Genomic DNA, 57,671 nt, shown 5'->3' with positions numbered 1-57,671 from the left:
TCAAAAGGAATCTTGATGAAAAGCATTCTTCATCAGCAAGCTCAGGGGCGGGAACGTCAAATGGCAGCCCGACGACGGGAAGGTGCCCACGCCCCTGCCGGCCTTCCCGCAGTGCCGGGACGAGGACCCGCCCGCCTCCTCGTCCCGGCAAGCACCAGGCCCTGGAACCGGACTGCCGCCCCCCGCCTAGGGATAAATTCGGCCGGGATCACGCCCCCATGCAGCTTGGAACGCCAGGCGCTGACTACCGACACTGCTGCCCCTTATGAAAACAATGCGTCGCACTCTGCCGACCGCGCCCAAGCTCGCCCAAGAGTTGCCTTTCAGGTTTTTGACAGCGTCGACTCGCAGGACGGCTGCGAAGAGGTTTGCCACTATTGCAACGGCCCGGAAACTGACTGAGACCTGCAGACGCGGCGGCACCCGCCCTGTGGCGTTGCTAATCAACTGCCCTGTTCTCACCAGAACCCGGAACTACATTGTCCTACCCGGCTAGAAGCGATGGCAGCTGTTTCACTAGACCTCGCCCGCCTCGCATCCCGAAATTCGAGCGCACGTCGCTGAGGATTGGCCCCGACTGGTCCCCTCACAGCCCACCGCCCGCGTCAGCACCACCCAAGGCTTAGTACCAATAGCAAAGGTCTCAACGACCAAAGGAGAGGAAACCATGCAAAGGATCATTGCCGGTTTGCACGTACAGAACCCCGCAGACAAGGAAACTCAGCTTACGCTAGCGCTGCGGGCCGCTATCAAGGCAGCAAAAGCTGAAAAAACTTGCGGTGTGCTAGTCACCCGCCATCATTACGCCAAATTCACCGTCGCCCTATCTCCGACCGTGCCATATGGGCAGACGCATGAACTAGACCTGGCCCCCAGTTACCGGCCAGCAACCGGCATCTAGCAACATGAGAAAAGGGCACACGAACCTTTCCTTCCAGGTGCCCTTGGAGTACACCCCAACCTGACGTCAGGCAGCCCTCTCAAACACCGTCAGTATGGGGTCCACAAGGCCATTCCCGACACCACCGGCGAACAGTCTTGATGCCAACCTGACACTAGGTGTGCGAAACGCAGATCAACTGGAGGATGCGGGGACTACCAGGGGTCGCTGGCTACCAGGCGTCCAGATGCTGTCTGGACAATTGGGCTGGTGCGTCAATGCTTGCCGTGTGAGGCGCTGCTCGTCTGGCCCACATGCGGCAAAGGCCAGCAACTTGAAGCCGCCGGTACCGGCGCCTGGGCATGGCCGGCGGGGATTGGGCCAGACGCCGGCATAACAAACGTCCAAGGTGACGCGGCCGTCACCTGATCGGTCTGCCGACGCTGATAGCGGATATTTCGTTAGCCTGATTGAGCCACCCACGTTGATACTGCCCGGAAGCTGCTGACCGATCGGCCCCAATTGTCCAGATAGTGTCTGGACAATTGGGCCGACCGTCGGAACCTACAACCTCGCTTCGCCATACCGGCCCTGGCCGTCGCCCTAACCGGGATTCTGGACTTTGGCCGGGCTGGAATCACGGGCCCGGGACTCATTTCCGCGGTGGGGCGGTTGGCGATCGGGAAAGACCGTGACTCCGCTAAAGCAACATCAGGAATAGTCCAAAGCTCTTTGGACAATTAGGCCGGCGCCTACAGTACGTGCACGCCGTGACGGGTGTGAGTTTCCCATGGTGAGCGGATTATTGGCTGTCGTCGGTGTCAGAGCCTGGTTCCGCCCATTCCAGGGCCGCCACAACGTGCCCCTCGTTGGGGAGAGCTTGTTGTTCGGAAGCCGGGAGCTTGTCGTAGGTGTAGGCGGCGACAGCCATGGGTGAGGTGGAGCGTCCCAGGCGTACCGGACGCTGCGGTCGTTCTTGGTGCCGCAGATAAGGATGCCGATGGTTTCGTTATGGTGGCCGCGCCGAAGGGTGTCGTCGACGAGGGCGACGTAGAAGTTGAGTTTTCCGGCGTATTCGGGCTGGAACTTTCCAGTCTTCAGTTCGATGACAACGTAGCCCGTTGACCTCACTAGCGCCCCACTTGGCGGGAGATGCCCGGCATGGCTCTCCCGTCAGGGATAGCGGGAAATGTGTGCAGACAGTGTCTGCACTTTCCTGTTCCACCCGGCGGCCGATCATTTTGGTCCGGCGGTGGGAGCGGATGGTCGCGTCGGTGATCTGCTTGAGCGGAATATCGAAGAAATTGCCGGCGGGCCCGGTGGCCTGTCCTCGTCTGGCTTCCATTAAGAGTTCCCGCGATTGATTTGTAGTGTTTGGCAGAGCTGAATATTTGCGACCTACTAAGATTCCATTCTCGAATGAGGCACTGCCCACGCTGGGTATCATCCGGATTTCAGGCGCGGAACACTAGCTGCCGACCGCGGTGTTCCAACCCTCCTCGGAAACGGGGATCCACCAGTCACGGGCGTCGCCCTCACCGATGTATTGGGGCCAGCGGAAGTCCGTGGGCGCACTGAATCCGGCGGGCAGAAGCGGGGCCAGGGATCCGCGCCGGATCTTCTCGGATTCGAATTCTGTTTTTGCCGCCGCAAGGACATCCGGTTGGGTCACCAGGTCCAGCACCATGCCGGCGATCATCTTGCCTGTGGCGGTGATGGTGGGGTCGATGGTTTCCGGGATGCCGCCCATGGCGGTCATGGCCCAGCCGGGGTACGCGGTGCCCTTTCCATCCGCGGCCAGCGTGGGCCGGGCTGTGTAGAAGCGGATGGTGGGTGCGTACCAGGTCATCTCCACGTAGTCGTCGCTGGTCCAGTTCTGCTGCGTTGCCGGAATGTGGCGGCGCAGCTCCGCCTCGGCGTCCTGCGGGCTGATCAGTTCCGCCGTCGCCGGGTGGAACGGGTTCTCCATGGGCTCCACCCCGCACGAGGACTGGATTTCGCGCCCGATCTCACGGGCCCGCTCGTCCAGAACGGGTGCCCCGACGGCGGCGATGTTCTCCCACGCCAGCTGCGCCACCGTGTGGTTGGCGATGCCAGGCCGGTTGCGCGCTACCCAGCGCGAGCTGACGGTGCAGTGTGAGGCAGCCGCGGCGAGTTCGGCGTTGCGGTCCAGCACGGCGAGCACCGAATCCGCTTCGGCCAGGCTCGGGCAGCGCCAGGAGTACTGGATCTGTGCCAGCCCTGCCGGCTGGTTATCCGCCGTCGCCTGACCAGCGGTGAGGATCGCCTCGGACAGCGACCATCCGCCGGCGTGCGGCAGCATGGAATCCTGGGTGGTTTTGTTCAGCGAGAACATCGTGAAGAGTGCCGCGTCGGCGCCGGGAGCCCGTGCTGCGGAGTGCGAGGACGGGATAGGGCTGTCACCGTAGGTGTTGTTCCAGCCTTCCGGGTTGTCACAGGTGAAGGTGTAGATCTTGCTGTAGTACGAGCCGCAGTGGGTGTCCCAGCGCGCGGTGTTGCACAGCGGCATCATGTAAAAGGGGTGGTAGGAAATGATGGCGTCGAGGTTGTCGTAATAGCCGCGCAGGCCATGGACCACTTTGGAACCTTGGACTTTTTCGGCCGGCTCTCCCGTGTACACCAGGGTGCCTGGGATGCTGTGGCGCTCCATGGCGTCCTTCGCCGCGAGGAACCCGGCAAGTGTGGAGATGCCCAAGGCGGAGTGGGGGTCCGTGTGGCCCGGCGCGAACCGGGACATGCCGGTGCGGGGCTCGCGCTTGGTTGAGGCGGCCTGGCAATTGCCGGGGATGGCGTCGTATTCGGCGTAGCTCAGGATCCGGGCGCCGGGACCTGCCGGGCTGGTCCACTCGGCGTAAAAGGCCGTGGGCATGCCGGCGCTGCCTTCTTCCACGTTGAAGCCGTGTTCGCGCAGGGTTTTCACGTACCAAGCGGAGGACTCGTACTCGCGCCAGGCAGGTTCGGCGAGCTCCCAGATGTTCGTGTGCCAGGTGGAGAGCTGTTCCTTCTGCTCCTCAACCCACTCCCACGCGGTGGACTTCGGCCCGGCATTTTTGATGTCGCTCATTGCGTTCCTTCCTCAAAGTTCAAAGTTTCCAGCGTCCGCATCAGCGGACCAGCAGTTTCCGGTTCACGAATTCGTCCATGCCAAGGGGCCCCAGTTCGCGTCCCACGCCGCTGTTCTTGACCCCTCCAAAAGGCAGCGCGGCCGACGACGGCGCCAGCCGGTTGACGCTGACCATGCCAACGTCCAGCCGCTCGGCGATGCGGTCTGCCCGGTCGGCATCGGCAGTAAATACCGATGCGCCCAGACCGTACGGCGAATCGTTGGCCAGGCTGACGGCGTCGTCCTCGTCCTCAGCCCGGTAGACGACGGCGACAGGGCCGAAGAGTTCCTCGCGGTGGGCCCGCATCCCGGGCCGCACATCCGTTAGCAACGCGGGCACCACGAAGGCGTCCCCGGCGGCGGTGCTGAAGCCGCCACAATGGAGCGTGGCACCGTCGCCGACGGCGGCATCCACTTGCGCCAACAGCGTCCGGGCTGCCTCGGCCGAGGACATGGGCGCCAGTTTGCTGGACGGGTCCAGCGGATCCCCCGGCAGGTACTGGGCCAGCTTTCCGCGAAGTCCGGCGACGAACTCTTCGTACAGTGTGGCGGCCACGATGAAGCGCTTGGGCGACGTGCAGGCCTGGCCGGCGTTCTCCATCCGTGCGGCAGCGGCCAGCTCCACCACTGCATTCAGGTCTGCGGTGTCGAGGACTATGAACGCGTCCGAGCCTCCCAGTTCCAGGACGTGTTTCTTCAGACCCGCCCCCGCCAGGGCGCCCACCGCCGCGCCGGCCCGCTCGCTGCCGGTGAGCGAGACCCCCTGGATGCGGGGATCGGACACCATCACGGCCGTCTGTTCCCCGCCGGCCAATACGGTCCGGTAGGCACCGTCGGGCAGCCCGGCGTCGAGCAGAAGTTCTTCGAGAGCAAGGGCCGAACACGGGCAGGCCGGCGCCGGCTTGATGAGCATCGTGTTGCCAAGCATCAGATTCGGCGCGGCGAAGCGGGCTATCTGGTAGTACGGGTAGTTCCACGGCATGATGCCCAGCAGCACTCCCAGCGGGCGCCGCTGCATCACCGCCCCGCCGAATTCCAGATCCTCGTCGGCGAGGAATCCGGGCCCGTGATCGGCGTAGTACGCGAAAATCTCGGCGCAGAGCTCCACCTCGGACACCGCCTCGCCCAGGAGCTTCCCGGTTTCCTGCGTGGCGAGCCGGGCCAGCATCTCTTTCCGTTCAAGAAGAAGCCCGGAGGCCGCCCGCATTACGGCGGCACGCCGATCCGCCGTCGTCTGGCGCCAGTCTTCGAACGCACTTTGCGCCTTGTTCAGGGCATCCTCCAGCTCCGCTTCCGTGGCCCCGGGAAATCCCGCAAGTACCTCCCCCGTTGCCGGGTTGAGCACCCGGAACACGGTGCCGGCAGTGGTCATGGTGTTCACTGGATGCTCACGTGGATGAGGCTGGGGCCCTTCACGGCAAGTGCCCTGGTGACGGTGTCGGCCAGGTCGTCGAGGGACTCGACATTGAACGCCGTGAGGCCGAAGCCCTCGGCCAGGCGGACCCAGTCCGGCTGCGTCAGATTCACGCCGACAGGAGCCAGATCCCGGTCCTCCATGTTCTGCCGGATTTCGCCGTAGCCGCCATTGTTGATGCAGATGATGGGCAGGTCCACCTCTTGTTCCACGGCGGTGATGAATTCCTGGACGGCGAACATGAGCGCACCGTCGCCGATCAGGCCCACCACTGTCCGGTCCGGGGCGGCCACCTTGGCGCCGATCGCGGCCGGAAGCCCGTAGCCGAGCGTGGCGTAGGCCGGCGTGTACAGGAGCTGGTGCGGCTGCTGCATGGGGAAGAAGGACGTGGTGCCGAAGTAGGTGATCTGCGAGGAATCGCCGGCGATGACGGTATCCGCCGGCAGTGCTCCGGCCAGGATCTCGTTGATCCGGGCCAGCACGGGCGCCATGGAGCGGGCTTCGGTCTGCAGTTCGGCGCGCAGCGGAGCCAGGTCCGGCGCAGCTGCCGGCACGTGCCCGGCGAGTGCCGTGAGCAGCTGGGGCACCACGGCGGCCGCGTTGCCCAGGAGTTCCAGGTCCGGGCTGAGGTTGCAGTGCAGCTGGGCACGGTCGATGTCGATCCGGATGCAGCCACCCTGCGGGAGGATCTTTCCGCCCCACATTTCGGATTCGCCCAGCTTGCTGCCGATGACCAGCAGCGCATCGGAGGCGTTGCACAGGTCCTGGGCCGCGGTGAGCCGGATCTCCGAGCCGAGGGACAGCGGGTGTGCCTCCGGGATGGCGGCCTTGCCGTTGATGGTGGTGACCACGGGGGCCTGCAGGCGTTCTGCGAGCTGGAGCAGGGCGGCGCCGGTTCCCAGCGATCCGCCGCCGGCCAGGATCACCGGGTTGGAGGCGTTCCGGAGTATTTCAGCGGCGGCCGCGACGGCGTCGTCGGGAGCTTTCTTCGGGGCGCCCAGGGGGCGGGCGTCCAGGGCGGGGGGCGGCACGTCGGAGGCGGACTCCAGCAGGTCCAGTGGGATTTCGATGTGGACGGGGCGGGGCCGTCCGTGGGCGAAGAGGGCGAAGGCCTCGTGGATCAGTTCCACAGCCTCGCTGCCGCTGGAAACGCGGGTGCTCCGCCCGATCAGGGCCCGGACGGCGCCGGTGGGGTCCTTGGTTTCGTGCAGGAGTCCGATGTCCGAAAACTCGCTGCCCCGCGGTGCGCCTGGGGACAGGATGATCATGGGGCGGGATTCGCAATAGGAGGTGGCGGCGGCGGACATGGCGTTCAGCAGTCCTGGTCCGGAGGTGGTGATCACGACGCCGGGAAGCCCCTTGATCTGGCTCCAGCCGTCGGAGCCGTACCCGGCTCCCTGCTCGTGGCGGGTAGTGACCGGGCGGATGCCGAGCGGCTTCAGGTGCCGGTAGAACTCAAGGTTGTGGGTACCTGGGATGCCGAAGATCGTGTCGATCCCGTAGTTCCGCAGGGTGGTCATGACGGCGAGGCCGACGTTGTTGGTGGGGATGGTGCTGGTCACGGCTGGGTCCTTTGATTGTGGGGCGGGCGGCTAGCGCTTGTAGACGCGGGTTCCGTCCACCCAGGTCTCCATGACGTCGATGCTGCTGATTCGTTCGGATGGCGCCGCCAGCGGGTCCTCGGCGAGGATCACGAAGTCGGCGAGCTTTTGCGGTTCCAGGGAACCCAGGTCCTTCTCACGTCCCATGGCCCGCGCGCCGTTGATGGTGTGGGCGCGGAGGGCCGCGGCGGCGTCGATCTTCAGCCCGTCGGAGCCGAGCTGCACGCCCGAGCGGGTCTTGCGGGTCACGGCGGTCTGGATGGCCTCGAGGGGACGCGGATCGGCCACGGGGGCATCCGAGCTCATGGTGACGGGAACTGCCGCGGCCACGAATTCGCCCAGGGGGTTGAAGCGCTCCCCCGGGCTGCCGATTGCGTCCAGCACACCCGGGCCCCAGTTGAAGTAGTGCTGGGGCTGGTTCACCGGGAGGATGCCGAGGCCGGCCATCTCGGTGATCTGTTCGGGCGTGGGAAGGCCGCAGTGCTCAATCCGGTGGCGGTGGTCCGCCCGGGGCGAGACTACGGTGGCTTCCTTCACGGCGTCGATCACCAGCTGGATGGCCGTGGGCGACTGCGCGTGGGTGGCCGTCTGCAGTCCGGCGCTGTGAGCCCTGACCACCAGTGAACGGTATTCCGCGGGCTCGTGGTAGAGGGACCCGGTGCGGCAGGGGTCGTCGCGGTAGCCCTCCGGGAAGTACGCCGTCCAGCCGCCCAGGGTTCCGTCCGCGTAGAGCTTGATGCCGGCGAAGGACAGCAGCGAATCGCCGAAGCGGTCCACGAGCCCCAGCTGCAGGACTTCGTCCAGGAGGCTGGAGAGGAAGTAGGCGTTGATGCGGGTCACCAATTCCCCGCGCTCCACCAGGTCAAGGTAGGCCGCGAATTCGCGCTTGGTGACCTGGGCATCGCCGATCATGGTGACGCCGTGGCTGAGGAACTCGCGCTGGGCGTGGAGCAGCTGACCGCGGTGCTGTTCCTTGCTGTCCGCCAGGTGGAAGTTGGGGCCGTGATGGCCGAGCTTCACTCCGTCCTCGCCCGTGAGGATGTCGCAGGCGGCGTCGGAAAGCTCGCCGGTCAGCCCGCCCTGGGAGTCGCGGAAGAAGGTGCCGCCCGGCGGGTTGGGGGTGTCCGAGCCAATTCCGGCCGTGTCCAGGACAAATGAGTTCACGACGCCGCCATGGCCGCTGGCGTTCATGACGTAGACCTCGCGGGTGGTGGAGACCGTATCCAGTTCCTGCCGGCTCGGGTGGCGCTGCTCGGCCAGGTTGCGGTGCTCATACCCGTAGCCCCGGATCGGACCGTCGCCGGGATTCTCCGCCGCGGCCCGTGCCAGGCGTTCGAGCATGGTGGGGATGTCCGGCGCGGCGACAGGTCCGCAGTCCACCCAGGACAGCAGCTGCCCGTACATCAGCGGGTGGGCGTGCGGGTCCACGAACCCGGGAACCAGTGTGCGGCCCTGGAGGTCCACAACCTCCGGAACCGAGGTGCTGAGTTCGCGGGCCGCAGAGCGGCATTCCTCGGGAGTCCCGACGGCTGCGATGCGGTTGCCGATCACCAGCATCGCCTCTGCGACGGAGTCTTCGGCGTCGACCGTCCGGATGGGTCCGCCAACGAACAGGGTTGCCGGTGGTGCCGCGGCGGACGTTTCATGGGATGTCGGGAATGACATGGGGATGACCTTTACGTGTAGGAGTAGTGCGGTGCCGCTGCGGTCCAGCAGGCACTCAGCCCGCGGGTTCCAGTTCGAACAGCGGGGTGTCCGGGGCACCGGTGCGGGCTTGGGAGATGACGTTTTGGGCCTGGATCCTGATGTACTCGGCCAGGGTGTGGTCCGAGAGGAATCCGATATGCGGTGTCACGAGGATCCGGGGGTGGCCCATGAGCGGGTGGTCTGCCGGGGCGGGCTCGACGTCGAGCACGTCCAGGGCCGCCGCACGGATGTGTCCAGAGTCGACGGCGGCGCGGAGGGCGCCGTCGTCGATCAATTGCCCACGGCTTACATTCACCAAATAGCTGCCCGGTCGCATGGCCGCGAGGCTTTCAGTGTTGATGATGTGCCGGGTTTCCTCCGTGAGCGGCATGTGCAGGGACACGACGGCGGACTCCGCCAGCACCTCGTCCAGACTGGTCCGGCGGATGCCCGCCTTGGCCAGCGTTTCCCGGGTGGCCGGGGTATCCGGGAGGTAGGGGTCGTAGCCGATGACTTCGCCGAAGACGCCGGAGGCAAGCTCCCCGAGACGGCTGCCGATCCGGCCGAGCCCGATCAGTCCCAGCCGCTCCTGGCTGAGCCGGAACACCGTGGTTTTCGGCCGTCCGTTCCAGTCGCCTTCAGCCACACGGCCCTGGAAAAACGGGATCTCGCGGGTGATCGCCAGGGCAAGGGCCAGCGCATGGGAGGCGACTTCCTCAGTGGCCACGCCGGGAAGGTTGCTGACCCAGATCCCGCGTTCCTTGGCGGCGTCCAGGTCGACATTGTCGAATCCCATGGAAACCAGGGCGATGATCTTCAAACCCGGGATGGCGTCCATGACCTCCGCCGTCACAGGGGCGTAGCCGACCAGCAGGGCCTCGGCGTCTTTGGCCTGTTCGATGATGACGACGGGGTCCTGGCTGCCGAGATACCGGACGTTGTAGCCGTTCTCCTCCAGCAGGGCGACGCCGGCGGAATAGTCGATGTCCTCCATGTCCGTGTAGACGGCCACGGGCCGGACGGGCAGCTGCGCGCCGGTGAATGTGGCGTTAGTGGACATGGCTGAGGAACTTCCTGGTGCGCTGGTGCTGGGGGTTGTCGAAGAACTCGTCAGGCGAGGCCTGCTCCACGATCACGCCGCTGTCGAACAAGGTGACCTGGTCCGCCACCCGCCGAGCAAAACGGACCTCATGGGTTACCACGATCATGGTCATGCCGTCGTTGGCCAGCCCTTCCATGACGTCGAGGACCTCGCCCACCAGCTCGGGGTCCAGGGCCGACGTCGGCTCGTCAAAGAGCAGCACGGACGGGTTCATGACCAGGGCCCGGGCGATGGCCACGCGCTGTTGCTGGCCGCCCGAGAGCTCCGAGGGGTAGTGCCCGGCGCGGTGGGACAAACCCACCCGTTCGAGCATTGCCATGGCCCGCTCCTCAGCCTCCTTGTGCGGAACACTCTGGACCGAAGTCAGGCCGAGCATCACGTTCCGGCAGGCGCTGAGGTGGGGAAACAGGTTGAACTTCTGGAACACCATGCCGATGTCCCGCCGCTCCTTGGCGAGCTCCCGTTCAGGCAGCGGGACGGTTGTGGTGCCGCGCTCACGGACGCCTAGGCGGCGGCCGCGAAGGAGGATCTCACCGTCATTGGCCGGTTCCAGCAGCGCCATGAGGCGCAACATCGTGGACTTTCCCGAGCCCGAGGGGCCAAGGACGGCCTTCACTTGGCCCTGGTGGATGTCGAATTCAACGCCTCGGAGAACGTGCTGGTCCTGGTAGCTCTTGTGCAGGTTTCGCACCTGCAGCACGGGGTCGGCCGGCGTCCACACCGGGGCCTCCGTGGGCTGTGGCATCTGGCTCATGCGTGAACTCCTTGGCCGACCGGTTCCGGCGTGGATGGCTTCTTGGATTTTGACCGTGAGGTCCATAGGAATTTCTTCTCAACGTAGTTCTGAAGCAGGGTCAGCAGGCTCACGATGATCAGGTAGTAGACGATGGCGGCCGCGTAGTACTCGGCATAGCGGAAAGTGATGTTAACCCCCACCTGGGCCGTGGTCAGCAGTTCCTGCAGGGAAATGACGGAGGCCAGGGAGGAGAATTTCACCAGGCCGATGAACTCGTTGCCCGTCGGCGGCAGCGCGATGCGGATGGCCTGCGGCAGCACGACTTTGACCATGACCTTCGCCGGCGACATCCCCAGGGCACGTCCGGCCAGGTTCTGTCCTTCGTCGACGCTCAGCAGCGCGGAGCGGATGATTTCCGCCATGAAGGCTGCTTCCACGACGCCCAGGCCGATGAACGCGGCAATGAAGGGGGTGAACCATTCCTGGCGCAATACCGGGAACAGTTGCGGCAGTGCGTTCCAGATGATGAGCAGGACAAGCAGCGCCGGAATGGCGCGGAAGAACCAGGTGTAAAACCCCGCTGCACCCTGTGCGATGCGGCTCTGGGAAGTGCGTCCCATGGCCACGGCGAACCCGACTGCGGTGGCCAGAACCAGCGCTAGCACGGCAACCGCCACGGACAGGAAGGCACCGTAGAGATAGCTTGGGTTCACGAGTTGTTGGACGAAGATGCCGATATCGAATTCCATCGGACTCTCCTTTCGGGTGGGGCCGGGACCACGGCTCCGTGGTCCCGGCGCGGTAACTAGTGAACGTCGACGATGGCCGGATCGAGCTTGTTGTCCTTGGCGATCTGGGCGAGGGTGCCGTCCTTGCGGAGGGCCTTCAGGGCCCCGGCGAGAACGGGGGAGATCGGATCGTTCTTGCGCGTGAAGACGCCGAACGTGGTGTCCGTCTCAAAGACATCCGGCGCCAGGGCCAGCTTGCCCTCGTTCTGGGCTGCCATGTAGGACGCGGCGACATTGGTCTCGATCAGGGCATCAGATTTGCCGTTCATGACTGCGAGCACAGTTTCCGCCGTCTTCGGGTATTCGGTGAGCTTCGGCTCGTCCTTGCCGGCGGCCTTGCATTCCTCTTTCAGCTTGCTGATCCGCGCGGCGTTGGATGATGCCGTCTGTGCGGCGACGCTGCGGCCACAGAGGTCGAGGGGCTGCTTGAACTGGCCGGCCAGGGCGGGTGCTGCAAGAATCGACGGGCCGGCGTTCATGACGGGAGCGGCGTCGGCCACGGCCAGGCGTGCCTCGCTCATGTACAGGCCACCGAAAATGGCGTCGCAGCGGCGAGACTGGAGCCCCGGCATCAGCCCGTCAAAGGTGGTTACCTCGAACTTGGCCTCAAGCCCCCAGTGCTTGGCAAGCGCCCTGGCTGCGTCGGCGTCGAATCCGACGATGTTGCCGCTTGAACCGTTTGCGTAGTACTCCAGAGGCGCGTACTCGGGGTCGATGCAGAGCGTGAGCTTGCCACTCGTCGCCAACCCCTTCGGGGCCTCGGCAGCAGCCGGAACTTTTCCTTCGGAACTCGTGGACGCGGCAGCGGAACAGCCACTCAATAGCAGGGCCAGGGCGGCGGCAGCAATGGCGGCCTTCGTGAACTTGGGCATGTGCAGATCTCCAATGAACATCTGATTCGCGGATGGGTGCGAAAAGCGGGTGGAGCCGATGTGGCGATGGTCACGATACTAACCAAGTTCCATCTAAAAGCAAGCGAATCCGTCGTTGGGCGACCTCAGGACACGGTATTTGCATGATTGTGACCGGATAGCTCATCAAATCCCTTGTTCTTACGTATGTTCGTGGAATAATTGAATTCAGCGGAGGATCAACTGCGCTGACTTGCCCCAGGTGCGCCGCAACTGCGCTCAACAACAAGAGGCGTTTATTGTGAAGACCATGCATGATCTGGATAATCGGCTGATCCGACTACTGCAGGCCGACGGCCGCGCGTCATTCAGCGACCTGTCCAAGCAGCTGGGCGTGACCCGCTCCGTGGCAACGGCCAAGGTCAACGAACTCATATCTTCCGGCGAGCTGCGCATCGTCGCTGCAGTCCACCCGCGGCTGCTGGGCCTGACCGCCGTCGCGCATGTCTCCATCCAGCTCAGCGGCTCCGCCCAGCCTGCTCTGGACAAACTGCGCCAGCTGGACGGGGCCGTCTTCGCCTCGCTGACCACAGGCAGGTACGGCATCATCGCCGAACTGCGCCTGCCGACAGTGGAGCGGCTCTACGAGGATGTGGAGGCCATACGCCTCTCCGAGGGTGTGGCTGCCGTGGATGTCTTGATGTACAAAGAGGTCGTCCGCAGCCTCTTCCTCGGTAAGGAGCCGCCGGATCCGGGGCTGGAACTGGACGATGCTGACCTGCTGATCCTGGGTGAGCTTCAGATGGATGGCCGGCTGGGCTTCGAGGCGCTCGGGGAACGTATCGGGCTCTCGGCCAGTGCCGCCAGGAACCGGGTCATGCGCTTGCTGGACGCGCGCGTGATGCAGATCGGGCCAATCCGCAGCCGCTCCGGCTCCTCCCGGGCCATGGCCTTTGGATTTGGCATCTCGACGTCGGCGGGAACCGAGGAAGCCATCGCTTTCTTTTCCGCAACCCCTGGCGTGGAGTTCATCGCCAGCTGCTTCGGGCGGCATGACGTGGTGGCCACCATCGGCGTGAGTTCCCTGGATGAGATGTATGAAACCCTGGACAGAGTGCGCGCCATGGAGTCCGTGGCCAGCGTCGAGTCCTGGCTACACGTGAGGATCGTCCAGGAGCGCTATGCCAAGCCCTTGGATAAAATGCTGGCAACGCGAACCCGCGCCGAATGGCCAGCCAACTGACCAGGGCGCGTCTTCAAGGCGGACGAGATGCTTGCGACAGCTGACAAACGCCACTGAGGAGCAGCCAATTTTGGCACAGACGCCAGAGTCAAGCTGGGCTCCCCCAGCGTTATGCGCCGGCCGGACGACCCGAATCTTTGGGCGGAGTGCCAGCGAATGCCGCCAAACGACGGTCAGTCGGGCTCCGTCAGGGGCCATGGATTCGCGTTCACGATCTTGGTGACAACAATCGCCTGAATCCGTCCGGCCGGTGTCGTTCTCCCGTGGGCGCGGCCCGGGCCTTCAGGCAGGTGCTATCGTCGCGGGAGACCTTGCCCCAGTTCACGTCGACGCTTTCCACGGCCTTCGCAAAAGGCGTTCTCATGCGCCTGGTCCCGGACGATGAGGCAGGCGATTGTGAACCGCGCCGTCATGCTGACAGTCCTTTCGTAGGTCCGGCATTTCTGCAGCCAGCCGGTGGGCTCACGCATTAGGGTGGACAGCAGGTCCGGGGCAAGGTTGCCGCTGTTCTAAATGTGGGACCAGCTCCACTGGTTGCCGACCGCATCCACGGTTGACGCCGACCAAGTAGTGGTGGATGCTGCTGGCGTCCAGCGCAATCTTCAGCGGCGTGGCGCCGGGCTGGTCCACACGATAGGTCTTCTTGCCCTGATTTGGGGGATCCGTCCAGCAGCCAGGAGATGGTGGTTCCGATCAGCCCTGCGTGACTGATCTCTTCGGCGCCGACACCCTGGAGCACATCCTTGTAGGGCTTGCGGCTGCGTCGCCGCGGAGGTTCATGCTCTGGAACAGACCTCGCCCGACCACGTAGGCCCATGCCAGGCGTTCCTACCGAGCAAGTGGGTCAGCCCGTTGAACCGCGCACCACCAGCGAGCTGTCGAGCGTCACATGCGGCTCCTCCAGCTCGAATCCTTCCATGAGCCCACGGAGTTGCTGACCCGCCTTGCGCCCAAGCGGCATGGCGGGCAGATGCACACTGGTCAGGCCGGGGTTGCTGGTTGCCGAATAAGGTAAGTCGTCGAAGCCGGCCACGGCCAACTCCTGCGGAATGCCGACACCGGCCACCCGCGCTTCCTGCAGCACGCCGTAGGCGTGCGTGTCAGTCCCGCACACGACGGCCGTGACTCCGGTGCGCTGCCACTGCGGCCACGCCCGGGCGAAGGCCTCCGCGGCCGCTCCGACATCGATCGTGGTGCTGATGATGCAGTCTGGCGCCACCGAAATCCCTCGCGCTCTGGCCTCCTCGAGGAACGCGTTGCGCCGCACATCGAAGGTGGCCGTGCCGGTCACACTGTCGATGTAGGCAGCATGCGCGTGCCCCGAATCGGCGAGGTGCGCTGCCAGCTCACGTGCGCCGCGCGCGACGTCCAGGTTTACCGAGGGGGCGTAGGCCTCCAGACCGGGTGCATCTAGCAGCACCAGGGGCCCAGCTGCGGACAGTTCTTCGAGGAAACCTGCGTTGGGGGCATCCACCAGCAGTCCGGCGGGACGGAGCGCCAGGAGCTTCCGGACGTCTTCGGCCTGCGGGAACTCGCCGGCGTCAGTTACGGACAGCAGCAGCTGGTATTCGGCGCCAAGGGACTCCCGCACTCCGGCGATCACCTTGGCGAAAAACGGGTTAGAGATATCTGGGGCCACCAGGATGACGATCGAACTCACGCCCTTGGCCAGCGAGCTTCCGATGCCGTCCACCACGTAGCCCAGCTCGGAGATGGCCTCCCGTACGCGCGAAATGTTGTCCTCGGACACCCGTCCTCTGGTTTTCCCGTTGGCGACCAGGGACACCGTGGCGGTGGAAACGCCGGCGCGCTCGGCCACCATCGCAGCCGTGACGCGCGGCGCGCGTGCGTTGCGCCGATCGAGGGTGTCCATGTATAGATCGTAGCCAACATTTCAAACTTTCAGGCATCACATGGCATCAAGCGCTTGACGTCATTTACGTTAAGCGCTTGACGTATGGCGGAGAACGATGCCAAACTTCTTGTGAATGCTTAGTGCCCTGCTCGGGCAAGGCACCCAAACCCCAGCCGCAAGCACCCAAAGAGTGCAGCATGCCGGCGGGCGCGGTTGCCCGCAAGGGCAGGCCCCAATGACGTGGAGACAACAATGCAAACCCAGCCCCTGACACCGGCACCCAGGAAGATCATTCTTGACTGCGACCCCGGACATGATGACGCAGTGGCATTGCTGCTGGCTCACGGCAACCCGGATATCGAACTGCTCGCCGTCACGACCGTCGTGGGCAACCAGACCCTCGAAAAGGTCACCCGCAACGCACTCTCCGTGGCCACGATTGCGGGCATCACAGGCGTCCCGTTCGCCGCAGGCTGCGACCGCCCGCTGGTCCGCACCATCGAAACCGCCCCCAGCATTCATGGCGAGACTGGCATGGACGGTCCCGACCAGCCCGAGTCCACCATCGAGCTGGACCCGCGCCACGCCGTTGACCTGATCATCGAAACAGTGATGGCGCATGAGCCGGGTACGGTCACTCTGGTCCCCACCGCCGGGCTGACCAACATCGCCATGGCGGCCCGCAAGGAACCGCGCATAGTGGAACGTGTCAAGGAAGTCGTCCTCATGGGTGGCGGCTACCATGTGGGCAACTGGAGTGCCGTTGCCGAATTCAACATCATCATCGACCCCGAAGCCGCACACATCGTGTTCAACGAAAAGTGGCCGGTCGTGATGGTTGGCCTCGATCTCACGCACCAGGCATTGGCTACTCCGGAGATTGTTGACCGGATCGCAGCCATCGGCACCAAGCCGGCCAGGTTCGTCATGGAACTGATGGAGTTCTTCACCAAGACGTACAAGGACGCGCAGGGATTTGACTGCCCGCCGGTCCACGATCCGTGCGCGGTTGCCTACGTCATCGACCCCACGGTGATGACCACCCGCAAGGTCCCGGTGGACATTGAGCTGCAGGGCAAGCTGACGCTCGGCATGACCGTGGCCGACTTCCGCACGCCGGCCCGGGACGACTGCCATACCTCCGTTGCAGTGGATCTTGACCATGAGAAGTTCTGGGATCTGGTCACAGATGCGATCGTCAGGATCGGAGAGCCCGGCGGCGGCGCTCCCGCCACCCTGGCGGGAGCCGTCCCCGCGATGGCCGGGGCCGTTACCGCAGGTGCCGCTGCAGGAGAGGGCAAGTAGATGACCACCTTAATCTCCAACACCAAGTCAACCACCCGCGGCAACGTCACCGCGCTCGTGGTCGCACTGCTGGCCGCCTGCGTGGCCTTTCAGCTCAACGCCTCCATGCTTAGCCCGGCCCTGGTCACTATGGGCAACGAGCTTCACACGGACCAGGCCGTCATCGGCCTGTCCCAAACATGGTTCTTCACAGCTGCGGCCTTGTTCTCGCTTTTCCTGCCGCGCCTCAGCGACATCGTGGGACGCAAGAAGATCCTTCTCGGCATGATGCTGCTGATGGCCGTCGGCTCGGTCATCGCCGCCCTGGCGCCCGACATCACGTGGCTCTTCGTGGGCCGCATCATCCAGGGCGTCAGTGGCCCGACCGTCCCCCTTTGCCTCATCATGCTCCGCTCCGCGGTCAGCAACCCGAGGAAATACGGCGCGCTCATGGGCCTCATCACGGCGGTCAATGGCGGCGTGGCCGGCGTCGACTCGTTTGTTGGTGGCTACTTTGCCGAGCACTTCGGTTTCCGCAGCATCTTCTGGCTCATGGTTGCCCTTGCTGTGGCAGCCGCGGTCCTGGTTGCCGTTCTGGCAGGTGAGAGCAAGCCGGCTGCCGGCACCACCATGGACTGGCTGGGCGTCTTCTTCATCGTGATCGCGGTGGGAGCACTCCTGACCGCACTGAACGAGGGCTCCAAGCTCGCCGCCGACTTCTCTGCTGGCACGTTGATGCTCGCCGTCGGCCTGGTCGTGGTGGCCGGCGCCGCGTTCTTCGCGTTCTGGACGGTGGAGAAACGCGCCAAGGCGCCCATGGTTGAAATCGTGCACCTTCGCCAGCGCTCCACCTGGGCACCGCTGCTCACCACCACGCTCACCATGACCGGCATTTTCGCCGTCATCAACGGCATCGTCCCGGCGTACGTTCAGGCAGCCGACCCGGGCTTCGGCGTCGGCCCTACCGAAATGTCCCTTCTCATCCTCACGCCGTACGCGCTGCTGGGTTGGATCTTCGGTCCGATCAGTGGCCGCTTGGCCCCTGTCCTGGGCTACACAAAGGTCCTGCGCATCGGCCTGCTGGGCAGCCTCGCCGCCTTGGCGATCATCGCGTTCCTCGGCCTGAACAACCTGCCGATGATGATGATCGGCACGGCCTTGCTGGGGATCATGTATGCCGGTACGGCCAACATCATGCTCAACGGGCTTGGCGTGGTTCTCTCACCGCACGGCAACCCCGGCTTCCTGCCTGGCATGAACGCCGGCGCCTTCAACCTCGGCGCCGGGCTGAGCTTCCTGGTCCTCCCAACGGTCCTCGTCGCGACGTCGTCCATGGGGGACGCCAAAGCGTCGTACATGACAGTCCTGGTCGTGGGCCTCGCCATCACCACAGCAGCCTTCGCCGCATCCCTGCTGATCCCCAAGCCCGTCGACGCCGAGGTATCCGAATGAGCACCCACGCCGGCGCACCGGCATCGAGGATCGTCGTCGTTGGTTCCCTCAACGCCGACCTCACCATCTACTGCGACCGGCTCCCCCAGCCGGGCGAGACGATCCACGGCAACGGCTTCGCCGTCAATCCGGGCGGCAAGAGCGCCAACCAGGCGGTAGCCGCCAGCAAACTAGGCGGCCAGGTCAGCCTAGTGGGCGCCGTCGGCGACGACCCCAACGGTGCACTGCTGCTCGAATCGACCGCCCGCGCCGGAGTGGACATCTCGCACGTCCGCCGCGCCGCCGATGCCGCCACCGGCGTCGCCATCATCTCGGTCGATGCCCTCGGCGAGAACAGCATCATCATCTCCGCCGGCGCCAACGGTACCCTGGCCCCGGCCGACGTTGACGCCGCCGCCGACCTTTTCGACGACGCCGCAGTGGCCTGTCTCTGCCTGGAAGTCGGCCTCGACACGGTTGCGGCCGCCGCCCAAGCCGCCCACGACGCAGGCGCAATGGTCCTGCTGAACCTCTCTCCCTACGCCGAGATACCGCAGGCCCTGGCCCGGTTGAGCGATGTGTTGCTGGTTAACGCACATGAGGCTGCCCTGTTCCTGGGGAAGGAGACCATCCCCGGTGCCGACATGGACGCCGCCGAATGGGAGCCGGTGCGCAAGCAGTTCGCCGACCGTGGATTGCAGCGGGTGCTTGTGACGCTGGGTGCCCACGGTTCCGTGGTGTTGGACTCCCAAGCCGCCGACACACAACAGATCACCCGCATTCCATCCACCAAAGTCGTGGCGGTGGACACCACCGGGGCCGGCGATGCCTTCACGGGCGCCGTGGCTGCGCGGCTGGCCGCCGGGGCATCCTTGGCAGAGGCCGCTGCGTTTGCCTCCGTGGCTGCGGCCTTGGCCGCCACGAAGAAGGGCACCCAGACCGCCTACCCGGACGCCGCCGAGGTAGGGCTCCTGCGCAGCGGCGACACCCGCAGGAGCTGATGCTCCGAGTGGTGGATGTCGAACCTCAAAGAAGGGTGCTCGCGGGCGTTGGGGCGGGTGATGTCGAAGTTCTCGCCGGCGTTGCGGCGGGGCCGCGTTCCCGGACGGGAGCCTGGGCGGCGTCGCTGGAGAAGGACTCCCAGTCCTTGAAGACGGCCTTGATGTCGTCATAGCGCGAGGCGACGTACAGGCCGATCTGGAGCGTCGTGAACAGAGCGGAGGCGGACGATCCCTTGTGGATCGGCCGCCTCCGCTCTTTAGCTTTTCAGGCTCGTTCCTCACCCCTGACTTTGCACTGTCGCATCTTCAATGTCGGAACGTGACTCCCGGGGTTCTTGAGATCAGCTTTTACCGATGCCCACGTCCTGCGCGGTGCGACCGGGAGCGATGAAACTGGCCTCCGCCAGAGTACGACCACGGGTTTCGGGTGCGAGGATTATCGAGACTACAAGGCCGACTGCCGTGGGTCCGGCTGCCATGTACATGACGCCACCGACCCCGAACTTTTCCAGCGCCCGTCCGCTGCTCCAAAGTCCATACCGGCCTTGCGCCGTCGCTGCCGTCAGCCTTCCGCACGGCGCCCGACTCACGGATGGTGTTGTTATCCAGGTCACATTGCGTCTATCGTTGTCGGGGGCCACAGCGTGGTGGCCCCGTTTTGGAGCGGAGAACTTTGTGAACGAGAAGCTGCGGGTGCTGGTCAGCGTGGACCTCGACGGCGCCAAGGCCCACGTAAGGGTCCAGGGCCACGTGACGGTCCAGAGCGTCCATGGACTGTATGACGTGGTCCAGCGCGCCACCTCGCTCGCCTCCGGACTGGCGCTGGTACTCGATGTGACCCGTGCACAGACTGACCCCGACGCCATGGGAGAGCTTCGCGCGTGCGCAAAGTCGCACCACCTGCCGGCGCACGTGGACCCGCTCCAGCGCGACTATCGGATCAGTATCCTGACGCCGGGCTACGCGGCGTCCGCGGCCCCAGCACTGGCCCTGGCAGCCTGACGCACCGCACCAACGGCCGGAACTACCCCGCCTTAGCTCAAAAACCCGGTTCCGCCAGCCTGAGTAGCCGCCCGCGCAGGGCGCGCCTCGCTAGCACGCGCCGCGAGCGTTTGGAGGGCCACTCCCCCACCGCCCGAGACTGCTGATCGCGGATATTACGTCAGCCTTGGTTGACGCAGCATCGGTTATCGGCGTGCCGAAATGACCCCAAGCATCGTTGTTTCCAGGCGAAATAGCAGCGTTGCGTCCGGGCTTAGAACTCCGGGCTACCGATACACGCCGTGTCGTTAGTGGCGGCGGAACAGCTGATCTAAAGTAGGATGCTGGGTAACTGGAGAGATGGTGCCTTCAGTCCGTCCCTAGGTGTCCGATTGTGATTACGTCAACTATTATTGGTTGACGCTTAAACTGAGTTACCGGCTTGGCTGAGCATGTTTCGGATGGATGTCGCGTATCCCCGAGGCGTTTAGGCGGAGTCAGGAGGCGCCGTGTTCTTGGCGATGGCTGCCACAGACTTAACGCGTGTCCGGTCGCCAGGCCGAGTGATGGGCAATGTCGACTAGCTTCCGTTCGCCTAAATCCGTGGACACCCAGACGAACCCGTGTTGCGGAAAGGGCCCGTCAACCGACCCGTGCCACACGTCACCGGTTTCGTGATCCAAGACAACGACTGAGTGCCCCGGCGCAAGTAACAGGAAAGCTTCGACTTCACACCTTGTAAGGGATTCCTTTGGCCCGCTTCGTCCTGCCGCGAGCTTTGCGGCCGCCTGCCGCAGCGAGCACGGATCCTGGCCGGCCGCCTGGCATGCGCCCGGCATCAAGCTGTCAGTTGTCCCGCCGGAGATACCGCCCCTATCGTGGTTCATCGGAGGACGCGCCCCAGCTTTCTCCTATCGTGCCCGGCGAGAGTTCGGCGTTGAGCCGGGCCTCGTATCGGCCGGGGGCGAGCCGCGCTACCTGGATGCCGACCCGTTCGACCATGGCCGCGGGCTTCAAGAGATCCAGTGCCCCCTCCAGGGCGGCATCCAATTCCCTTCATGTTTGAACGGCTGTGACGAGGCGGTCTGGGGCTGCTTGAATGGTCATGAATCCTTACTCTCTCGGCGGTCGGGGTCCCGGCCATCGTTGTCACCTGTTTGGCGCTTGGGTATTCAGCGCCCATCATGGAGATTTCGTCAGTCTAGGTTGACGAATGGTCCATTATCGGTCTTCAAGCAACGGGAGGGTGACTGCACTTGTGCCCAAACAGCCGGCTTCCCGGAAGCCGGCTGTTTGGGCACAATCGCGTCGGCGTGCAGGCAGGAGACGTCAGCCTGAGACGACGGCGGTCTGCTCCTGGAAGGCCGGCACGACGTGCTCGATGAAGAGCTCAAGAGAGCGCTTCTTTTCCTCGTGGGTGAGGCTGTTGTCGGACCAGACGCTGAATTCGGTGACGCCGAGGGCCTCGTACTTCCGGAGCCGTTCGATGATCTCGTCGGGGGTTCCGATCATGGCTGTTTTGCGGAGGGACTCCGGCGTGAACTCGGGGCGGTCAGCGAACTTTTCCTCGGGGCTGGGCTCCAGGAAACCGTTCTTCGGGGTGGTCTTGTTGCCGAACCAGGCATCGAAGGTCCGGTAGAACTTGTTGATGCCTTCGGCCGGGCGGCGCCAGCCTTCGGGCTCGTCTGCGGAGTGGACGTGGGTGTGGCGCAGGACCATGAGGTCCGGGCGGGGAATGCCGGGGTTCTTCTCGACAGCGGAGTCGAACTTGCGTGCCAGGTCCTCGACCTCCTCGTCCCCCTTCATCAGTGGGGTCACCATCACGTTGCAGCCATTCTCGACGGCGAACTCGTGCGAGGAGATATCGCGGGCGGCAATCCACATCGGCGGGGTCGGCTTTTGCACGGGCTTGGGGACGCTCGTCGATGTGGGGAACTGCCAGACTTCGCCGTCGTGGGCGTAGTCGCCTTCCCACAGCTTGCGCACTGCCGGAACGAGTTCGCGGAGGTGCTTGCCGCCGTCGACGGCTGACATGCCTCCCATCAGGCGGTCGAATTCGAACTGGTAGGCGCCGCGGGCCAGGCCCACTTCCATCCGCCCGTTGCTGATGACGTCCAGGAGGGCGCACTCTCCGGCGACCCGGAGCGGGTTCCAGAAGGGAGCGATGATGGTTCCCGCGCCGAGGCGGATCTTTGATGTCCGTGCTGCGAGGTAGGCGAGCTGCGGTATGGGGCTGGGTGAGATGGTGTATTCCATCGAGTGGTGCTCGCCGATCCAGACGGTGCTGAAACCGCCAGCCTCAGCCATGAGCGTGAGTTCGGTCAGGTTCTCGAAGCATTCCTGGTGCGAGACGGATTCGTCCCAGCGTTCCATATGGACAAAGAGGGAAAAGCGCATTGATAACTCCTTCGTTGGCGGCGGTCCGCCGGGGCACGGTTAGTGCTGCAGCTAGTTCGTGGCTGCGGCGTTGCGTTCGGCGATCGTCTGGTTGCCGCGGGACCAGTGTTCGTGCTCGATTTCGCGGATGATGACGGTGGTGTTTTCGGGTACAGCACCGACGGCCTTTTCCGCTGCCTGGTGGAGCTCGTTGATGAGGGAGCGGAGCTGTTCGGGGTTGCGGCCCCGGGCGATCGATACTTCGATGAGTGGCATGTGGGTTTCTTTCAGCTGCGCATGATGAATGGATCGGAGACGGGGCCTTCGTCGGTGTTGATCCAGACGCTCTTGAGGCGGGTGTATTCGTTCATGGACTCCAGTCCGTGCTCGATGCCGACTCCTGAGTTTTTGAAGCCCTGGCGCGGTGACATCGGGGACATGGCCCGGTACGTGTTGACCCACACGGTTCCGGCTTCAAGCCTGCGTGCCATCCGGTGGGCGCGTGCCAGGTTCTGGGTCCAGATTCCGGCGGCGAGTCCGTATTCGGTGTCGTTGGCCAGGCCCACCACCTCGTCCTCGGAATCGAAGGGCATGATCGCGGCGACCGGGCCGAAGATCTCTTCCCGGACAACCCGCATGGAGTTGTTCACGTCGGTCAGGACGGTGGGGGCGAAGAAGTAGCCGGGAAGGTCGGTGTCGGGGCGTTTGCCTCCTGTCCGCACCGTGGCGCCTTCGCTGACACCGAGGTCCACGTAGGAGCTGACCTTGTCCAGTTGGGCGCCGAAGGCGAGCGGGCCCAGTTCGGTGGTGGCCAGGCGCGGGTCGCCGATGATGATGGATGCTGCGCGTTCGGCGACGCGTTCGACGAGTTCGTCGTAGACGCTGCGGTGGGCGAAGACACGGCTGCCGGCGATGCAGGTCTGGCCGGCGGCGGCGAAGATTCCGGCGATGACGCCCATCGCGGCGTTGGATACGTCCGCGTCCTCGAACACGATGTTGGGGCTCTTGCCCCCGAGTTCCAGGGTGGAGCCGATAAAGCGGGAGGCCGTCTCGGCGGCGATGCGCGCCCCGGTCTGGGTCGAGCCGGTGAAGGAGATCTTGGCCAGGTCGCGGTGGCTGACCAGGGCGGCCCCGGCTTCCTGGCCGAAGCCGGTAACAACATTCACGACGCCGTCGGGGAACCCGGCCTGGGAGGCGAGTTCGGCGACCCGGAGGATGGTCCGGGAGGTGTATTCGCTGGGTTTGATGACCACGGTGTTGCCGGCCGCCAGGGCGGGGGCGAGCTTGGACGTGGTCAGCGTCAGGGGCGAGTTCCATGGTGTGATGGCCCCGACGACCCCGAGGGGTTCGCGCTGGGTGTAGTTCAGCATGGTGATCGAGTTGGTGGGGATCTGGCTGCCCTGGACCTTGTCGGCGAGACCGGCGTAGTAGTAGAGGTATTCGGGCAGGGAGGCGAGCTGGCCGCGCATCTCACGCAGGAGCTTGCCGTTATCCAGGGTTTCGAGTTCGGCGAGTTCGTCTGCGTGCTCGCCGATCAGGTCACCCAGGCGGCGGAGGAGGTGGCCGCGCCTGGTGGCCGTGAGGTCGCGCCACAGCGGGGACTCGAAGGCATCTTTGGCTGCGGCGACAGCGCGGCGGACGTCTTCCTCTGTTCCGCGTGCTGCCTGGTAGAGCACCTCGAGTGTTGCGGGGTTGGTGCTGGGGAAGTATTCGCCGCCGGCGGGAGCGGACCAGGTACCCCCGATGAAGTGGTCGTAGCGGAGTTCAATGGACATCTGAATGCTCCTTGATAAAGGCGGTCAGTGTGTGGGCGAGGTCCTGGGGACGCTCGACCGGCATCATGTGACGTGCGCCGGGGATGATGTAGTAGGTGCAGCCGGGAATGGCCGCTGCAAGCCGCGCGCTCATTTCCGGTGTTGAGCCCGGGTCAAGCTCGCCCGTCACGGCATGGGAGGGAACGCTGATCAGCGGCAGTTCGGGTGCGATTTCAGCGTCGGCGGTGGCGAAGACGCGGTAGCAGGCCAGGAAGGACTTTGGGTCGTTCCTTTGCAGCACCTCGCGCGTCGCGTGGATAAGTTCCGCCGGGACGGCGGAGTCTTCGGGGTACCAGCGGCGGATGGATGCCCCGATTGTTGCCGGAAAATCTGTTTCGGCGGAGGCCAGCCGGACCATGACGGCGGCGTGCTCCTGGGATGTGCGGGCGCACACGGATGCGACCGACACGAGGCTGGCCACCAGGTCGGGGCGGTACCGGGCCAGGTGCTGGGCGATCAGGGCTCCGAGCGAGAATCCCACCAGATGGGTGTTCGGTTCGAGTCGTTCGGCGACGTCCGCCGCGAGCTCGGCAAGCGTGATTCCTTCGGGCGCCGGTGGACGGTGTCCGTGTCCGAGTAGTTCAAGGATTTGAACGTCGTATTCGGGTTCGAGGTATTCGCGGAGGGGATTCCACATCGATCCGTCCAGTCCCACCCCGTGGATCAGTGCTACACGCTCACGGCTCACGGCGGATGGCACCTCAGTTCTTTTCGGTGGAGAAGGCTGCCAGTCGTTGCTGGGGCCGGCCCTGGGCAGCGGCGGCGAGGGCGATCACGATTTCATCGGCATGGGGTGCGTCGTTGATCCTGACCTCGATGCTCTGGTGGTGGGAGCGGATGGTCGCGTCGGTGATGTGCTTGAGCGGGATATCGAAGATGACACCGGCCGGGCCTCGCTTTTCCACTGCCGGCAGGAGCGTCGTGGCGTTGGCGGCGTCGCGGAAGTGGTTTCCGAAGGCAAGTGTGTGGATGAGTCCCGAGCCGTGCTCGATTTCGCCGTTGAGCCCGACGATGGCTGCCTTGCCGTAGGCTTCCGCCGGGGCGCCGAGGGCCTCGAGCACGCGTGGGGCGAGCAGCGCGCCGAGGTCGGAGGCGTTGGCGTCGATGCCCTCGGAGAGGTTTTCAACGAATCCCTGCCCGGTCCACGGGTTCTTGATGATGGCCGCGACGACGGCGACTCTTGCTGCCGGGCTGACTTCCCGTCCTCCTTCAGTGAGGACGTCTTCGGTGATGGTGACGATCTTACGGATGCTCATGAAACAAGTTCTCCTAGGGTGTCTGCTTTGACGATGGGGTCGGTGAGGCGGTCACCGATCCGGGGGTGTGGCCGGGGACCTGTGGAGGCTCCGAGAGCGACGACGATCTCTCCCGGGCGGGGTGCGTCACTGACGCGGGTGGTGATGGTTTGGTAGTGGGTGCGGGTGGCTGCGGCGTTCTTGTGCCACAGCGGGACGACGAGTGACGCGCCGGCGTCGCCGCGGTCATCGGCGAAGCAGATGATTGACTCGCCCTCGAAGTATTCCCGGACGAGGTTGCCGAAGAAGGGTGTGTGGATAAGCGCGGCGCCGTGCTCGATCTCGCCGTCTGTGCCCACGATCGCTGCTTTGCCGAAGGCCTGGATGGCCTCGACGCCGCCGAGGTTCTCAGCGAGCACGTCAGTGAGCTTGCGTGCCAGCACCGGCGCGAGCTGGACTACTTCCTCGCTGAGGTCATCGGTCGGCTGCCCATCCACCCACGGGTTGGTGACCACTGCTGCTGCGGTTGCGCGGACTGCCGGGACGGCCGGGGCGAGACCGTTCTCGACCAGGATTTCCTCGCTGTAGTACACAATCTTGCGGATGCCGAATCTTTGGTCGTTCATCATCGAATCTCTTCCGTCGTGGAGAAGCGCATGGCTTCCTTTCGTAAGGGGTGGTTCAACTCCGGGGGTCGGTTGCCGGGTCGCTCAGAGCCTCCCGCGAGGAGGCGTGAACGTGGTTCCTCATGGCGGATTCGGCTCCGAAGGGGTCTTTGTGTTCGATCATTTCCAGGACCGCACGGTGTTCACGGGTGGAGGCTTCAAGCCTGCCGGGATGTTCAACCGTGCGCAGGACCAGCCGCTGGTAGGCGAGCTGGTTCATGAGCCGCTCGTAGTGCTCAACGAGTTTGCGGTTATCCGAGCCGCGGACGATGGTCCAGTGAAACTCGTGGACAAGCCGGGCATAGGCGTCGGTGTCGTGTGTAAGCGAGACCATTTCGGATTCTTCAAGGTTCCGCCGCAATATAGCGAGCTCCGGAACCTCCCCACGGCGGGCCAGCAGGGAAGCGGCCAGTCCCTCCATGGATTCCTTGAGCTGGAAAAGCTCGATGATCTCCCTGCGCGTGGGCTCCCGAACGAAGGTGCCGACTTTCGGGCGGATCTCCACGAGACCTTCATGCTGAAGCTGCTTCAACGCTTCCCGGATCGGTGTCCTGCTCACGTCGAACTCCTGCGCGAGGAAGGCCTCAGGAACGACAGCTCCCGGAGGGAAGTCGCCGCTGAGGACGAGCCGGCGGATGCGATGCAGGAGTCCGTCCTGTTCCGCCACCTCATTGACTGTTGCGAGATCATCTTGCATACATGACAGCCTATGTTGCATGCATCAGAGCGTCAATAGGCGGAAGGTGAGATTCACAAAAACCCCCCACTGCCAAGGAAATTACCCCTTTTCGCCGTCCCTCTTGACCTTTGCTTGTGAGCTGGATTACCGTCATTGGTATGCAACAGACCTTGGAACCGCTCATCACATCGGCGTGGCTGGCAGCCTGGGACAAGGGCGACCTTGATGCCCTGGACCGTCTGGTAGCCCCCGGTTACACGCGCACCAGCAAGGCCACGGGCGCAACCGTTGATCTTGCCGGCCTTAAGTCAGAGATCGCAGCGGTCCGGGAAGCCTTCCCCGACCTGCGCACCACGGTCGATGACGTCGTCGAAGGGGATGGCACGGTCGCCGTCTTCTGGACCTCCACCGGCACCCACACCAACGAATACCTCGGGGTTCCCGCAACTGGACTCACCGTCCAGACCCGGGGCTCAAACATCCTCACCGTTGAAAACGGGAAGATCCTCACAGAGTCTGTGACCTGGGACGGAAGCGAACTGCTTGCCGGCCTCGGCATCAGGCCCCTGCGCGGCATCGCCACACCGGCCACCTCGGACGGCGAGGACTTCCCGGAACTGGACCCGGACCTGATGAAGTCCTTCAACCGCCAGTTCATCACCGGCGTCACGGTCGTGACCACCAAAGAAGGCGAAACCCCCAAAGGACTCGCGGCCAACTCGTACTGCTCGGTCTCCCTCGAACCACCCCTGGTGCTCGTCTGCGTCCAGAAGACCTCGAGCACCTATTCTGCTCTCTTCTCCTCCAGCCACCTCGGCATCAACATCCTCGGCACCGAACAGCTGGACACCGTCAAGGTTTTCGCCTCCAAAGCACCCAACAAGTTCACCGAACTCGACTGGCACGAAGGACCCAAGGGAAGCCCCCTGCTGGACGGTTCCGCAGCTTGCCTGGAAGCGGAAATCCAGGAACGGTTCCAGGCGAAGACCCACACGGTCTTTATCTGCCGGGTCCGCCACGCGGAAACCAGCAGCACCGCGCCGATGGTCTACAAGGCCGGTCACTTCTTCGACGGCGCTGAACTGGCCGAACTCTAAAAAGGCCGGCGCGGCTGACCACCCTCCGACAGGCACCAGCCGCGCCGACCCATTCTGCTCGCAAGCAGCGCACCATAGGTGCGCTTCCCACATTAGGACACAAAGATGAGCCCTGACACCCTCCGCGCTGCCGACGACAGCGTCGCCGAAGACCGCGGTTACCGCAACAGCCTCACCAAAATCGAGCCTTACGGCATCGAACACATCCCCGACGTCGAACGCCACGGAAAACCACGCTCCCAGTTCTTCCTCTGGTTCGCCGCGGGCATGAATTTCCCCATCGTGGTCCTGGGCTTCAGCGCCACCTACTTCGGACTGCCCTTCTGGGCCGCAGTCCTGGCCATCATCCTCGCCGGGGTAATTTCATCCGCCGGCATGGGATACCTCTCGGCCATGGGCGTCCGGCTCGGAGTTCCGCAACAGATGCAGGGCCGGGGGCCGCTTGGATTCATCGGCAACCTGTTCCCCGTGGCGTACGTGAATGTGTTCGCCGGCATCGGCTGGGCCGCCGTCACAGTGATCCTTGGCGGCAAAGCCATCGCGCTGCTGACGAATATTCCTTTCTGGATCTCATCCCTGGTTCTGATGGCCATCCAGCTCGTCGTTGCCGTCATTGGCTACAACCTCATCCACTTCCTGCAGCGCATCCTGTCCTTCGTGCTGGTAATCGGCTTCATCTTCATCACCGTGATAGCCGCCGCCAACGGACGCATCGAGAACACCTTCAACGAATCCGCCAAAGGCTTCGACGGCGTAGGCGGATGGATCATCTTCTTCGGCTGGTTCTTCTCCTTCATCGTCGCCTGGATGCCCTTCGCCTCCGACTATTCCCGATACCTTCCCAACACCCCCGGCAACCGCCGCGGCGCCGGCTGGGCCACCATGCTCGGAAACTTCATCACCCTGGTCTGGATGGGCATTCTCGGGACACTGCTCGGCTCCACGACCACCGCTACTGACAGCATCGGCGCACTCAAAGAAACCATGGGCCCCTGGGCCGCCGTCGGCCTCGGCGTCGTCGCCCTGTCCTCCTTCACCCAAAACTTCCTGAACGTGTACGGCGGCGCCATTTCCATCCAGACCATGGGTGTCCCCGTCAAACGCCACATCGGCGTCGTGTTCATCTGCGTCGCTTCCTACCTGGTGGCGCTGTGGGGACAGGAAGGCTTCAACGAAGGATTCACCGCCTTCCTGAACCTGACCGCCTATTGCATCGCCCCCTACGTCGCCGTTCTGGTGTGCGACTACCTGTTCGGAGGCCGCCGCACCGAACGCGGCCTGCGCGAACTCTTCGACAAGTCCCGCAAATTCGAATGGGGCTTCGTGGCCTGGGCCGCCGGCGTCGCACTATCCTCGCCCTTCTGGATGTCCTCCATTTACACCGGCCCCATCGCCGCCGCCATTCCCCAGATCGGCGACCTCTCCTACTACGTCGGAGCAGCCGTCGCGGCCGCCGTCTACTTCGCCACCCACCGGCGCCAGCGCCTCTCCGGCCACGAGATGCTGGACCGCACCCCCGCCGGACGGACCCTGTGACACCCGCCCCTGGCCCCGGCGCGCCCAGGCTCGTCGTCATCGACATGCAGCGAGTTTTCCAGGACGAGGGGCAATGGCAGGTTCCCCGCTACGACGAGATCGTCCCCGTTATCGAACAGCTCCAGCAAGAACTCGGATCCGGCGCCGTGTTCACCCGTTTCGTCCGCGACGAGACCGAACACGGTGCCTGGGCCGCTTACTACCAGCGATGGAACGAGATGCGGTTCCCCACCGATTCCAACGCCTGGGACATCACCATGAATGTCCCAGGCACGGCAACGGTGGTCGACGCACCGACGTTCTCCAAGTGGGGACCCCAGCTGGCAGCCCTCATCCCGGAAGGGACCGAAATGGTCCTGACCGGGGTAGCCACCGACTGCTGTGTCCTGTCCACCGCCCTTGGCGCCGTTGACGCCGGACGGTTCGTCACCGTCATCTCCGATGCCTGTGCCGCCGTCACCGATCAAGCTCAGCAGCAGACGCTGGCGCTCCTGGAACTCCTCTCACCGATATGCGAAGTGATGACCAGTGACCAGTTCCTTACCCGTACAGTGCGGAACGCCTACTCCCGCCTGTGAAAACCCGCCACACCGGAGCACCACATGATCACCCTGACACCGCATTCGACGGTCTCTGAAGACCGCAACGCCACGGCAGACCTTCCACGCGAGGTCATCGCCACCGTCGTTCAGTGGCGCGGCCGGATCGCCCTCTTCAAGCGCAGCCAGTCCGTCGGACACGAACGCGGTCTCTGGCACTGCATCACCGGGTACCTCGAGCCGAACGTCACCCCCGAACAGCAAGCCCTGACCGAACTCGAGGAAGAAGCAGGACTCACTCTAGAGGACCTCGCCGATTTTCAACGCGGAGAACAGCTCATGATTCCCGACCACAAGGGAAACCCCTGGCTGGTGCACACCTTCACTGCGACAACCACACGCCGCAGACTAACGATCAACGACGAACATGACGTCTACCGCTGGAGCGTCCCGGCCAAAATCAGCCGGTTCTCCAACCGCGTCCCCTGGCTGGACGCCGTCATCCAGGCAGCACCGCATATCTGAAAGAGGACTCACCAGTGACAGTCATCGAAGGGATCGTGGAACACGGCGACCAGCGGGGCAGACTCCTTGGTTTCCCCACCGCCAACATCCCACTCGACAACGAAGACGTCCAGGACGGCGTCTGGACAGCGATCGTGCAAATCGAATCGGACAGATGGTTCCCTGCGGCAGTATCAATCGGCCGCCGTCGGACGTTTTATGGCGAAGCCGGGCAGCGCCTGATGGAAGCCCATCTCCTCGATTTCACCGAGAACCTCTACGGCCGAAGAATCCGTGTTGAACTCGCCACCAAAATCCGGCCGCAACGCGCCTTCGACGATGTCCAGGCACTCACGGAACAGCTGAACCAAGACGTCCAAAAGGTTCACGAATGGTCCATTTCGCACTTCCCGCCATCCCCGTCGCAGACCCACCGCGAATCCAGCGGGTTGAACTCTAAGACACTGAGCTACGCATCCTAAGGAGCCGATATGGCTGACACCACGACTTTGACCATCGACCGCGAAACTTCCCTCCTCGCCTCCGTGCCCACGGGCCTGCTGATCAACGGCCAGTGGCGGGATGCGTCCGACAGGGGCACCTTCGACGTGCACGACCCCGCCACCGGTGAGGTACTGGCCACCCTCGCCTCGGCCACCAGCGACGACGCGGTCGCTGCGTTAGACGCGGCCCATGCCGCGCAGGCGTCCTGGGCGCGTACGGCACCGCGCGAACGGGCCGAGATCCTGCGCCGCGCCTTCGACTTGGTCACCGAGCGGACCGAGGACTTCGCGCTGCTGATGACCCTGGAAATGGGCAAGCCGCTGGCCGAAGCCCGCGGTGAAGTCGCCTACGGCGCCGAGTTCCTGCGCTGGTTCGCTGAAGAGACCGTCCGCGACTACGGCCGCTACCTCACCACGCCCGAGGGCAAGAACAAGATCCTGGTCCAGCACAAGCCGGTGGGACCGTGCCTGCTCATCACCCCGTGGAACTTCCCCCTGGCGATGGCCACCCGCAAGGTCGCACCCGCCATCGCCGCGGGCTGCACCATGGTCCTCAAACCGGCCAAGCTCACCCCCCTCACCGCCCAGCTCTTCGCTCAGACCATGCTCGACGCCGGCCTCCCCGCCGGGGTCCTCAACGTCGTCGCCTCTTCCTCCGCCTCCGGGATTTCCGGGCCGCTGTTGGCCGATCCGCGGCTGCGGAAGGTCTCTTTCACCGGCTCCACCCCCGTGGGCAAGCGGCTGATGGCCGACGCGGCGCAGAACGTGCTGCGCACCTCGATGGAACTCGGCGGCAACGCACCGTTCATCGTCTTCGAGGACGCCGACCTGGACAAGGCCGTCGAGGGCGCCATGTCCGCCAAAATGCGCAACATGGGCGAGGCCTGCACCGCAGCCAACCGGTTCCTGGTCCAGGAATCCGTCGCGGCGGAATTCACCGCGAAGTTCGCCGCAGCGATGGGCGCCCTGACCACCGGCCGCGGCACCGACCCCGGCACCCAGGTCGGCCCGCTCATTGACGCCGGCGCCCGCGACGACGTCCACGCGCTCGTGAGCGCCGCCGTCGGCGCCGGGGCCACCGCCGTCACGGGCGGCTCACCGGTGGAGGGGGCCGGCTACTTCTACCAGCCCACCGTGCTCACCAATGTGCCCAACGACGCCGAGATCCTGCGCCAGGAAATCTTCGGCCCCGTCGCCCCGGTCACTACGTTCACCACCGAAGAGGACGCCGTCCGGCTCGCCAACAACACCGAGTACGGCCTCGCGTCCTACATCTACAGCCGCGACTTCAACCGGCTGCTGCGCGTGGCCGAGCAGATCGAGTTCGGCATGGTCGGCTTCAACGCCGGCGTCATCTCCAACGCCGCAGCACCCTTCGGCGGCGTGAAACAGTCAGGGCTCGGCCGCGAAGGCGGCTCCGAAGGCATCGCCGAATACACCACCACCCAATACATTGGCATCAACGACCCGTACGCCAACCAGGACGTTTCTGCGTGATCATCCAACATGTGGCCCAAAACTGGTCAGCACTCGAAGCCGGCCAATCGTTCTCGTCGCCGAAAGCTCGTCCCTTAGATATCCAGCCACTGTGGACGAATTCACCGAGGATAAGACTGTCCTGTGGATAACCATCGGAAGTGCACGCCGCGCCTTCGACTATCGCGAAGGGGTCGTCGTAGTGCCTGCCTGACTTCGGCCGCACCCGTGGAACGCGCAACTTCACCGCAAATCTACGGATGCATGTCTCTGACGTCAGGTTGGGTACACCCCAACCGGACGCCAGTCTCTGCATGTGTGGATGTCAGAGTAGGGTTGCAAACCGCAGTTCTGGACACACCCCGGCGAAGGTCTTTGATTTCAATCTGACAGGTGTGTCGAATGCGCCAAACAGCAGCTCGGTGGCGTCTCCCGAAGGAAACGCTTCGGTTCACGCCAGAGACGCCACGGCTACCGCGACGGTGACTACCAGCTCCATTAAGAAGTAAGAGGGCACATGTCAACCGTAAGAACGTGAAGAGGAATCGGTATATCGACTGCCGCCCGTCCCGAAGTGGCTGCGCGAGCACTGACCATCTCATCGGGTCTCGTGTCTGTCCGATCGCCCTGGCACTTGCCGCCGAATCCGCCCACGATGGCGGCCAGTCCCAGCCCCCTCAGCACCAGGCCGCCCCGACGCGGTTCTTCGTCGCCTTGGCATTTCTGCCCAAGCGGGAGGCCGCGCTGGGTGCGTGCTCCCGCTACGTTCCGCCGGAGCACATTTCTCGACCGGCAAGGCCCCCGCGTTTGCCGCACTATTTACGATGCATGCGCCCGGGCGTAATTTCGTCCCATAGTCAGTTGAGCACTGGAGGTGCTGCTGGGATCCAAGCTCAGGTTTTCGTTCGCTCGGCAGACCACGCCCACCGCGTCAGCCGATGGCAGCAAGGAGAAGCATCCCCAGCAATGCGCCCCGGAAACATAATAGATGTTTTTACTTGAGAGGCGGAGCTCATGTCAGGGTCGATGAAGGACCTTATTGTCTTTAGGATTGAGAAGGCCGATTTCTACCTGCTCCAATCTTGGCTGGCTCATAAACTACCGGAGGTGCCAGACGTTTGGACACAACTTGAAAAGATCGGCCTCGAGGAATTACCGCGGTATCTGGCCGCTATCCAAGTGGATCATGAACGTCGCACAGTGTGGTGCGTGGCTTCCTACTCTAGCGGCCGAAATCATCCTTCCGACGCGCAACAAAAGTTGCACGACTTCTGGGCATCAGCCGACGCTGGCGTTCCGTACCTAGTTAGTTCAGATGAGGTAGGCGGGCTGTGGCCGGACTCAGGCACGTATACATTTGCTGTAGCGTCCCTTCGAGACGACCGGGGTAGCGGGGGCATTCGAGTCATCACATCATAGGGCCGGTACAATGTCATTTTAATACTATCCCTACGCGATTGAGAGTTTAGGCCGAATGGTTAGTCCTGGGGCGTAGAGGACCATAGATGGATGCCGCATGCGTATTACGCGCCCAGGTATCCGTGGCCGTCCGGCATTCGGGCTCACCATGTTCGGCTGGACTACCAGCACCGGGTTCGGCCTGTCACCTGAAGACATCCAGAATCTCGTCTACGATGCCAGCACGGCGCTCCTAAGCCTCGACAGCTTCAACGACTGCGACACGCTGACAATCACCACCGTCACGCCGGCCGCCAAGCACTCGCCCGCGCAGCCCTTCACTCCGGACCGCCCTCTTCGCTTCCGCGAGAAATGGGGGAACTGTAGAAAATGACGACAGGTTTCCCAAGCCATCAGGGAGCCTGGACGACAGAAGTTGTGGACGCATCGCGACGCGCGTTCGATTCTAGAGAACGCATGTACCCGTATATCCCAGCCAGAATAACTCCACCCCAAAAGCCTAAGTCCCCGATCTCCACTCCGAGAACTATAGCAATGGCTATAGGCGCGAGAGCATCAAGGACGTTGCGGAAGTATATTCCTAGACCTATTCCTCCAAAAGCGAGTCCGATTACTGCAGCGACGTTTGGATTAGTTCTGCGTGCCACCGGCGGAACCTTTCCCCAGATTGCTAAGCCAAGTTTTAACATGATTTGTCCTTTCTGATTAGGCTTTAATTGAGAACTCGAAGTAATTGAAACGAATGCCCCGGAAATTGCCCGCCCACGGGCAGGAATCAAGACGGTCAAGACAACAAGTCCAGCAGAGGCCGGGTCTCATCCCGGACTCGCCGATCCGCGCGCCTAGATCGCAGCCAGTAATGAAACATATTCCGGCAGAAGAGGGTATTTGCGCGTCGCTACAACCTTCTCGGGAATTCTGCTGCGCTCCTGCCTCGTGCCGCGTCCTGCAAGCTCATCGCCTCCCGCTGTGAAAAGTAGGCTCTAGCGTCAACCTTGGCTGCTCAATGTCGCCGCCAGACTCCGTCACGAGATCTGGAACTCTTGCCACGGCGCGACCCTTTCTCCAGGGCTTGGCGTCTGCGATTGGATGATGCTTGTCGGGTGCGCTGCCGCCATGTTCACTTTGAGCGTGAAATCGGTGCGGGCGATGAGAGATTGAGCCTGTTCCAAGGTCTTCCCGGCCAGGTTAGGTGCCACGGTCCATGCGTGAGCTGTGGCGGCGTTCATCATGTCCCGTCGGGCGTCGGTCGCGTTCGCGGAGGCGAAATAAAATCCCGCTGCCGCGGAGGCCAACGAAACAATCGGACCGATTAGTGTCTTTTGTAAATCGGCATTGCTTGAAATAAGTGAAGCAACAGCAATGGTGACCAGCGTGCCGACCAGTAACACTGCCAGAATCGGTCGTGTCAGGGACGTCGCATTTTCGTGTGTATTATGTTGCCTGAACTTGAAGACCACAATCGAGGTCAGACTGGTAAAAACCAGAGATATGACAAACCAGAGTAGGGCGCTGGGAACCACATCAGGGAAGCCTAATGAATTATCCGCCACTCCTTCACCGGTCATCATCTGGGTAAGCTGAATTTCCGCCATGGAAGCGGAGAAGTACTTTTCCATAAGAACTCACTTTCAAAATATACGGGCAGGGCTGTGTTTCGGTTACCGCGTTTCCGCAGTTTGGTCCCACTAGATTCTCTTAATGGAGAAAGTGGCGTGACCTGATCGCTGACGCCTTCTTGTAGCAGCTGGGAGCTGCCCACCAGCAACGAGCCGGCGCTCCGCCGGAGCGCACGATTCGGGCCGGACCATTCAGTTCGCTATTGCCCGGTGGGGCCTTCCCTCAGCCTGCCCCGGCAGTAGGGGCAGGCTGAGGAATTTCACCATGACGACGCGGAGTGTGTTTCACGCGAGCCTCGGCCAGCGACTCGGCGATGCATTCCGGGCTAAGTTTTCATTAGCTGGCCAAGGACGTCCTTGATCTCTTGGGCGATGTCGCCTGCAGCCTTAATGCCGTCGATTAGTGCGTTCCTTAGATCACGGTATGACGGTGTGTCTGCCTGGTACACATCGATTCGGGCTGCATAGCGTCCAACTACCTCGGGGAAGTCGTCGCGGAATGTTTCCTGCCCATACGAGGCGCAACTTGGGTCGGGGACGGAGCACCGTGTCGCCGCCGCGAACTCATTTGAGACCCAAATGGCGTGACCGCCCTCGTCCACGACGAGGAGGAGCACCTTTCCACGCAGGCCTCCGGTCCAGTTGTCGTTTTTGGTATAGACAGAACTCACAGATTGACCAGAGCGGTATAGGGTGCCGACGGTACTCATGGTCTTGCCGTAACCGACGTTCTCATTGAGCTTGCTGATGGGAACCACGGCTCCAGGGGAGTAGATCGTGTTCGACGACCAGACTGCCTTCCCGTCTGGGCGGTAAATGATGAGGTTGCGATCATCCCTTAGGACAAGCCGGGAACCACCGTTTCCCTCCGTGTGTGTGGCCCATACCGGAACGCCACTGGGGGTGAGCAAAACCAGGTTGCCGTCGGCCTGCATGACGGCACGGTCCGGGCGATGATCCAAAGGCAACTGCCAGGTCCCGGTGTCCCAAACAGCCTGGTTCCCGTATGCGTAGAGGACCAGATTGCCGTCCCCTTGCATGACGAGGGTGTACTTGCCGTTGTTGGATGCAACGGAAGAATTCACCGACAGGGTAACGCCTGAGTTTAGAGATTCCACTCTCTTTACCTTTCTCGAATATGTGGAGCACGGTCTTGGTAGCCCCACCCATCGAGTTTGTTTCCCGGCAGCAGTTTCGACATCCGCAATTCGACATATCCGATGGGTTTGAAACCTTTAGATCGCACGTCCCCGCGGCACAGGGCAAGGGCCAGGTTCATCGCGTCCTTAGGTTAAGGCAGCAAGGCGGAACCGCTATCAGCCAGGTCCGGCCCGCGCACTGGCCTCGGATGTAGTCCCCGAATGACATGACAGATGCCCGCCCTTCTGGGGTCAGGCGCCGGTCCAGCAAGCTTCTGGAAGGCCGCGCCCAGTCTCTTTATCTCCGATCTCATCGGATGACCTTCAGTGTCACAACGGAAGGAATCCGTCGGCTCCAGATGGGACTGAGTTCGAGCACGGCAGTACCTGGGCCGCCCGCCAGAGGCGCCACAGGGGCGTCAAGGGCGACCGATGGGCTAAATCTTTCGACCAGGCTGAATACGTCAAATGACAGACGTCAAATTCTGGACCTGCGAACAGACTCGATATATCGGGCATCCAGCAGGGAGCCTGACAAATACACCGAAAGAGAATGGAATAATGTCGAACGTTACTTACAACGGGATTTATCTTCGTATAGAACTCGACCACGAAGAAACCGTTAAATTCACAGACGCCCTTACAAGTGGCGACGTAGGTGTGATCACCACGTTCTTGGCAGCCATCGGAGTCTCAGCCACGGTGGCGCCTATCGTCGCAGCCGCGGTGGCAGTACATCTCGCGTGGGAGATCCCGGCCACCAAAGCCGCCGACAAGGGCAATGGCGTCTTCTTGACCGCATATGGGTTTCCTCTCAACCCGGCCGCGTTCATCCCAACGACGAGGTATCCGACTCCGCAAAACGACACTTGGTTCTCGTCCGATGATGCGGTTATCGGGTCCTCCGAGGGTGACGTCATCGAAACCCACATCGATCACGGGGTCGTCGCCCCCGACGCCGTGACCTTCCGGCTGAACAACCAAAGCCCGGAAGGTTGGGACAAACGGATGATTCTGCGCGATGGGAACGGAGCCGAATACCGTATTGAGGCCAAAGCATACGCGTCCGCCGAAAACAGCATCTACGTCAACGAAGCCGCCAACGACGCGCCCCTCACATTCTGGAAGCCAAAAATGCTTGGAATCTGGACGGGAATCTTCTCCGTCCAAGGCATCCGTCACGTTTCTGGCGGTTCCCGGGTGACATTCACCTGGGTAAAAGACTGAGCGGTGCCCCGTCCAGGTGCAACTCGAAGAGAGCCCGGGTCATCCAATGGCCCGGGACCTCAAAGAATCTCCTTCAGGCATAGGAGTGCTAAAGTTCGCGCCCTTCCCTAGACGCAAAGCGGGAGCAGTTGACCCCAGCATCACCACCTCGCCAAGGGCGCCGACGTCCGAGTCCGCGCACCACTCCCACACTCAACATCGAAAGGAATCGATCCATGCAACCCGTACCAGCCACCTTTCGCGTCACTCAGGAATTTGGAGGAGGGGCGACGGCAGGCATCGCACCCAACCCGAACCCGAACAGCGGAATCGCCTACCTCGTCCACCTCTACGGCAACTACCAGCCCCTTGGACACGCCGGACGTGACATAGCCTGCCCAATCGGAACCCCCGTAGGCGCGATGGCCGCCGGCACGGTGCTTTGGGCAGACTGGGCCACAAAGCTCCCGGGTGACAACTCATGGAAAGGGTGGGCCTCCCGCTGGTTCCTCTACAAAAGGTTCCCCGGCATCTGCACAGTCATCAAGCACCCGTGGGGTATAGGCGTCTACGCGCACCTGTCCAACAACAACATGGCCCCCGCAGGGACCAAGGTTACGGTGGGGCAGACGATCGGGCTGTCTGGCAATACCAAAGCCATCGGTCCCGCCGAATATGTAGGCGCTCACCTTCACGTAGAGGCACTCGTGGATCTTAGTTATTCCAACAGCAACGGCCTGATCTACGGGCGAACCGACCCGGCCAAATTTTTCTAGGACAATTTCGCTCGCAAGATGCCACCGCAACAAGCCAAGAAAGGATAGGCAAATGACACGGGAAGAAGCCTTCGCACGTTGCACCCTGGACTCGTACGTAGAGTTCTATGGCGGCCGATGGCTCATCGTGCCGCTCGCCCAAGTGGAGCAGCCGCAGTTTTTCGTCTGCTCACCCCAGACGTCCAGCACTGACTAACCCCTGGCCCGGACGACAACTCGAGCCGGCAGGCGCCCTTCCCATCGGCACGCGCCACCTGCGAATAGCTTTACAATCCTCGGCATGGCGGTCTTGGCCCGACGCGCCCGGAACTGTCTGAGTATCGGATCCATGGTTGGCCTGACACCGGGCGCTGCCTCGCGGGGAGGGACTGATCAAGAGCGGAACCGTGGATCCCAGTGGCGACTGATGTGGATCAGCAGGAGTTAGCGCAGCAGCTCCTAGCCGGCGGCCGAGACGGGGCGCCTGACGGTAATGATGGTCCGGGACGGATTCGCTGGCCTCTTCGGCTCGTTGACCTGCCTGCTCGCCGTTTGGCTTCGATGGCCACGGCGACGAGCCGTCCCGGGATCTGGTGATCGCCGAACAGCGATTCGTGGTCACAGCGGCGCGAACCGCAGCGGGCGCCCACTGGTGCCCGCTGCGGATACTAATTTACGATAGTCGGAGTGGGGTTGTTCTGACTCTCGGAGTTGGAGACCTCGCGTCGCAGCACAATGGACCGTACCACTAGAGGTCGTCCAATTATGATCTTTGGTAGGAGTTCTGAGCTCGCTCAGTTATCCACCCAACTTGACCTCGCTCGCAGCGGCTCAGGGCAGATGGTGCTTGTGTCCGGCCCGGCCGGGATTGGTAAGACCAATCTTCTGGAGTGGGTAGGTCGGTCTTGGGATTCCAGTGGTGGCGTCACGCTGCTGGGTCGAAGCCCCGCTCTCCTCGGCCATGAGCTGCCCTATCTGCCGTGGGCGCAGGCGCTTGAGACCCCAAGGGGCGCCTTGAGCTCCGGAGCTCTTGAATATCTGCGTCAGGCCGCCGGCTATCTGAAAAGCGATGTACCAGGAGGTCCTCGCTCCCAGGCTGCGGCGTTCTGGCAGTCCTTGGTTCGAAGCGCGGACGAAGTACCCTTGCTGATTATCCTGGACGACCTCCAGTGGACTGACGATTCCTCCCTTGGCCTGCTTGCATCGGGCATTGCGGAACTACCCCGAGCGTCCATATTTTTAGCCTGCGCGTTTCGCGTATCCCCGGAAATGAACCAATCCCTCCGTTATCTTTGGCCTGAATGGGAGCGTCTGGAACTGTGCCATCATGCCCGCCTTTCAGCCCTTGAAGACGGGGCTGTCGTCCAGTTGCTGACCACAGCGGGTTATGAGGGCAAGATCGAAGAAGCACTTACGAGGGCGGGTGGCAATCCCTACTATGCCCTCACACTGGCACGTGCCGCGGATGATGCTCGCGCCGCACTTCCTGTCGGCCTGCTTGACTTCCTTTCGTCCCAGTTTCTTCTCGCCGGGGATGACATTCGGGACCTTGCACGCATAGTGGCCCTGGCCGGAGGCAACATAGAGGCGCGCGTTTTGGCTCGAGCCTTTGGAAGCGACGCGGTGTCATCCGAAAGACAGATAATCAAAGCTGTCGATCAAAACATTCTGGGTTTTGACGTTTCGACCGACGCTGTAACGCTCGCCCACGATCTGATTGGTGAGGCTGCCACCCATCTATTGGGTCCAGAGGCGCGGACAAGCATCCACCGCGCGCTGGCGGTTGCGTACGAGGCGGCCACTGGGGTGTCTTTCCGCGTACCCAAGATGGCTAGACACTGGAGAGAAGCGGGCGAGGCAGCGCGCGCCTTCGATGCCTATCTCATAGCAGCTGAGGAAGCGTTCTCCAGCGGTGCGTACAAGGAACAGTGGCACCATCTCGAGCAGGCGATGTTTCTCAGTGAAAAATCGGATCCGGAATCAGACGAGCGTCACAAGTGGAAGTGTCATTTGCCAGTAGCCGCAGAGGCCGCGTACCGCGCTGGGAATGCTGTGATGGCGGCGCGGTTGGCTCAAGTGGCGTTGACCTCGACGAAGCTCGAGGTCGCTGACGAGTTGGATCTGGCTGAAAGACTTGTCCAGTACCTACGATGGGCAGGCGATGGCAAGGCAGCCGTGGAGTGTGCGCGGCTGACGGCCCGGCGGGCTGGCTCCGTTGAGGAAATCGATCCACTCCGAAAAGCCGAAATAATCGCCACTTTCGCGGGGGCACTAGTGGGTTCAGGACAAGCAGAACAAGCCGCGGAAGCTGCCAGCCAAGTCTTATCCCTGTGCACCGATGAGTCTGCGGACCGCGCCGCACTGATCCGGGCAAATGCACTCACAACAATTGGGATAGCCCGTGCCCTGGCGGGTCGGATAGATGAGGGCATTGACATACTTGACGAGGCATTGCAGCTGGCACGGCAACATGATGCTGGCGAAAACTTGCTCCGTACCCTGAATAATCGCTCTTTCGTGCTTCAAGAAGCAGGGCGCTACGACGCGGCCGCGGGAAATGCATTGGAGGGCTACCTGCTTGCAGAGGAACTTCATCTGGACCTCGGTGTAAACGGCCTCTGCCTTAGCAACCTCGTGAGCTGTCTAGAGTGGCTCGGACGCTGGGACGAAGCGATGATGTGGGTAGACAGGGGACTCAAGGACGCTGTCGGGCCTGAGATCAAAGCCGGCCTTCACGGCACCGCCGCGCTCATACTTGCGTACCGCGCCGAGCCAGCTCAGGCTCAGGCCTCGATGAAAACTGCCTTGAAGGAAATCAAGAACTCCATACTCCCAGGGGTCAGATTTCAACTGACAGCCATGGCTGCCGATGTCGCCTTGGCATCAGGCCAGTACGTGACGGCGCTCAACACCACCGTTCAGGCCTTTGAGTCCCTCTCTGATCATGAGGAGCCGCGCGATGTCCTATATATGGCAACACTGGGCCTTCTTGCTTCGTCCAGCGCCAGGGCGTTTCTTTCCCCCTTAGCTGTTGACGAAAAGGTCAGGTTGTTAGGTGCCGCCGGGTTGGAAGCAACTGCGGACGAATCGGGCGTTGTTCAGCAGGCATGGGCGATAACCTTCAGCGCCGCGTTCACCGCGGTGTCGGGATCACATCCCACGGTGCAATGGTTGGACGCAGCGCAACGCTGGGAAGACCTTAGCAACCCGTTGTGGGCTATTAGATGCCTTATGGCGGCAGGGAGTGCCGACCTGCACAGGAACCGTCGACGCGCGACCAAGTCGCTTTCACGGGCAAGATCTCAAGCCATCGCTCTAGGCGCCCGCCCTCTCGTCCGGGACATTGAAGCACAGGCTCTAAGCAACAACCTGATTTTGGCGGAACAGGAGGCGCCCAGCAAAAAACCATCGCTTCCGTGGGGGCTCACGATACGGGAACAAGAAGTGCTGGAGTTACTCATCCACGGCGCCTCTAACCGCATTATTGGCCGCGAACTCCTAATTACTGAGCGTACAGCCGGCGTGCATGTGTCGCATATTCTGACCAAGCTTCAGGTTAGGACGCGTTCTGAAGCGGCCGCCTTGGCATTCAGGACGCGGATGAGTGAATTGGCCGAGTAGTAAAACCTGCGTACACATCTCTAGTGATACGTGATGACCCGGATGCCCCGCGTTGTGTCGTCATCTTTCAACTCCGCTAAAGCGACGGTATGACTGCCTGAGTCAACTGCGGGCCAACGGTCGTCGGCTATGGGGCCCAGAGCACCTGCGCCGACCGGTGACCATAATCTGGCCAAGGACGTCTGAATCTCGTCGGACGAAAGTCTCGTTCCTTTATGGGAAAGTAGATACCATTTGGTTTTACGTTCAAGATCATGACCAACTTGCATAACGGCTAGATACTGCGGCAAGTCATCCTCCTTGAGGCCGACCTTCTCGAGCTCAGCCCAAATGTTTGGATCTGTCTGCAGCAGCCAAGTCTGCAGTGAGGAAAAATCATCCTTCTCAATCCTGTAGATGGTCAGACCCTCCGACGACCAAGCCATGAGTTTAGCCTCCTAAACTGAAGATTCACCAGGTTCCGCCCCTTTTCCGCTATGGTCTCGACAGAGCCCTGGGTACAAAGACCTAGGTAGGAACAGCCCGCTCGCATCAAAGTTTGGGCGAGTAAATGAGCACTGTCCACTTTGCGCTTCTAGATGGAATTTATGTGATTCTCAACTTTTCGGTGCCATGGGCAACGTCCGTCATGATCGGGAACCTCGATGGCCAAAATGATAGCCATCTTGATGTTTGATTTCAAGAAAAAAATGTGCACGGGCCTGGGTGCGCGCAATCTGGGCACGGAAGACCGCTCCCATCCACGATGCCTGCAGATGGAAGCAGCCGCCGCATGGTCAACGAGCAGTACAACGGCCTCCACTGGGGAACGGGATGGTTGCCGTTGTTCAACTGATCCACGCCTTCATAGACGACCTAACGTTGAGAAGGAATCGTGGCTGAGCTCCTTCTTTGCAGCTGAAGGAGAGTTCCGGCACGCTGAAACAGTCGGCAAGCCGATCTGGGAGACGAGAAGGGAATCAGGCGCGGTGTCCCGCAGCGGCTCCGCCCGGATTTCACTCCGTACTGCGCGAGAGGCAGCAGCTGGGGCTGGAAGGCATTCTGTATGCCAGTACTCCGTTGCGTCCCATCCGGATGTCGGGGACTCTGAGTTTGCCTTACTTCCGGTCTTCCCAAGATGCTGTTTCTCTCAACTCAGCGTCGACAGCCAGACTAAGCCGGTCCACCCCTTGCATGGCGTCGGCCGCCCTGACCAGGGTCAAGTGTGAGAAGGCTTGGGGAAAGTTGCCGGCCATCCTACTTTCGTTCGTTGCGTACTCTTCGCTCAGCAGACCGAGGTCGCTGGCAAACCCCACTAGCTTGTCCATAAGCATCTTTGCCTCGGCCCGTCGGCCCGAACGCGCATACTGTTCCACCAGCCAGAAAGAGCAAGCGAGGAATGGGTGTTCACCGGGTTCCAGCCCGTCAACGCCACTTTCGGTCCGGTAGCGCAGCAGAAGCCCGTCCTCGGTTAGAAGTTCCTGTTCCAACCGTGCGACCGTGCCGGACATGTGTTTGTCGTTATAGGGCAGAAAACCGACCTGTGGAATGACCAGTAGCGCGGCGTCTGTTTGAGTTCCGCCGTAGGTCTGTGCAAAAGAGCCAGTACTGCTGTTAAACCCTTCGCGCATGATCTCGGCACGCAAACTGTCGCGGAGTTGCTCCCACGACTCAACGTCGCCGGGCAATCCGTGCATACGCACAGCCCGGACTCCACTGTTGAAGGCAGCCCACATCATCACCCGGGAGTGGGTAAAGTATTGCGCCTCGCCGCGCATCTCCCAGAGGCCGAAGTCCTTGTCATCGAGGTGTTTCTCGACGAATCCCAAGAGTGCCTGCTGAAGTGCCCAGGAGAATTGGTCTTCTTTGCCTCCAGCCATGCGCAGTCTTTCCAAGGCGATCATCACTTCGCCGACAACGTCCGCTTGGAACTGTGAAACGGCGGCATTTCCGATGCGAACAGGCTTGGAGTTTGCATAGCCAGGAAGGTGGGTGAGTTCGCGTTCCGGAAGCTCCCGCTCGCCCCCAACCCCATACATAATCTGTAATTGCTCGGGATCGCCGGCCAATGCGCGGAGGAGCCAGTTTCGCCATTGGAGCGCCTCCGTTTCATAACCGTGGGTCAACATCGATTCCAATGTAAGGGCAGCATCGCGCAGCCAGCAGTATCGGTAATCCCAGTTTCGTGGTCCACCAAAATCCTCCGGCAGAGATGTAGTAGGCGCTGCTACGATTCCGCCCGTTTCCATATGCGTAAGGGCCCGCAGTACCAACAGGGAACGTTTGACTGCGCCACCGTACGCGCCGTCGTGCCGGCAATGGCTTCCCCAACGTCTCCAATACTCGATGGTTACTTTGAGGGCGGCGTCAACGTCCGTCGGTGCCGGCAAATGGCGGTGCGACGGGAACCACGAGAATTCATAATCCACGGTCTCGCCCTCTGAAATGAGGAAATTGCCTTCGTGCCCATGCGCATGGGCTTGCGGAAGATGGGGTCCTCTAAGTGCGAAAGCATCGGGGCCGGCCATGGCCAACAGTACCGGCGAGGCGGTCGGTCCGCTGTCGCGGACTCGACTAGTCCAAGGCAAGACAGTCGAATACCCGGGCCGGATCCGAAGTTCCTGACGCATTTCTACGCTGCCGCCTAATCCTCTGACCCTGCGGATAAGGGAGGAACGGTTGTCCCCCAACGGCATGAAATCCGTAACACTGACCTTTCCGGCGGCGGTCCCCCAAATGGTTTGGAGTACAAAAGTGGAATCGATGTAGTGCCGGTCGACAACAACAGCACCTGATTCACTGGGAGCCAACAGCCAGCGACCATGCTGGTCCGCGCCTACAAGCCGGCTAAACACAGACGGAGAATCGAAGCGCGGGAAACAAAGCCAGTCTACGCTGCCCTCTCGGGAGATGAGAGGCCCCGTCTGAAGATCCGAGAGTAAGGCGTAATCCTCTATGAGTGCAGCCATGACCACACTTTTTCATACTCCGCATGGGGCCACCCGCTGCCTTGCGACCGGCCCGCTGCCGGCGCGGAATCAATAGGCGGTGGATCGAATATTCGAGGTCCGTCTGCTCTGCGAAAATTAAACATACATGATGTTACTGACCTCTCACGGAGCCAGTGAAGGCCCAAAAGGTGTGTTCGAGGCCCGAGAAGGGACCGTCTGATAAAGGGTGCGCGTGCTGCGCGCCGAGCGCGCCACCGCGATGCGGGCCCGGGTCGCCGTGATGGCCCAGGTCAAGGCGATTCTGGTAACAGCACCGGAGGCCATCCGCGCCAGGTACCGGGAATGACAAGCCCGGCCCTGATGTCCGCACTAAAGAAAACACGGCCCGCCGGTGCCCGTCCGAGCCGCTGATCAGCACCGCGACGGTGCTCAAACGGCTCACCGTCCGCTACCGGCACCTGCACGAAGAGCTGGCACTGATCGATGCCGAACTCGACGCCATCCTCACCCTCCACGCACGACCCTTCTGGATCCTGACGTCTAGCATTTACCGATATTGAAGGCTTCTACGACGTTTGAGCACCAAGGCGCCCAGCGGAGCCAGATCGGGCTGACCACGTCAAGCTTGTTGAGGCTGCCGCTGCTTCCCGGAGCCTGGAGCGGGGTTCGTCCTAGCCTTCGCACTCGATGCAGTACGAGCGGCCGCCCTTTTCGCGCGCAAGCTGGGAGCGGTGTGCCGAACCAGGAAACAGGAGTAACAGGTGAACTCATTCTGGGCTTGCGGAATGACCTGAACAATGAGTTCCTCGGCGACGAACTCGCCGCCAGGGGTCCTCACATCGTCCAGTGCGTCGGATTCGTCCAGCTCCCGGACGACGCTTGGGCATCTGGGGCGTTGGCGGACTGCAAGGCTTCGAGGGAGCGGTCCTATGATTCCTTGACGTCGGAACGTACTTCGTCATAATCGGTTGCCACTGAAGTCCTCTCCTTTCTGGCGAACTTAGCTGGCCAAACTTCAGCGCACACCGCAGAACCCCGCGGGATAGCTGGCCAGGAAGGGAGCCCGGTGGCTCCGGCGCCGCGGTCCTTCGACCTGCGGGTCCCGGGTTCAATTGCCTTCGCCCCTGAGGTTGCTCGCCTGCTTGACCATTTCCAGTATGGGCAGCGAGTCATCCGCTTCCCCAAGGAATCGCATGGAATGGCGAAGGGAACGAACGGACACGCTGGACAGGAGGTGGAAACGTGAGGGGACAACACGGCAATCCACGGCTCCGTGGGCCAAGGAACGCTGTACACCTGAGCAGAAATTCCGCGCCCACAGCACTGTCTGAAGCACCCTCAGCTCACACAGCCGAGTCCAGCCCCTTGCCGGGAGGACCATCTGGCCACCATGTCGCGGGAGTCCCCTCACAGGACCCCCGCTACGAAACCAATCCGTTGACGACGAGGTTCCACTCGGGTGTGAATCAGAATTTCCCCAAGCCCAGTGGGCATTCACCGACGACGTCCGACGACGGGAATGCACGACGACGGCGCCCGGCGACTTCGCTTCCGACCCACCCTGACCCGACCATCGCCGTTGATGCCGGCCCCCAGAGGAATCGAGAACGGCCAAGCTACAGGAGCACACTCAGGAACTCATGTCGAAAGCCATCCTCCCGGACATGGACAGGTATAACCGCCCAGAAATAGTGGAGGGAGCGTCACTGATGTGCCAGGGCATCACGTGTACACGGGTGTTGACAATGTGCACGCCACATTTGGACGGACAAAAGACCGCCAAGCTCTCCCCCGGCTCACAGGAAGGAGCGAATCGAAGGAAAAATTTTCAAAGAAACTGGCCTAGGTCACGTCAACACCACAACCCCACAACCCCACGGCATGAATAGGTACAAGGCCAACCACGCCCGACGGAACGCGTCAGAAAGGAGACCCGGATGATTCCAGAACACAGCAGGCGGAGGACCCACCAGCCAGAGCCCTGAACCCGCCATCCACATAACTTCACAGGCCACCGCGGCGGCCAGGCCACAGGCCGCGACAAGCGTCAGAGGGACCCGAGCAGGGTCAATGTGCACACGTTAAAGCAAAGACCCCCTCTGACGAGGGGGAATGCTGTGCCCGAGGTGGGACTCGAACCCACACACCTTTCGATACCGCATTTTGAGTGCGGCGCGTCTGCCAATTCCGCCACTCGGGCGCGGAGTACACCGGTGTAACAATCAGCCTGCCACAGTGCTGTGAGCAACGCGATCGCTTCCAGTGCGCGAAATTACTCTACATGCAGATAGGCTGAATTCCAGAATCGCGCCAGTGACGCCGCATCGAACCAAACCGGTCCAAGTACATCGGCGGACAAAACCTATGATGGTTGAGTTCCCGCCGTACCTTTCCAAGGAGTTCCCGTGTCAGAACAGACGGAGTCAACCCCCACTTCCCAGCCGGCGCGCCGCGTTGTCGTCGCCGAGGATGAGACCCTCATCCGCCTGGACATCATCGAGATCCTGCGGGGCGAAGGCTACGACGTCGTCGGCGAGGCGGACAACGGCGAAAAGGCCGTCCAGCTTGCCGAGGAGCTCAAGCCCGACCTGGTCCTGATGGACGTCAAGATGCCGGTCATGGACGGCATCTCGGCCGCGGAGAAGATCGTCAAGGCCCGGATCGCCCCCGTGGTCCTGCTCACCGCGTTCAGCCAGAAAGAGCTCGTGGAGCGCGCCCGCGACGCCGGCGCCATGGCGTACGTGGTCAAGCCGTTCACCCCGGCGGACCTCATCCCGGCTTTGGAGATCGCGCTGTCCCGCCACGAGGAAATCAAGGCCCTCGAGAGCGAGGTCACGGACCTCCAGGAGCAGTTCGCCACCCGCAAGCTCGTGGAGCGCGCCAAGAGCCTCCTGACCACCAAGATGGGCCTGACGGAACCGGAAGCCTTCCGCTGGATCCAGAAGACCTCGATGGACCGCCGCCTCAGCATGCGCGAGGTCGCCGAAACCATCATCAACCAGGTCAACTAGCGGCCGGCGGTTCCGGCCACGCTCCGCGGCCGGAACCCGCGCACGCGCACCCAAAGCCCCAAGCACCAAGCACCAAGCACCAAGCACCAAAAAGGGAGGATCCCCGCCAGCCGGCGGGGATCCTCCCTTTTGCGTTCAAGCTATCAGAACTAGGCCTGGACCCGGTTCTTCTTCTTCTTTTCCGGCCACGGGCCGAGCTTGTCCTTGGCCACGGCGGCTTCGCCCTGGCCGCCGAAGTCGGCGAGGTCGCCCACCTTGTGGACCTTCAGCAGGTTCGTCGAGCCGGCCTTTCCGGGAGGTGAACCGGCGGCGATGACCACCAGGTCACCGTCCTCGACGACGTCGAGCTCCAGCAGGCTGCGGTCAACCTGGGCCGTCATCTCGTCGGTGTGGCCCACCATCGGGACCAGGACCGGCTGGATGCCCCACGTCAGCGCGAGCTGGTTCCAGACGTGCTCCACCGGGGTGAAGGCGAAGACCGGCCTGATGGGGCGCAGACGCGACAGGCGGCGTGCCGAGTCACCGGACTGCGTGAAGGTGCAGATGTACTTCGCTTCCAGCTGATCGGCGATCTCGACGGCGGCGCGGGTGATGGCGCCGCCGCGGGTCTTGGGCTTGGTGCCCAGCGGGGGAACGCGCTCCAGGCCGTGCTCTTCGGTGGACTCGATGATCCGGGCCATGGTCTTGACCGTCTCGATCGGGTACTTGCCCACGCTGGTCTCGCCGGAGAGCATGACCGCGTCGGCACCGTCCAGCACCGCGTTGGCGCAGTCGGAGGCCTCGGCGCGCGTCGGGCGCGGGTTCTCGATCATGGACTCGAGGACCTGGGTGGCCACGATGACCGGCTTGGCCCAGCGGCGTGCCAGTTCGATGGCGCGCTTCTGCACTATCGGCACTTCCTCGAGGGGAAGTTCCACACCGAGGTCGCCACGGGCCACCATGATGGCGTCGAAGGCGTCGATGATCTCGTGCAGCTGCTCCACGGCCTGCGGCTTCTCGATCTTGGCGATGACAGGCACGCGGCGGCCTTCCTCGTCCATGATCTCGTGCACGCGGACGATGTCCGAAGCATCCCGGACGAAGGACAGGGCAACCATGTCCACGCCGCGGCGCATGGCCCAGCGCAGATCGTCCTCGTCCTTTTCGCTCAGCGCCGGCACGTTGACGGCAACGCCGGGCAGGTTGATGCCCTTGTTGTTGGAAACCCAGCCGCCGACAATCACTTGGGCGACCACCTTGACGTCGTCGACGTCGATCGCGCGGAGGGCGACCTTGCCGTCGTCGATGAGCAGGGCATCGCCCGGGTTGACGTCCTCTGTCAGGCTCTTGAGGGTCGTGGAGCAGATGTCCTTGGTACCGGGGACGTCCTCGGTGGTGATCGTGAACGTGTCACCGACCTCCAGGAGGTGGGGACCGTCGACGAAACGTCCGAGGCGGATCTTCGGGCCCTGCAGGTCGGCCATGATGGCCACGGCCTTGCCGAGCTGTCCCGCAGCCTTGCGGACGTTCTCGTAGGTGTTGTCGTGCACGGAGTAATCGCCGTGGCTCATGTTCATGCGTGCCACGTCGACGCCGGCTTCCAGCACGGCCAGCGTGTTGTCAAAGCTTGCGATTGCCGGTCCGAAAGTGGCCACGATTTTAGCGCGTCTCATATACCTACCCTACTGGTGTGTTGCATGGATTAAGTTGAAGTGCGGATGAATCCCGGAGGTCCTGTGGGACTACAGAACGGCCATCGCACGGTCGGTCGGCGCCACAGGTGCCGGCAGAATGGTGCTGCCCATCAGGAACTTGTCCACCGCGGCCGCGCAGGCGCGCCCTTCGGCGATGGCCCAAACGATGAGCGACTGGCCGCGGCCGGCGTCGCCCGCGACGAAGATGCCTTCAGTGTTGGTCATGTAGTAACCGTCGCGTGCCACGTTGCCTCGGCCGTCAAAGTCAGCCTGGACCTGGTCGGTAATCCCGGCCGGCTCGGCGCCGGTGAAGCCCAAGGACAGGAAGACGAGGTCCGCTGGAATGATCCGCTCAGTGCCGGCCTTCGGGAGGCGCTTGCCATCGACGAATTCCGTCTCCGCAACCTTGACCCCGGTGAGTTTGCCATTTTCCCCGACGAACTCCACGGTGGAGGCGAGGTAGGTGCGTTCGCCGCCTTCCTCGTGTGCGCTGGCGACCTCGAACAAAGTGGGGAATGTCGGCCACGGCTGGTGGCCGGCCCGCTCGACGGGCGGCTGCTTGCCGATCGCCAGGGTGGTCACGGACGCGGCCTGGTGACGGTGCGCGGTGCCAAGGCAGTCGGCGCCGGTGTCGCCGCCGCCGAGGATGACCACGTGCTTGCCCGCGGCATTGATCTGGTTCTCCACGGTCTCCCCCGCCACCACCCGGTTGGCCGGCACGAGGTAATCCATGGCGTAGTGGACGCCGTCGAGGTCGCGGCCCGGGATCGGCAGGTCACGCGGGACGGTGGCCCCGGTGGCGATGACGACGGCGTCGTACCGGCGGCGCAGCTGCTCCCACGTCACGTCGGTGCCGACGGCCACCCCGGTGCGGAACCGGGTGCCTTCGGCCTTCATCTGCTCCAGCCGGCGGTCCACCTGCTCTTTTTCCATCTTGAAGTCGGGGATCCCGTAGCGCAGGAGGCCGCCGATCTTGTCGTCGCGCTCGTACACGGCCACAGTGTGGCCCACCCGGGTCAGCTGCTGGGCGACGGCGAGCCCGGCGGGGCCGGACCCGACGACGGCGACCGTCTTGCCGGTCAGTCGCGCGGGCGGCAGTGGGTTGACCCAGCCGTTCTCGAAGGCCTGGTCCACGATGGACACCTCGACCTGCTTGATGGTCACCGCGGGCTGGTTGATGCCGAGTACGCAGGACGCCTCGCAGGGGGCAGGGCACAGCCGGCCCGTGAATTCGGGGAAGTTGTTGGTGGCGTGCAGCCGCTCCATCGCTTCCTCGCCCTTGTCCCGCCAGACGAGGTCGTTCCATTCCGGAATGAGGTTGCCCAGCGGGCAGCCCTGGTGGCAGAACGGGACGCCGCAGTCCATGCAGCGGCCTGCCTGGCTCTTCAGGACACCCTTTTCCTGGGCCTCATAGACCTCTTTCCAGTCCATGATGCGGACCGGGACGGGACGGCGCGGCTGGGTTTCACGCTGACGTACTTTCAGAAATCCGCGTGGATCAGCCACCGGTCACCTCCAGGATTCGAGACCAAACTTCTTCGCCGTCGGGGTCCAGGCCCTCTTCGATGGCGTCAAGACGGGTTTGCAGGACGGCCGCGTAGTCGCGCGGCAGCACCTTGGTTATGCGGGCTGCGGTGTCATCGAAGTTCTCGAGGAGCCGTGCCGCGAGCAGCGACTCGGTTTCCTCGAGGTGCTTGACGAGCAGCCCGTGGACGATGTCACGGTCCTCGGCGTCGAGCTCGCGCAGCTGCAGCTCGCCTGACTCGAGGGCCTGCTTGTTGACGCGCTCGGTCTGCAGGTCCAGCACGTAGGCCGTGCCCCCGGACATGCCGGCGCCGAAGTTGCGTCCCGTGCGGCCGATGATGAGCGTCTGGCCGCCGGTCATGTACTCGCAGCCGTGGTCGCCGATGCCTTCGACCACAGCGGTGGCGCCGGAGTTGCGGACCAGGAAGCGTTCGCCCACCTGGCCACGCAGGAACAGCTCACCGCTTGTGGCGCCGTAACCGATCACGTTGCCGGCGATCACGTTGCGCTCGGCCGGGAACACGTTGGTGCGGTCCGGCCGGACAATGATGCGGCCGCCGGAGAGTCCCTTGCCGACGTAGTCGTTGGAGTCGCCGAACATGCGCAGCGTGATGCCGGCCGGCAGGAATGCTCCGAGCGACTGCCCCGCGGTGCCATTGAGCGTGATGTCAATGGTGTCCGTGGCCAGGACGTCGGTGCTGAAGGTCTTGGTCACGACGTGGCCGAGCATGGTGCCGACGGAGCGGTCCGTGTTGATGACGTTCACGGAGATCTTCACCGGCGTGCGGTCGCTCAGCGCTTCGGCCGCCATGGCGATCAGGCGCTGGTCGAAGTGCTTGTCGAGTTCGTGGTTCTGGCCGGTGAGGTTGCGCAGCGGCGCGTCGTTGTCGAACTCGAGCCCGTGCAGGATCGGATCCAGGTCCAGCCCTTCGGCCTTCCAGTGGTTGATCGCGTCGCGGGAGTCGAGCATCTCGGCATGGCCGATCGCCTCCTCGATGCTGCGGAAACCGAGCTCGGCGAGGATTTCGCGGACTTCCTCGGCAAGGAATTCGAAGAAGTTCACCACGAACTCGGGCTTGCCGTTGAACCGGGAGCGCAGCTCGGGGTTCTGGGTTGCGACGCCCACCGGGCACGTGTCCAGGTGGCAGACGCGCATCATGATGCAGCCGGAGACCACCAGCGGGGCGGTGGCGAAACCAAACTCCTCGCCGCCGAGCAGCGCGGCGATCACGACGTCGCGGCCGGTCTTGAGCTGGCCATCGACCTGAACCACCACACGGTCGCGCAGGCCGTTGAGCATGAGCGTCTGCTGGGTCTCGGCGAGGCCGAGTTCCCACGGGACACCGGCGTGCTTGAGCGAGTTCAGCGGCGAGGCGCCGGTACCGCCGTCGTGCCCGGAGACCAGCACGACGTCGGCCTTCGCCTTGGTGACGCCAGCCGCCACGGTGCCGATCCCGACCTCGGAGACGAGCTTGACGTGCACCCGGGCCGAGGGGTTGGCGCGCTTGGCGTCATAGATCAGCTGCGCGAGGTCCTCGATCGAGTAGATGTCGTGGTGCGGGGGCGGCGAAATGAGGCCGACGCCGGGCGTCGAGTGCCGCGTGCGGGCCACCCAGGGGTAGACCTTCTGCGCCATCAGCTGGCCGCCTTCGCCGGGCTTGGCACCCTGGGCCATCTTGATCTGGATGTCGTCCGCGTTGGACAGGTACAGGCTGGTGACGCCGAAGCGGCCGGAGGCGATCTGCTTGACCGCGGAACGGCGGGTGGGATCGAGCAGCCGGTCCACATCCTCGCCGCCTTCACCGGTGTTGGACTTGCCGCCCAGCCGGTTCATGGCGATCGCGAGGGTCTCGTGGGCTTCCTTGGAGATGGAGCCGTAGCTCATGGCGCCGGTGGAGAACCGCTTGACGATGCTGGAAACCGGTTCCACTTCCTCAAGCGGCACCGCGGGACGCGAACCGGCCTTGAACTTCAGCAGACCGCGCAGGGTCATGAGGTTCTCGGACTGGTCGTCAACGCCGCGGGTGTAGGCCTTGAAGATGTCGTAGCGGCGTTCACGCGTGGCGTGCTGGAGCCGGAAGACGGTCTCGGGGTTGAACAGGTGGGGTTCGCCGTCGCGGCGCCACTGGTATTCGCCGCCGCCGAGCAGGGGCTGGTGCGGCAGTTCGATGCCGTTCTCGGGGTAGGCCATGCGGTGCCGGGCCAGGACTTCGGCGGCAATGACGTCGAGGCCGACGCCGCCGAGCTGGGAATGCGTGCCGGAGAAGTACTCGTCCACGAGGTCCTGGCCGAGGCCGAGGGCTTCGAAGGTCTGTGCACCGGTGTAGGAGGCCACGGTGGAGATGCCCATCTTGGACATGATCTTCAGGACGCCCTTGCCCAGGCCCTTGATCAGGTTGTAGACGCCGTCCTGCGGGGTGACCCCCACGACGTCGCCGGAGGCGATGAGCTGCTCCACGGATTCCATGGCCAGGTACGGGTTCACGGCGGAGGCGCCGTAGCCGATGAGCACGGCGACGTGGTGGGTCTCGCGGACGTCGCCGGCTTCCACCACGAGCGCGGTCTTGGTGCGGTTGGCGCTGCGCAGCAGGTGGTGGTGCACGGCGCTGACCAGCAGCAGGGACGGGATCGGGGCCCACTGGGCGTTCGAGTCTCGGTCTGAAAGCACCACGTACTGGACGCCGCGGTTGATGGCGCCGGAGACCTGCTCACAGATTTCGGTGAGCCGGGCCCGGAGGGAGTTCTCGCCGCCTTCGGGGCGGTAGAGTCCGCGGACCTTCATGGCGACCTTGCCGCCGTCGGCGCTCTCGATGTTCGCGATCTTGGCGAGCTGGTCGTTGTTGATCACGGGGAACGGCAGCGAGACCTGCGGCTGCCGGACCTGTTTGGTGTCCAGCAGGTTGCCGTTCGGGCCGATTGCGCACGTCAGGGACGTGACGAGCTCTTCACGGATGGCGTCCAGCGGCGGGTTGGTGACCTGCGCGAAGGACTGCACAAAGTAGTCGAAGAGCAGCCGCGGGCGCTTGGACAGCACGGCCACCGGGGTGTCCGAGCCCATGGCACCGAGCGGTTCGGCGCCGGTGCGGGCCATCGGGCCCAGCAGGATCTTCAGTTCCTCGGTGGTGTAGCCGAACGTGCGCTGGCGGATGTTGACCGAGGCGGCCGTGTGCACGACGTGCTCGCGTTCGGGCAGGTTCTTGAGGTCGATCAGGTTGTCCTTGACCCATTCGGCCCAGGGGTTCGCTGCGGCAACCTCGGCCTTGACCTCGGCGTCGTCGATGATCCGTCCGGCCCCGGTGTCCACCAGGAACATCTTGCCCGGCGAGACGCGGCCCTTCTTGACCACCTTGGAGGGTTCGACGTCGATCACGCCGACTTCGGAGGCGAAGACGATCAGGCCGTCCTCGGTGATCCAGTACCGGCCCGGGCGCAGGCCGTTGCGGTCCAGCGTGGCGCCGACCAGGTTGCCGTCCGTGAAGGAGACGGCCGCAGGGCCGTCCCACGGCTCCATGAGCATCGAGTGGTATTCGTAGAAGGCGCGGCGGGCCGGATCCATGGTGGCGTGGTTTTCCCACGCCTCCGGGATCATCATCATGATCGAGTGCGTGATGGGCCGGCCGGAGAGCCAGAGCAGTTCGGCGACCTCGTCGAAGGAGGCCGAGTCCGAGGCGCCCGGGGTGCAGATTGGGAACAATTCTTCGGGTGAGTCCCCCAGCAGCGGGCTGGCGAGCTGCGACTGCCGGGCCCGCATCCAGTTGCGGTTGCCCTTGACGGTGTTGATCTCCCCGTTGTGCGCGATGGTGCGGAAGGGCTGGGCCAGCGGCCAGGACGGGAACGTGTTGGTGGAGAAGCGCGAGTGGACAATCGCGAGCTTGGTCTTGAAGCGCTTGTCCGACAGGTCCGGGTAGAACGGCTCGAGCTGCGCGGTGGTGAGCATGCCCTTGTAGACGATGGTCCGGGAGGAGAGCGACGGGAAGTACACGCCGAACTTGTTCTGGGCGCGCTTGCGGATCCGCCAGGCGCGGGAATCGAGCTCATTGCGTTCGAGGGTTTCCCCGGTGCTGGAGGCGAAGAACGGCTGCGAGAAGTACGGCATGCAGGCCCGCGCCATTGCCCCGACCAGGTCGGCCACGACCGGGACTTCACGCCAGCCCAGGACGGTCAGGCCCTCGTCCGCGGCGAGGCCTTCGATGCCGGCGCGGGCGGCGTCGGATTCGCGCTGCTCGGCGGGCAGGAACGCGGTTCCCACGATGTACTGGCCGGGGGCCGGAAGTTCGAAGTCCGTGACTGCGCGGAAGAATTCGTCCGGCACCTGCATCAGGAGGCCGGCGCCGTCGCCGGTACCTTCATCGGCGCCCACGGCACCGCGGTGCTCGAGGTTGCGCAGGGCGGTCAGGGCGGCGTCGACGATGTCGTAGCCAGGCTCACCGCGGAGCGTGGCGATGATGGCCAGGCCGCAGGCGTCCTTCTCGTTCTCCGGATTGTAGAGTCCGGCAGCGGCCGGAATCGCCGCGAAGCGGCTGAAGGGTGACGCGGCAGCCGAGGGCTGGTCCGGATCGGACCAGCTGGGGCTGTGAAGAGTTTGGGTCATTGGAGACGTCCTTCCTCCTGATCGTGCGTATGGGAGGGACAACATTGGCCCCACTCGGCACGCCGGTGTGTGACGGGCGCAACAGAGTGTTTTTCTAACTGGAATTGTAGGCCAGCCCGGCCTCCTGTACTAACAGTTACGCAGGTGCTGGCCCGGGCTTGCATGGACAGCTTCGATCTGCTGTCCACACCAAGCCCCCTTGCCACGACGCTGTGGAGTCGGGTCCGGTGAGCGGTGGCTCCGGTCAACCCGAGGTGCCGGCGCTGAGCTACTTGGTGCCCTCAGCCTCCGGCGCGGTTCCAGTTCCCTGGCGGCCGGAAACTCCGGCTGCCGGAGCCCCATTGGCGGGCGCGGTGCCGCCCGTGGAGTCCCTGTCCGCATCCTCGGATGCGCGAACTGGTCCGCTTTGGTTATTCCGGAGATTAGCACGGGATTCACTATCTGAGACAGCGGCGTCCGAATGGCGGATGGTTGCCGCGTCTGCGGGAACGGTAGCGCGGTCGGCGTGGGCGGCGCTGTCGGCGCCGCTGGCGTCAGCGTCGGCGCCGGTGGCGCGGTCAGCGCTGTCGGCGTCGGTCGCGTCAGCGTCCGGCTTTGACTCTGCCGACTTTTCCTCTGCCGACTTTGCCTCCGCCGGCACAGTCTCCACCGGCTTTGAATCCCCCGGCTGTGCCTCCGCGGGTGCGCGGCCGGGGAGGAACGGGGTGTCCGGCTCGGAGCGCTTGCGCAGTCCGAGGAGGATGAAGGCGAGCAGGGCCCCGGCGAAGACGATGATGCTGGTCCAGACATTGAGCCTGGTGGTGAGCCCGAAGAGGGTGATCTGTTCGGCGTCGTCGATCCGCATGGCCTCGATCCAGACGCGGCCCAGGGTGTAGTACATGGCGTAGACGCAGAAGAGGCGGCCGCGGCGGAAGCTGAATCTGCGGTCCAGGGCCAGCAGGATCAGCACGCCGGCCAGGTTCCACAGCGACTCGTAGAGGAACGTCGGGTGGAAGAGCGTGTCCGTCGGCATGCCGGCGGGGAAGTTCGGGTTGTTGGGATCGATCTGCAGCCCCCACGGAAGCGTGGTGGGGCCGCCGAAGAGTTCCTGGTTGAAGTAGTTGCCCCAACGGCCAATGGCCTGGGCCAGCAGCAGCCCGGGGGCCGCGGCGTCCATGAAGGCGCTCAGCTTCACCCCGGCACGCCGGCACCCGATCCAGGCGCCCACGGCGCCGAGCACGACGGCGCCCCAGATGCCCAGGCCGCCGCGCTGGATCTGCGGGATCAGGGACAGGTCCCCTGTGCCGTCGAATCCCGGGCCGAAGTAGGCGTCCGGAGAGGAGAACACGTGGTACAGCCGTCCGCCGATAATGCCGAACGGGATGGCCCAGATGGCGATGTCCCAGACGCTGCCCTCGGGGGCGCCGCGGCGTGCCCAGCGGACCGAGGTCAGCCACAGGCCGGCAATAATGCCGGCGAGGATGCACAGGGCGTAGGCGTGGATGCGCAGGGACCCCCACGGCAGCGGGATGTCGAATCCGGACCAGCTGGGGCTCGGAATGCTCGCGGGAATCATCGCCGCCGCGTGGAGGACTGACTGCATTGCTTAGGCTTCTTCCTTGGTAAGGCCGGTGCTGAGGTCTTTCGTCAAGGAGGCTACCGCATCCACGCCGCCGTCCCGGATGGCCGCGACGAGGGCGGTGCCGACAATCACGCCGTCGGCGTACTCGGCGATCTCGCGGACATGGCTGGCGGTGGAGACGCCGAGGCCCACGCAGACGCGCTCGGCGCCCGCGGCGTGCG

General features: G+C 63.4%; 46 protein-coding genes, 1 tRNA gene and 3 pseudogenes (1 of these 50 running past the window's edge). 19 read left to right on the top strand and 31 right to left on the bottom strand.

Going from position 1 to position 57,671, the window contains the following annotated elements; translation table 11 throughout:
• Positions 1–667: 667 nt before the first annotated feature.
• Positions 668–901: a hypothetical protein gene (locus AC1DRO_RS06720; RefSeq protein ID WP_476950253.1), complete on the top strand. Its 234-nt coding sequence runs from the start codon at positions 668–670 to the stop codon at positions 899–901.
• A 781-nt stretch (positions 902–1,682) separates the two neighbouring features.
• On the opposite strand, the gene AC1DRO_RS06715 is transcribed toward AC1DRO_RS06720, so the two are convergent.
• The 10 genes and pseudogenes from AC1DRO_RS06715 to AC1DRO_RS06670 all read right to left on the bottom strand — a co-directional run bounded on the left by AC1DRO_RS06715 (position 1,683) and on the right by AC1DRO_RS06670 (position 12,203).
• A complete protein-coding gene (locus AC1DRO_RS06715) occupies positions 1,683–1,811 on the bottom strand; it encodes a hypothetical protein (protein WP_476950330.1) in 129 nt (42 codons plus the stop codon).
• Between the two features lie 74 nt (positions 1,812–1,885).
• Positions 1,886–2,011 (bottom strand): annotated as a pseudogene (locus tag AC1DRO_RS06710) (PDDEXK nuclease domain-containing protein); the annotation flags it as partial.
• 337 nt (positions 2,012–2,348) lie between these two features.
• The gene (locus tag AC1DRO_RS06705; protein ID WP_476950252.1) at positions 2,349–3,965 is read right to left on the bottom strand and encodes a zinc-binding metallopeptidase family protein; all 1,617 of its coding nucleotides are present in this window, start codon (positions 3,963–3,965) and stop codon (positions 2,349–2,351) included.
• A gap of 40 nt (positions 3,966–4,005) precedes the next feature.
• Positions 4,006–5,376 (bottom strand): aldehyde dehydrogenase family protein, encoded by a 1,371-nt coding sequence (locus AC1DRO_RS06700; protein WP_476950251.1) that lies wholly within the window; start codon positions 5,374–5,376, stop codon positions 4,006–4,008.
• A gap of 5 nt (positions 5,377–5,381) precedes the next feature.
• A complete protein-coding gene (locus tag AC1DRO_RS06695) occupies positions 5,382–6,980 on the bottom strand; it encodes a thiamine pyrophosphate-binding protein (protein WP_476950250.1) in 1,599 nt (532 codons plus the stop codon).
• Between the two features lie 30 nt (positions 6,981–7,010).
• Positions 7,011–8,684, bottom strand: a complete 1,674-nt coding sequence (locus AC1DRO_RS06690) for an amidohydrolase (protein ID WP_476950249.1) — start codon at positions 8,682–8,684, stop codon at positions 7,011–7,013.
• 55 nt (positions 8,685–8,739) lie between these two features.
• Positions 8,740–9,765 (bottom strand): C-terminal binding protein, encoded by a 1,026-nt coding sequence (locus AC1DRO_RS06685; protein WP_476950248.1) that lies wholly within the window; start codon positions 9,763–9,765, stop codon positions 8,740–8,742.
• Positions 9,755–10,561, bottom strand: a complete 807-nt coding sequence (locus AC1DRO_RS06680) for an amino acid ABC transporter ATP-binding protein (protein WP_476950247.1) — start codon at positions 10,559–10,561, stop codon at positions 9,755–9,757. Before AC1DRO_RS06680 ends, AC1DRO_RS06685 begins: the two co-directional genes overlap by 11 nt.
• Positions 10,558–11,292, bottom strand: coding sequence for an amino acid ABC transporter permease (locus tag AC1DRO_RS06675; protein WP_476950246.1), 735 nt, complete (start codon positions 11,290–11,292; stop codon positions 10,558–10,560). The genes AC1DRO_RS06680 and AC1DRO_RS06675 overlap by 4 nt, the downstream gene beginning before the upstream one ends.
• A gap of 56 nt (positions 11,293–11,348) precedes the next feature.
• Entirely contained in the window at positions 11,349–12,203 is an 855-nt protein-coding gene (locus AC1DRO_RS06670) for an ABC transporter substrate-binding protein (RefSeq protein WP_476950245.1), read from the bottom strand.
• A 289-nt stretch (positions 12,204–12,492) separates the two neighbouring features.
• Here AC1DRO_RS06670 and AC1DRO_RS06665 point away from each other — a divergent pair, with 289 nt between their 5' ends.
• The gene (locus AC1DRO_RS06665) at positions 12,493–13,425 is read left to right on the top strand and encodes an Lrp/AsnC family transcriptional regulator (RefSeq protein WP_476950327.1); all 933 of its coding nucleotides are present in this window, start codon (positions 12,493–12,495) and stop codon (positions 13,423–13,425) included.
• Positions 13,426–13,732: 307 nt separating this feature from the next.
• Here AC1DRO_RS06665 and AC1DRO_RS06660 read toward each other — a convergent pair.
• Positions 13,733–14,217 (bottom strand): annotated as a pseudogene (locus tag AC1DRO_RS06660) (manganese catalase family protein); the annotation flags it as partial.
• A 52-nt stretch (positions 14,218–14,269) separates the two neighbouring features.
• Positions 14,270–15,298: a LacI family DNA-binding transcriptional regulator gene (locus AC1DRO_RS06655; protein ID WP_476950244.1), complete on the bottom strand. Its 1,029-nt coding sequence runs from the start codon at positions 15,296–15,298 to the stop codon at positions 14,270–14,272.
• Positions 15,299–15,532: 234 nt separating this feature from the next.
• Between AC1DRO_RS06655 and uriH the strand changes: the two genes are divergently transcribed.
• From uriH to AC1DRO_RS06635, 4 genes are all read left to right on the top strand, one after another.
• Positions 15,533–16,585, top strand: a complete 1,053-nt coding sequence (gene uriH / locus AC1DRO_RS06650; protein WP_476950243.1) for a uridine-preferring nucleoside hydrolase UriH — start codon at positions 15,533–15,535, stop codon at positions 16,583–16,585.
• Positions 16,586–18,016: a uridine transporter UriT gene (uriT, locus tag AC1DRO_RS06645; RefSeq protein WP_476950242.1), complete on the top strand. Its 1,431-nt coding sequence runs from the start codon at positions 16,586–16,588 to the stop codon at positions 18,014–18,016. It begins immediately after the preceding gene.
• The gene (locus tag AC1DRO_RS06640; RefSeq protein ID WP_476950241.1) at positions 18,013–18,996 is read left to right on the top strand and encodes a ribokinase; all 984 of its coding nucleotides are present in this window, start codon (positions 18,013–18,015) and stop codon (positions 18,994–18,996) included. Before uriT ends, AC1DRO_RS06640 begins: the two co-directional genes overlap by 4 nt.
• A 675-nt stretch (positions 18,997–19,671) precedes the next feature.
• Entirely contained in the window at positions 19,672–19,998 is a 327-nt protein-coding gene (locus AC1DRO_RS06635) for a hypothetical protein (RefSeq protein WP_476950240.1), read from the top strand.
• A gap of 852 nt (positions 19,999–20,850) precedes the next feature.
• Here the strand turns inward: AC1DRO_RS06635 and AC1DRO_RS06630 are convergent.
• From AC1DRO_RS06630 to AC1DRO_RS06595, 8 genes are all read right to left on the bottom strand, one after another.
• A complete protein-coding gene (locus AC1DRO_RS06630; protein ID WP_476950239.1) occupies positions 20,851–21,027 on the bottom strand; it encodes a hypothetical protein in 177 nt (58 codons plus the stop codon).
• A gap of 279 nt (positions 21,028–21,306) precedes the next feature.
• Positions 21,307–22,374 carry an LLM class flavin-dependent oxidoreductase gene (locus AC1DRO_RS06625; RefSeq protein WP_476950238.1) on the bottom strand — a complete coding sequence of 356 codons (1,068 nt, stop codon included), beginning with the start codon at positions 22,372–22,374 and terminating at the stop codon, positions 21,307–21,309.
• A gap of 51 nt (positions 22,375–22,425) precedes the next feature.
• Positions 22,426–22,629 (bottom strand): tautomerase family protein, encoded by a 204-nt coding sequence (locus AC1DRO_RS06620; protein ID WP_476950237.1) that lies wholly within the window; start codon positions 22,627–22,629, stop codon positions 22,426–22,428.
• A gap of 11 nt (positions 22,630–22,640) precedes the next feature.
• Positions 22,641–24,128 carry an aldehyde dehydrogenase gene (locus tag AC1DRO_RS06615; protein WP_476950236.1) on the bottom strand — a complete coding sequence of 496 codons (1,488 nt, stop codon included), beginning with the start codon at positions 24,126–24,128 and terminating at the stop codon, positions 22,641–22,643.
• Positions 24,118–24,855, bottom strand: coding sequence for an alpha/beta fold hydrolase (locus AC1DRO_RS06610; protein WP_476950235.1), 738 nt, complete (start codon positions 24,853–24,855; stop codon positions 24,118–24,120). Before AC1DRO_RS06610 ends, AC1DRO_RS06615 begins: the two co-directional genes overlap by 11 nt.
• Before the next feature lie 13 nt (positions 24,856–24,868).
• On the bottom strand, positions 24,869–25,423 hold the full coding sequence (locus AC1DRO_RS06605; RefSeq protein ID WP_476950234.1) for an amino acid synthesis family protein: 555 nt from the start codon (positions 25,421–25,423) through the stop codon (positions 24,869–24,871).
• Entirely contained in the window at positions 25,420–26,031 is a 612-nt protein-coding gene (locus AC1DRO_RS06600) for an amino acid synthesis family protein (protein ID WP_476950233.1), read from the bottom strand. Before AC1DRO_RS06600 ends, AC1DRO_RS06605 begins: the two co-directional genes overlap by 4 nt.
• Positions 26,032–26,083: 52 nt before the next feature.
• Entirely contained in the window at positions 26,084–26,764 is a 681-nt protein-coding gene (locus tag AC1DRO_RS06595) for a GntR family transcriptional regulator (RefSeq protein WP_476950232.1), read from the bottom strand.
• A gap of 140 nt (positions 26,765–26,904) precedes the next feature.
• Here AC1DRO_RS06595 and AC1DRO_RS06590 point away from each other — a divergent pair, with 140 nt between their 5' ends.
• From AC1DRO_RS06590 to AC1DRO_RS06560, 7 genes are all read left to right on the top strand, one after another.
• Complete coding sequence (locus tag AC1DRO_RS06590; RefSeq protein ID WP_476950231.1) at positions 26,905–27,843, top strand: flavin reductase; 939 nt, start codon at positions 26,905–26,907, stop codon at positions 27,841–27,843.
• A 105-nt stretch (positions 27,844–27,948) separates the two neighbouring features.
• Entirely contained in the window at positions 27,949–29,379 is a 1,431-nt protein-coding gene (locus AC1DRO_RS06585) for a purine-cytosine permease family protein (RefSeq protein WP_028277936.1), read from the top strand.
• On the top strand, positions 29,376–29,957 hold the full coding sequence (locus tag AC1DRO_RS06580; RefSeq protein ID WP_476950230.1) for a cysteine hydrolase family protein: 582 nt from the start codon (positions 29,376–29,378) through the stop codon (positions 29,955–29,957). Before AC1DRO_RS06585 ends, AC1DRO_RS06580 begins: the two co-directional genes overlap by 4 nt.
• A gap of 24 nt (positions 29,958–29,981) precedes the next feature.
• Entirely contained in the window at positions 29,982–30,443 is a 462-nt protein-coding gene (locus tag AC1DRO_RS06575) for an NUDIX domain-containing protein (protein WP_476950229.1), read from the top strand.
• A 14-nt stretch (positions 30,444–30,457) separates the two neighbouring features.
• Complete coding sequence (locus tag AC1DRO_RS06570) at positions 30,458–30,904, top strand: riboflavin kinase (protein ID WP_476950228.1); 447 nt, start codon at positions 30,458–30,460, stop codon at positions 30,902–30,904.
• Positions 30,905–30,913: 9 nt separating this feature from the next.
• Positions 30,914–32,422, top strand: a complete 1,509-nt coding sequence (locus tag AC1DRO_RS06565) for an NAD-dependent succinate-semialdehyde dehydrogenase (protein ID WP_476950227.1) — start codon at positions 30,914–30,916, stop codon at positions 32,420–32,422.
• 1,495 nt (positions 32,423–33,917) lie between these two features.
• Entirely contained in the window at positions 33,918–34,193 is a 276-nt protein-coding gene (locus tag AC1DRO_RS06560) for a hypothetical protein (RefSeq protein ID WP_476950226.1), read from the top strand.
• 652 nt (positions 34,194–34,845) lie between these two features.
• Here the strand turns inward: AC1DRO_RS06560 and AC1DRO_RS06555 are convergent.
• A complete protein-coding gene (locus AC1DRO_RS06555) occupies positions 34,846–35,439 on the bottom strand; it encodes a PASTA domain-containing protein (RefSeq protein WP_476950225.1) in 594 nt (197 codons plus the stop codon).
• Positions 35,440–35,765: 326 nt separating this feature from the next.
• Complete coding sequence (locus AC1DRO_RS06550; RefSeq protein ID WP_476950224.1) at positions 35,766–36,557, bottom strand: hypothetical protein; 792 nt, start codon at positions 36,555–36,557, stop codon at positions 35,766–35,768.
• Positions 36,558–37,139: 582 nt separating this feature from the next.
• Here AC1DRO_RS06550 and AC1DRO_RS06545 point away from each other — a divergent pair.
• The 4 genes from AC1DRO_RS06545 (at position 37,140) to AC1DRO_RS06530 (ending at position 42,160) form a co-directional block, all read left to right on the top strand.
• Entirely contained in the window at positions 37,140–37,805 is a 666-nt protein-coding gene (locus AC1DRO_RS06545) for a hypothetical protein (RefSeq protein ID WP_476950223.1), read from the top strand.
• A gap of 215 nt (positions 37,806–38,020) precedes the next feature.
• Positions 38,021–38,560 carry a peptidoglycan DD-metalloendopeptidase family protein gene (locus AC1DRO_RS06540; RefSeq protein ID WP_476950222.1) on the top strand — a complete coding sequence of 180 codons (540 nt, stop codon included), beginning with the start codon at positions 38,021–38,023 and terminating at the stop codon, positions 38,558–38,560.
• 52 nt (positions 38,561–38,612) lie between these two features.
• Positions 38,613–38,756, top strand: coding sequence for a hypothetical protein (locus tag AC1DRO_RS06535; RefSeq protein WP_476950221.1), 144 nt, complete (start codon positions 38,613–38,615; stop codon positions 38,754–38,756).
• 548 nt (positions 38,757–39,304) lie between these two features.
• Positions 39,305–42,160 (top strand): helix-turn-helix transcriptional regulator, encoded by a 2,856-nt coding sequence (locus AC1DRO_RS06530; RefSeq protein WP_476950220.1) that lies wholly within the window; start codon positions 39,305–39,307, stop codon positions 42,158–42,160.
• A 20-nt stretch (positions 42,161–42,180) separates the two neighbouring features.
• Here the strand turns inward: AC1DRO_RS06530 and AC1DRO_RS06525 are convergent, their stop codons facing one another.
• On the bottom strand, positions 42,181–42,585 hold the full coding sequence (locus tag AC1DRO_RS06525) for a hypothetical protein (RefSeq protein ID WP_476950219.1): 405 nt from the start codon (positions 42,583–42,585) through the stop codon (positions 42,181–42,183).
• Between the two features lie 672 nt (positions 42,586–43,257).
• A complete protein-coding gene (locus AC1DRO_RS06520; RefSeq protein WP_476950218.1) occupies positions 43,258–45,108 on the bottom strand; it encodes a glycoside hydrolase family 15 protein in 1,851 nt (616 codons plus the stop codon).
• A 407-nt stretch (positions 45,109–45,515) separates the two neighbouring features.
• Between AC1DRO_RS06520 and AC1DRO_RS06515 the strand changes: the two genes are divergently transcribed.
• On the top strand, positions 45,516–45,650 hold the full coding sequence (locus AC1DRO_RS06515) for a hypothetical protein (RefSeq protein WP_476950217.1): 135 nt from the start codon (positions 45,516–45,518) through the stop codon (positions 45,648–45,650).
• Positions 45,651–45,761: 111 nt separating this feature from the next.
• Here AC1DRO_RS06515 and AC1DRO_RS06510 read toward each other — a convergent pair.
• Together AC1DRO_RS06510 and AC1DRO_RS06505 are read right to left on the bottom strand one after the other, a co-directional pair.
• Positions 45,762–46,065 (bottom strand): annotated as a pseudogene (locus AC1DRO_RS06510) (DUF4193 domain-containing protein).
• A gap of 1,143 nt (positions 46,066–47,208) precedes the next feature.
• Positions 47,209–47,290 (bottom strand) — tRNA-Leu (locus tag AC1DRO_RS06505).
• Positions 47,291–47,495: 205 nt separating this feature from the next.
• Here AC1DRO_RS06505 and AC1DRO_RS06500 point away from each other — a divergent pair.
• Positions 47,496–48,101: an ANTAR domain-containing response regulator gene (locus tag AC1DRO_RS06500; protein WP_018772478.1), complete on the top strand. Its 606-nt coding sequence runs from the start codon at positions 47,496–47,498 to the stop codon at positions 48,099–48,101.
• Between the two features lie 149 nt (positions 48,102–48,250).
• Here AC1DRO_RS06500 and pyk read toward each other — a convergent pair whose 3' ends face one another.
• The 5 genes from pyk to trpA all read right to left on the bottom strand — a co-directional run.
• Positions 48,251–49,753 (bottom strand): pyruvate kinase, encoded by a 1,503-nt coding sequence (gene pyk / locus AC1DRO_RS06495; RefSeq protein WP_243179062.1) that lies wholly within the window; start codon positions 49,751–49,753, stop codon positions 48,251–48,253.
• 69 nt (positions 49,754–49,822) lie between these two features.
• Entirely contained in the window at positions 49,823–51,280 is a 1,458-nt protein-coding gene (locus tag AC1DRO_RS06490) for a glutamate synthase subunit beta (protein WP_028277049.1), read from the bottom strand.
• Positions 51,273–55,889 carry a glutamate synthase large subunit gene (gene gltB / locus AC1DRO_RS06485; protein WP_476950216.1) on the bottom strand — a complete coding sequence of 1,539 codons (4,617 nt, stop codon included), beginning with the start codon at positions 55,887–55,889 and terminating at the stop codon, positions 51,273–51,275. Before gltB ends, AC1DRO_RS06490 begins: the two co-directional genes overlap by 8 nt.
• Before the next feature lie 268 nt (positions 55,890–56,157).
• Positions 56,158–57,471 (bottom strand): prolipoprotein diacylglyceryl transferase, encoded by a 1,314-nt coding sequence (lgt, locus tag AC1DRO_RS06480; RefSeq protein ID WP_476950215.1) that lies wholly within the window; start codon positions 57,469–57,471, stop codon positions 56,158–56,160.
• Between the two features lie 3 nt (positions 57,472–57,474).
• A protein-coding gene (trpA, locus tag AC1DRO_RS06475) for a tryptophan synthase subunit alpha (RefSeq protein WP_476950214.1) crosses the window boundary here: on the bottom strand, positions 57,475–57,671 show its final stretch. Its footprint extends 625 nt past the window's final position; the window shows 197 of its 822 coding nt (coding positions 626–822); the start codon falls outside the window, past its right edge; its stop codon occupies positions 57,475–57,477.

It is taken from the genome of Arthrobacter sp. P4_F11, assembly GCF_056401395.1.
Note: the sequence above shows the minus strand (reverse complement) of the source record. Positions and strands in the feature narration are given on the sequence as shown.

Excerpts from the sequence above, each read along its gene's own strand:
- AC1DRO_RS06700 (WP_476950251.1), bottom strand. The coding sequence starts at position 5,376 with ATGACCACTGCCGGCACCGTGTTCCGGGTGCTCAACCCGGCAACGGGG.
- uriH (WP_476950243.1), top strand. The coding sequence starts at position 15,533 with ATGCAAACCCAGCCCCTGACACCGGCACCCAGGAAGATCATTCTTGAC.
- AC1DRO_RS06590 (WP_476950231.1), top strand. The coding sequence starts at position 26,905 with ATGCAACAGACCTTGGAACCGCTCATCACATCGGCGTGGCTGGCAGCC.
- AC1DRO_RS06545 (WP_476950223.1), top strand. The coding sequence starts at position 37,140 with ATGTCGAACGTTACTTACAACGGGATTTATCTTCGTATAGAACTCGAC.
- AC1DRO_RS06565 (WP_476950227.1), top strand. The coding sequence starts at position 30,914 with ATGGCTGACACCACGACTTTGACCATCGACCGCGAAACTTCCCTCCTC.
- AC1DRO_RS06715 (WP_476950330.1), bottom strand. The coding sequence starts at position 1,811 with ATGGCTGTCGCCGCCTACACCTACGACAAGCTCCCGGCTTCCGAACAA.
- AC1DRO_RS06680 (WP_476950247.1), bottom strand. The coding sequence starts at position 10,561 with ATGAGCCAGATGCCACAGCCCACGGAGGCCCCGGTGTGGACGCCGGCC.
- AC1DRO_RS06595 (WP_476950232.1), bottom strand. The coding sequence starts at position 26,764 with ATGCAAGATGATCTCGCAACAGTCAATGAGGTGGCGGAACAGGACGGA.
- AC1DRO_RS06560 (WP_476950226.1), top strand. The coding sequence starts at position 33,918 with ATGCGTATTACGCGCCCAGGTATCCGTGGCCGTCCGGCATTCGGGCTC.
- AC1DRO_RS06690 (WP_476950249.1), bottom strand. The coding sequence starts at position 8,684 with ATGTCATTCCCGACATCCCATGAAACGTCCGCCGCGGCACCACCGGCA.
- AC1DRO_RS06625 (WP_476950238.1), bottom strand. The coding sequence starts at position 22,374 with ATGCGCTTTTCCCTCTTTGTCCATATGGAACGCTGGGACGAATCCGTC.
- AC1DRO_RS06615 (WP_476950236.1), bottom strand. The coding sequence starts at position 24,128 with ATGTCCATTGAACTCCGCTACGACCACTTCATCGGGGGTACCTGGTCC.
- AC1DRO_RS06555 (WP_476950225.1), bottom strand. The coding sequence starts at position 35,439 with ATGGAAAAGTACTTCTCCGCTTCCATGGCGGAAATTCAGCTTACCCAG.
- AC1DRO_RS06685 (WP_476950248.1), bottom strand. The coding sequence starts at position 9,765 with ATGTCCACTAACGCCACATTCACCGGCGCGCAGCTGCCCGTCCGGCCC.
- AC1DRO_RS06720 (WP_476950253.1), top strand. The coding sequence starts at position 668 with ATGCAAAGGATCATTGCCGGTTTGCACGTACAGAACCCCGCAGACAAG.
- AC1DRO_RS06620 (WP_476950237.1), bottom strand. The coding sequence starts at position 22,629 with ATGCCACTCATCGAAGTATCGATCGCCCGGGGCCGCAACCCCGAACAG.
- AC1DRO_RS06600 (WP_476950233.1), bottom strand. The coding sequence starts at position 26,031 with ATGATGAACGACCAAAGATTCGGCATCCGCAAGATTGTGTACTACAGC.
- AC1DRO_RS06540 (WP_476950222.1), top strand. The coding sequence starts at position 38,021 with ATGCAACCCGTACCAGCCACCTTTCGCGTCACTCAGGAATTTGGAGGA.
- pyk (WP_243179062.1), bottom strand. The coding sequence starts at position 49,753 with ATGAGACGCGCTAAAATCGTGGCCACTTTCGGACCGGCAATCGCAAGC.
- AC1DRO_RS06675 (WP_476950246.1), bottom strand. The coding sequence starts at position 11,292 with ATGGAATTCGATATCGGCATCTTCGTCCAACAACTCGTGAACCCAAGC.
- AC1DRO_RS06605 (WP_476950234.1), bottom strand. The coding sequence starts at position 25,423 with ATGAGCATCCGTAAGATCGTCACCATCACCGAAGACGTCCTCACTGAA.
- AC1DRO_RS06705 (WP_476950252.1), bottom strand. The coding sequence starts at position 3,965 with ATGAGCGACATCAAAAATGCCGGGCCGAAGTCCACCGCGTGGGAGTGG.
- AC1DRO_RS06530 (WP_476950220.1), top strand. The coding sequence starts at position 39,305 with ATGATCTTTGGTAGGAGTTCTGAGCTCGCTCAGTTATCCACCCAACTT.
- AC1DRO_RS06640 (WP_476950241.1), top strand. The coding sequence starts at position 18,013 with ATGAGCACCCACGCCGGCGCACCGGCATCGAGGATCGTCGTCGTTGGT.
- AC1DRO_RS06525 (WP_476950219.1), bottom strand. The coding sequence starts at position 42,585 with ATGGCTTGGTCGTCGGAGGGTCTGACCATCTACAGGATTGAGAAGGAT.
- AC1DRO_RS06535 (WP_476950221.1), top strand. The coding sequence starts at position 38,613 with ATGACACGGGAAGAAGCCTTCGCACGTTGCACCCTGGACTCGTACGTA.
- uriT (WP_476950242.1), top strand. The coding sequence starts at position 16,586 with ATGACCACCTTAATCTCCAACACCAAGTCAACCACCCGCGGCAACGTC.
- AC1DRO_RS06665 (WP_476950327.1), top strand. The coding sequence starts at position 12,493 with ATGCATGATCTGGATAATCGGCTGATCCGACTACTGCAGGCCGACGGC.
- lgt (WP_476950215.1), bottom strand. The coding sequence starts at position 57,471 with ATGCAGTCAGTCCTCCACGCGGCGGCGATGATTCCCGCGAGCATTCCG.
- AC1DRO_RS06585 (WP_028277936.1), top strand. The coding sequence starts at position 27,949 with ATGAGCCCTGACACCCTCCGCGCTGCCGACGACAGCGTCGCCGAAGAC.
- gltB (WP_476950216.1), bottom strand. The coding sequence starts at position 55,889 with ATGACCCAAACTCTTCACAGCCCCAGCTGGTCCGATCCGGACCAGCCC.
- AC1DRO_RS06655 (WP_476950244.1), bottom strand. The coding sequence starts at position 15,298 with ATGGACACCCTCGATCGGCGCAACGCACGCGCGCCGCGCGTCACGGCT.
- AC1DRO_RS06520 (WP_476950218.1), bottom strand. The coding sequence starts at position 45,108 with ATGGCTGCACTCATAGAGGATTACGCCTTACTCTCGGATCTTCAGACG.
- AC1DRO_RS06575 (WP_476950229.1), top strand. The coding sequence starts at position 29,982 with ATGATCACCCTGACACCGCATTCGACGGTCTCTGAAGACCGCAACGCC.
- AC1DRO_RS06670 (WP_476950245.1), bottom strand. The coding sequence starts at position 12,203 with ATGCCCAAGTTCACGAAGGCCGCCATTGCTGCCGCCGCCCTGGCCCTG.